Below are 56,223 nucleotides of genomic sequence, written 5' to 3'. Positions count from 1 at the left end.
TTCGACGCGGTGCGCTGTGAACGGGTCTACCAGCACCTCGACGACCCGGCGGCCGCCACCGCCGAGATCACCCGCGTGCTGCGACCGGGCGGTCGCGTACTGCTCATCGACACCGACTGGCACACCGTGATCGCCCATCCCGGCGACCCCGAGGTGGTCACCCGTCTGACGAAGGCGATGCTCGAGACCACCCCCAACCCCGCGTCGGGCCGCCACCTTCGCGGCCTGCTCACCGCCGCCGGTTTCACCATCGACGACATGGGATCGGAGGCGGTGATCTGGAACCCGGAAACCGCCCGTCCCTTGTTCACTCAGATGATCGCGTCCGCGAGCACCAGCGGCGCGATCACCGAGCAGGAAGGACGAGACCTGCTGGCCACCATGGAGGCAGGCATCGCCGAAGGCGACTACCACCTGTCGGTCACCATGTTCGCCGTGCTCGGTCACCGAGCCCGTTGACGCGACTGCCGCGAAACGACGACGCGACAAAGCGGGACGAGTCCGCTCACGACGATCGCCGGAGCGGCGCCAACGGTCATCGTCGCGTTACGCCTAGCCGTGTCGGCGCCGAGCACGACCACAACTACATCGGTGTCGAGGACCAGCTGTCCGCATTGCTCGGTGCGCCGATGTCCCCCCTCCGAACGCGCTTGACCCGAAACCGATGCAGCGACAACGAGCTACCGGACCCGGCCGAATGGATGATCCCCGGCGCTGTCGGTTCGCACGGCTCGCAACTTCAGCCCCTCAGAACAGATGGCACTGGTCGGCGGGGAGGACGCGCGCCACGCACAGGCCGACTATGCCGAAGAACAACACGCTCGCGATCGCGCCTCGAACCGCGTCGACGATGCCTGGGGGAATCTCCACTGCTGCCGCTACCGGTTCGGCGCTGATCTCGGCGGTGGCCGTCGCTGGGACGGCTGTCGCGGCCGTCAGGGCAATCGTCGCTGCGGCGATGATCCGCATACCGGCATGTTTCATGGTCGACTCCTCGCTCTCGGCCCCGACCGCGTGACCACCCTACGTCCGTCGTCGGATCCCGGGCAGCCGCCAATTCCGGTGGCTCCCGGAGCCGCGAGCCCTACCCCACGTCCCGGCGCAGCCAGGTGACCTCCGCGCCGGATTCCGTTCCGTACCGGTAGATTTCGAGGTCCTCGTCCCAGGCCGTGCCGAGGGCGCGGTCGATTTCGGCGGCCAGGTCGTAGGCGGAGTACTTGCCGAGTTCGCGGGTGGCCTGGAGCATCGCGCGCAGGCGCATCTCGCCGATCATGACGTCGCCGTTGGCGCTCGTGGAGCCGTGCCACAGACCGAGGCCGGGGACGAAGCTGTAGCGCTCGCCGTCCACGCCGTCGCTGGGGTCCTCGGTGACCTCGAAGCGCAGAACCGGCCAGGAGCGCAAAGATTGGGCGATCTTCGACGCGGTGCCGACGGGGCCGATCCACTCACTGGTGGCGCGCAGTTGGCCGTCGGCCGGTTGGGCGGTCCAGCGCAGTTTCGCGGGGGCGCCGAGGGCCGAGGTGAGCGCCCACTCGACATGCGGGCACAGCGCGGCAGGCGACGAGTGGATGTAGACCACACCCGCCGTCGCGTCCGCGAACTGACTCGATGCGCGCACCACCAACACCTCCAGCTTCGACGAGGAACGTCTTCCCCAACGATTCGTCGAACTGGCGTTGCCTGAGTGTACTGGAGTGCCCGAAGTTACACGTGTTACTTCGTGACCGTGTTGCGCGTGGCGGTCGCCTCCGCGATGACGGCATCGCTCAGCGGTGGCCAGGCCGCGCGCGCCCAGTCGCCGAAATTCTCGTCGCTCAACGCGAGACACGCCAACCCCGTGCTCGGGTCAACCCATAAAAATGTCCCGGATTGGCCGAAATGTCCATAGGTTTGTGGCGAATTCGTGCCACCGGTCCAGTGCGGCGTCTTGCCGTCGCGGATCTCGAAGCCCAGTCCCCAGTCGTTCGGGCGCTGCGAACCGTAACCGGGCAGCACGCCGTTCATGCCGGGGAACTGCACCGAGGTGGCCTCGGCGTGCGTCTGCGCCGAGATCAGCTGGGGACGGAGCAATTCGGCGGCGAAACGGGCCAGATCCGCCGCGGAAGACCGCGCGGCGTGCCCGGCCGGACCGGTCAGCACCGAAGCGGTCATGCCCAGCGGCCGGAACACCGCGTCGCGCAGGTACTCGTCGAACGCGATCCCGGTCTGGGCGGTGACGAAGTCGGCGAGCACCTCGAAACCCGAACTGGAGTAGATCCGCCGGGTTCCTGGCGGGGCCTGGACGTCGGTGGTATCGAACGCGAGTCCGGACGTGTGCGCCAGCAGATGACGCACCGTGGCTCCGGGCGGGCCCGCGGGCTGGTCGAGTTCGACCGCGCCCTCCTCCACCGCGACCAGCACCGCGTAGGCCACCAGCGGCTTGGTCACCGACGCGAGCGGGAACACCCGCTGCACATCACCTTCGCTCGCGACACCGCCGTCGGCGGTGACCACCGCGGCCGCCGCGTGCCGGACCGGCCATTCCCGGATCTGCTCGAGTGAACGCACCCTGCGAGCCTACGAGAACCGGATAGCTACCATCCATTCACCATGAGTGAAACGCCCACTGTTCACGGAGACGTCGCGCCCGGCTTCGAACCGGTCGCCGACGCCTTCCGCCGCAATTTCGAGCGCCACGGCGAAATCGGCGCTGCTGTCGCGGTCTACGCGGGCGAGCGCCCCGTGGTGGATCTGTGGGCCGGGTTCCGCGATCGCGAGCGCACGCTCCCGTGGGAGCGGGACACGATCGTGCCGGTGTTCTCCTCGACCAAAGGCATGGCGGCGTTCACCGTCGCCGCCGCGGTGGCCGAAGGCCTGCTCGACTACGAGCAGCCGGTGGCGAAGTACTGGCCGGAGTTCGCCGCCAACGGCAAGGAAACGGTCACCGTGCGTCAGCTGATCGACCATCAGGCCGGGTTGTCCGGCCTCAGCCAGACCGTGCGTCTGCCCCAGATCGCCGACCTCGATGGCCTCGCGACCATTCTGGCGGCGCAGAAACCGGCTTGGCGGCCCGGCACCAGGCACGGGTATCACGCCATCACTCTCGGCCTGTACCAGGGCGAACTGCTGCGCCGGGTCGACCACGGCCGCCGCACGCTGGGGCGGATCTTCGCCGAGGACATCGCCGCACCGCTGGGCGCCGATTTCTTCATCGGCCTGCCCGCGGAGCAGAGCATGGACCGCATCGCCACGATGTCGGCCACCCGGGGGCTGGACGTGCTGCGCTACGAACGCGATATCCCGCTGCGCATCGGCGCGGAGATCTACGCCGAACGCGGTCTGTCCTACGCGGCGCTGACCAACCCGCGCTGCGGAGCGCCGGCGCGGGCGACCCGGCGCGAGTTCCTGGAAGTGGAACTGCCCGGCTCCAATGGCGTCGGCAACGCCCGCGCGCTGGCGAAGGTCTACGGCGCGGCTGCCGGTCGCACCGGCGCGCTGCCGATCGATGACGCACTGCTGGACCGGCTCGCCGCGGCCGATACCGCCGACGATGTGCCTGCCGAGGACCTGGTGCTGCACACCAAGAGCCGCTACCACCTCGGCTTCCGCAAGTCGCGCGGGAGCTTTCGCTTCGGCTCGGACAAACGCGCCTACGGCACCACGGGACTCGGCGGCTCGTTCGGGTTCGCCGATCCCGCGACGGGGCTCGGCTTCGGGTACACGATGAACCGGCTCGGTCTGGCGGTCCTCGACGACGTCCGCAGCCGCAACCTCCGCGAAGCGCTGCTGCGCTGCCGGATCTGAGCCCGCCGCGCCGAGCCTTCCACGACGCCCGCACCGGTGCTGCCTACACTCGCGAGACCCATGCCTGCGAAGGCAGATCGGTTACCGACCGCGCTGCACGAAGCCACCTAGGCGATGAGCTACGGCATTCTCACCTTCCGGCGCACGGCCGCGATATCGTGCACTTCGCGGGGTGGAAGCAGCATGTGAGCCTCCACCCGGTCCCGGACGGCGATCCCGCGTTGGCCCGCGAGCTCGGGCCGTACCGGGCGGGCAAGGGAACGCTGCGGTTCCGGCTCGGCGAACCGGTGCCGTACGAGCTGATCGCACGCGTCGTCATCGCGCTCGCCGAGCGGCGGTGAGGCGCTCTACCAGTCGGCTTCGGTGTACTTGATGATCCCGCGGATGTTCTTGCCGTCGAGCATGTCCTGGTAGCCCTGGTTGATCTCCTCCAGGGAGTAGCTGCGGGTGACCATGTCGTCCAGGTTCAGCTGGCCGGACTTGTACAGCGACAGCAGGCGCGGCGCGTCCTGGCGGGCGTTGCCGCCACCGAAGATGCAACCCTTCACCGTCTTCTGCAGCATCGACAGCAGGAAGCTGTTCAGCTTGACGTCGTTCTCGTCCATCCGGCCCATCGAGGTGACCACCAGGGTGCCCGCCTTCGAGGTGAGGATCAGGCCCTCTTCGATGTACTCGCCGTGCATCTCACCCATGGTCAGGATGACCTTCTCGGCCATCCGGCCCTCGGTGGCCTCCATCAGCGGCATGATCGCGGCGGCCATGCTCTCGTAGGTGTGCGTGGCGCCGAACTTCTGCGCCTGCTCGCGCTTCCACGGATTCGGATCGATCGCCACCACCTTCGACGCGCCGGACAGCACCGCGCCCTGCAAGGCGCTCATGCCGACGCCGCCGATGCCCGCGATGACCACGGTCTCGCCGGGAGCGACCTGGGCGACGTGGGTGGAGGAGCCGAAACCGGTGGGAACGCCGCAGCCGACCAGGCAGGCCACCTCGAAGGGGATGCTCGGATCGATCTTCACCACGGAGGTGTGGTGCACCGTCATGTACGGCGCGAAGGTGCCCAGCAGGCACATCGGGATGACGTTCTCGCCACGGGCCTGGATGCGGTAGGTGCCATCGCTGATCGCCTGTCCCATCAGCAGACCGGCGCCCAGATCGCACAGCGCCATATGTCCTGCCACGCAAGCCGGACAGCGGCCGCAGGCGGGGATGAACGACAGGATCACGTGGTCACCGACCTGCAAATCGGCCGGGCAGTTCGGGCCGAGCTTGGTGATCACGCCCGCGCCTTCGTGCCCGCCCATGACGGGGAAGGACGGCATCGGGGTCGCTCCGGTCACGATGTGGTGGTCGGAGTGGCACATACCGGCGGTTTCCATCCGGATCTGCACCTCACCGGCGACCGGGTCACCGACCTCGATCTCCTCCACCGACCACGGCTGGTCGATCCCCCACAGGATCGCGCCCTTCGTCTTCATTCCTGTCGACCCTCTCGCATGCACGTGCTTATATGTGACTGCACCCACAGTACGAGAAAAATGTAACGCGTTCTAGTGTCGGTCGAAAAATTCGTCGGTAGAGCGTGACCTTCTAGCCGAACGCGTTACAGTTCCGCGATGCGTTTCAGCCGCGCACGTCGTGCACGTGGTGCACCAGATCGTGCAGGATGTACCGGGCGAACGACTCCACGGTGAACTCCGCTCCGTCACCGCGCGCACCCCGCAGACCGCGCCGCTCGCGCGGCACCGAGGCGAAAGACCGCGCAGCCCGCTCGGCGGCCTCGGCGAACTCCTCGGCCACCCGGGCCGGGTCCTGCTCGTTGTAGCGGTCGGCTTCCGCGGCCGCGTCCTGATCCCAGTTCTGGAAGCGCGGCGGCTCGCCGTCGGGGTCACCGGCCAGCATCAGGCCGAGGCGAGTGTCGGACATACGGCACACGTCACGCACGTGCGCGCCGTATTCCAGAGCCGACCAGGTCGATTCATCCGGCCGCACGCGTACGCCGGGGCGGTCGAGCACCGCGGCGAAGCGGACAGCCGTCGCCCGGATCAGGGCGGGCACGGCTTCGTAGGTGGTCGCGGCGGCGTCGAAACCGCATTCCGGGCAAGGGCGCTCGAGCACCCAGGTCCAGTCCTTGACATCGGGAACGATCGGCATGCGCTCAACCTAGGCGCGGCCGTATCGCGCCTTCCACCGATATCCGGTCAACTATCGGGCACATCCCGACAGCGTCACTCCATCAGCCGCTGCGCCCGTTCGAACAGTTCCAGCGTGATCGCGTGCAGGAAGTCGCCGACCTGCTTGGGGGCCTTACCCGCGAACGCGCGGGCATGCGTGCCCTCCAGGACGATGCCGAGCTTGAAGCAGGCCAGCACGGTGTACCAGGGCATGGCGGTCAGGTCGCGATCGGAGAACCGCGCGTAGTGCTCGATCATCTGCTCGGCCGTCGGCAGCCCGCCGACCGCGCCGAGCTTGCCGACCAGCGCCGCACCGGTGGTGCCCGGCTCCGGACGGGTGGCGATCTGCCAGCCCAGATCCAACAGTGGGTCGCCGATGGTCGACATCTCCCAGTCGACCATCGCCGCCACCTGCGGTCCGTCGAAGGAGAACATCATGTTGGCCAGATGGCAGTCGCCGTGCAGGATGCCGGGGGTCCACTGGGCGGGGCGATTGCGGTCCAGCCACTCGCCCACCGCGGCCACGCCGGGGATCTCGGGGCCGGGGTAGCCCTCGTTGGCCGAGTAGGACTCGAGTTCACCCAGCCAGCGCGGCACCTGGCGTTCCAGGAAACCTTCCGGCTTGCCGTAATCGGCCAACCCGAGCGCCTGGTAGTCCAGCGCGCCCAGACGCGCGATGGCCTCGACCGCCGACAGGCCCATCTGCCTGCGGATCTCCGGATCGCTCGCATGCGGTTCCGGCAGTTCGTTCTGCGGATTGAAGCCGTGGATCGGCTCCATCAGGTAGAACACCGCGCCGAGCACCGACTCGTCGGTGCAGGCCGCGATCACCCTTGGCGCGCTGACCTCGGTGTCGCCCAGCGCGCCGAGCAGCCTGGCTTCCCGCCGGATCACGTCGTTGCTCTTGGCGCGCAGATGTTTCGGTCCGCGCCGCAGCACGTAGGTCCGGCCGCCGCGGGTGAAGCGGAGCATGATGTTCTGCGTCCCGCCGCCCAGCGCGGTCACGTCCTCGAACTCACCCCCGGACAGACCCTGCTCATCCATCCACTTTCCGACGACGGCGAAGTCGACGACGGCGGGATCCACATCGACCGGTTGCGCAACAGACATGCACCACATTGTGCACCACCCGCCGACCCGAACTGAAGGCAGACGACAACAGTTTGCCCCGACCGGCGCGGCGTAGGGTTTCCAGCACCATGCGCACGCTGTTGATCGACAACTACGACTCGTTCACCTACAACCTGTACCAGCTGATCAGCGAGGTGAACGGCGTCGAGCCCACGGTCGTGCGCAACGACGAGGCGCGCACGGTCGCCGAACTCGGTCTCCGACGCTACGACAACGTCGTCGTCTCGCCGGGGCCGGGGCGGCCGGACGTGGCCCGCGACGTAGGGATCTCCGCGGCGGTGATCCGGGACAGCGACCTGCCGCTGCTCGGCGTGTGCCTGGGCCATCAAGGGATCGTGGTCGCCGCGGGCGGCGTGGTGGCCGAAGCGCCTTCCGCTCGGCACGGTTACCTCGATCGCATCGAGCACGACGGCCGGGATCTGTTCGCCGGGGTTCCGCAGGGTTTCACCGCCGTGCGGTATCACTCGCTGTGCGCGCTGCGGCCGCTGCCCGACGACCTCGAGGTCACCGCGCTGTCGGGTGACGGCGTCGTGATGGGCGTGCGGCATCGCACGCGACCGCAATGGGGTGTGCAGTTCCACCCGGAATCGATCGCCAGCGAGTTCGGCGCGGCCCTGCTGCGCAACTTCGCGAGACTCACCACAGCGCACCGGAGCGGGCGCGCCTCGCCCGCGCCGAGCCCGTCGATCGACGCGGGAGAGGCGTTCGGCGCGGAGCCGGTTGCCCAGGGCCGCCCGCTCACCGCCGCCCGCACCGGGGACTCGCCCGTGCCGCTGGCCGCCGAGCAGTTCCCCGCCGGGGCGGCCGAACTCGAGCGTCCCGCCGGGCGCGCGGTTCGCGCCTATGCCCCGGCCCCGCGGACCTTCCGGCTGCAACGGGCCGTCCTCGAACGGCCGATCGATACCGAGAGCGCGTTCGTGCAGCTGTACGCCAACTCCCCGACCGCGTTCTGGCTCGACAGCGAACACGTCGAACCGGGCGCCGACCGCTTCTCCTTCCTGGGCGACGCGAGCGGTCCGCTGGCCGAGGTGCTGCGCTACCGCGTCGGCGACGGCGCGGTGACCGTGGAGTCGTCGGACGGGCATCGGCGCACCGCACCCGGCGGCATTCTCGAGTTCCTGGCCGCCGAGCTGCGCGCGCGCAAGCTCGAACTGCCGGATCTGCCCTTCGATTTCGCCGGCGGCTACGTCGGCTATCTCGGCTACGAGGTCAAAGCCGACTGCGGCGGGAACATGGCGCATCGCGCGCCGACTCCGGACGCGCAGTGGATCTTCGCCGACCGGATGGTGGTGGTCGACCACGTCGGCGGCCGGACGCATCTGCTGGCGCTGAGCGACGACGGGGAGACCGCCCGGTCGGCCGCCGACTGGCTGCGCGACACCCGCGAAACCCTCGACACCCTTCCGACCTGGACGAACCCGCCGCCCCTCGAACTGCCACCGGACGGTGACGCCGTCGCGCCACTGCTCACCCGCGGCCGGGAGCGCTATCTGGCCGACATCGCGGTCTGCCTGCAGCGACTGCACGCAGGCGAGTCCTACGAGATCAACCTGACCGACAGCGCCACCATCCCCGCCGCCGCGGCCGACGGCCTCGACTTCTACCGCACGCTGCGCCGGTGCAACCCCGCCCCGTATGCCGCCTACCTGCGTTTCGACGATCTCGACATCGCCTGCTCGTCACCGGAGCGCTTCCTCAAGATCGACCGCCGCCGCATCGTGGAGAGCAAGCCGATCAAGGGGACCGCGCCGCGCGGCGCGACGCAGGAGCAGGACGAGCGCCTGCGCCGGGAGCTGGCCGACAGCCCGAAGACCAGGGCGGAAAACCTCATGATCGTGGATCTGCTGCGCAACGATCTGGGCCGGGTCTGCGAGATCGGCAGTGTGTACGTCCCGAAACTGATGGTCACCGAGCAGTACGCGACCGTGCACCAACTGGTGTCGACGGTGCGCGGCAAACTGCGGCCCGAGGTCGGCGCGGTCGACTGCCTGCGGGCCTGCTTTCCTGGTGGATCGATGACCGGCGCGCCGAAGCTGCGCACCATGGAGATCATCGACGAACTGGAAACCGAAGCGCGCGGGGTCTATTCGGGCACTATCGGCTTCCTCGGGCTCGGGGGCACCGCCGACCTGAACATCGTGATCCGCACCGCCGTCCGCTACGGCGGACGCTGGCGGATCGGCGCGGGCGGCGCCATCGTGCTCGACTCCGACCCGGCAGACGAGTATCACGAGGTGCTGCTCAAGGCGGCCGCCACGTTGCGCGCGGCCGCCGACCCCGCGCACCGCTGAGCGCTGGATTCGACTATTTGCGCCGCCTGGCCGGCTTCCGCCGGGGCGGCTCGTCGGCGGGTGGCTCCGGCGCGCTGAGGCCGGTCAGCTTGCCGAGCAAGGCCACGCCGGGCAGCTTCGCCAACCGCCCGAGCACGTCCTCACCGAGCGAGATCATCGCCTCCAGCCGGGGCAGCAGCCGGTCATAAGCGGCGAAGGCCGGATCGGCCAGGGCCAAGGTGCGGTCGAGCCGGTCGATGGTGGAGTTGAGCCGCTCGATCGCGGTGGACAGGTTCTCGATCAGGCCGGGCAGTTGCGCGGCCAGCTGCGCCGACGCGGGCGGCAGCCGCACCGCCGTGTCGAACGCCGACGTCGCGGTCAGCTGGGCGGCTTCCAGCGCCTGGCCCGCGGCCGTCTGCGCCGCTTCGACCGCAGCCTGCGCGGCGGCGAGGACATCGGCGGGACCGGGCACACGCCCGCCGGGGAGCTTGGGGGTCTGCGGCTTACGACCCGGGCGCTTCGGGCTCGTCATGGGAACACTGTGCCGCACGCCCCGCCGAAGGACCGCCCTCGCGCGTTCGGCGTGTCGGAGGGTCGTGGCATAGTGCGAGCACCATGAAACTCAGCAAGGGCGCGAACGCAGCGGTACCGACATCCCTTCTAGCCGTAGTTGTTTCATGGCGATCGGAGCACGCGGTGGACGCGCACGCCTTGCTGCTGGACGCCTCCGGCTCGGTGCGCTCCGACCGCGACCTGGTGTTCTACAACGCGCCGCGGCACGTGTCCCAGGCGGTCACCCTCGATCAGGAACCCGCGCCGGGCACCGCGCGGCTGAGCGTCTCGCTGCCGCGCACCGAAGCCGACGTCGAGCGCATCGTGGTCTCCGGCTCGGTGGAGGACGCCACTTTCGGCGACATCCACGGGCTCACCGTCGCGGTGCACTCGGTCGACGGGGCGGTGGTGACGTTCGAGATCGATGACGCCGGCGCGGTGCAAGCGCTGATGTTCGGCGAGTTCTACCGCCGTGACAGGCAGTGGCGTTTCCGCGCGATCGGGCAGGGCTGGTCCAGCGGACTGGCCGGGTTGGTCACCGAGTTCGGCGTCCAGGTCAACGACCCCGAGGCGCCGGCCCGCACCACCCATCCCACCAACCCGTTCCGGGTGCGCCGCCCGGCTGTGAATACCTCTGCGCAGGAGCGGCTTTCGTCGAACAGGACAGAATCCACCGAACCGGCCCGACGATTCGCGCACGGATCGCTGCCCTCCGGTCAACCTCCGCGAAACGGGCGATCTCCCGAAGATACGGAGCGAACCGACAGCGCCGAGAACGCACCGGCCCCGCGTGAGCGCCTCCGCGCCGACGACCCGGCCGGGCGGCTGGAAGCAACCGAGGTACGCCCGGATATCGACACCCCTGCCCGGTCGCACACCGAAGTGCTCGACCGCGTGGACACCTCTCCCCTGCCGCGGCACACCCACCGCGTGGTCGACCTCCACCGGCACAGCCGCGACGCCGCGCCCCTCGCTCCCCCGCCCCCGCGGCCCGAGCTCGCGGACTGGCACCCCGAGCCGGACAACCCGCAGGTCATGCGCTGGTGGGACGGCACAGCATGGACCGAGGACCGCTGTCTACGGCCACCGCCCGGCGATCGCCATTGCGCCCGCTGCGGAAACGCGCTGCGACGCAAGTTCTTCGGCGGGTTCGCGCCGTGCCAGAGGTGTGCCCAGGAGATCGAGGAGTTCCTCGTGCACTGGCATACCCGGGCGTGGCGGGTGCTCACCGGTCACGGGCCGCGCGGCCCCGAGTGGGCGGAAGTGTGGGCGTCGTTGCGTTACCAGCGCATCGACGCCGGAGCGGGCCGCGCGGCCTTGCGCGACGCGGCGCTCAGTTACGTGGAGCGGCTGGTCACCTTCGCCTTCGCCGACGGTGAGGTCAGGCACGCGGAATTGGAGCTGTTCGAGCACGCGGTCACCGAACTCGCCCTCGGCGGACCGCTCATCGAAGACCTGCGCAGGCGGATGCATCGCGGCAACACCCTCTACCGGCTGCGCACGGGCGATCTGCCGATCGTCCGCACACCCGGTCTGCACCTGGACCCCGAGGAGACGGTGCACCTCGACCTGCCCGCGACGCACGTGCGGCAGCTCGCGCGCGGGCCGAAGCTGACCGAGGGCAGGCTGATCGGAAGCAACAAGAAGCTGCGGTTCGTCGGCGCCGACACCGGCATCGAGATGCTGTGGTCGCGAGTGGTTTCCGTGCACGCGGAACAGGGGACGGTGGTGATCGCGGCCACGTCGGCGCGCGGCGGCGCGACCTTCGCCGTCGACGATCCGGATTACGTCTCGGCCGCGCTGGAAGGCGCGCTGCGCGTGGCCAAACGTCTCGTCCTCACGCCCGGTCAGCGCGACACCCGCAGCATCCCGCAAGAGGTGAAGGCGCAGGTGTGGCAGCGCGACGGCGGCCGCTGCGTCGAATGCGGCGACGGACACTACCTGGAGTTCGACCACATCATCCCGCTCAGCCGCGGCGGCGCCACCAGCGCCGCCAACCTCCAGATCCTGTGCCGCGCCTGCAACCGGGCCAAAGGGGCCCGCATCTAGCCCGGTGTCACTCGCCGAGCAGGCCCGCGGTGCGGCCCAGATCGGCGAGCATCGCGTCGAACAGGATCTCCGGATTGTCCAGCGGGATCGGATAGTTGCCGAACACCTCGAGCGTGACATGGCCGTAGAGCCGCGCCCAGATCTGGATCATCAAGTACGTCACCCCGAGGTCCAGCTTCTCGGCGGGGAACTTCTGGCCCGACTCCGACAGCGCAGCCAGCAGTTCGGTCTGGAAGTGCACCAGATCCTCGCGCAACTCCGGCGGGATGACGTCGGTGGGGGGCGTGACGATGTCGTAGTTCGCCAGCAGCCTGCCCGCCGCGGCCAGGAAGACCCGACCGAATGGCTCGTCGAAGCGGCGCAGCGCGCGGGCCCTGCCCGCGCCGGGCGAGGCGAACACCAAGGTGAACTCCCTGGTGTGCGTCAGCGCCCAGCGCCGGAACCCACGGCAGATGGCGAAGAACTGCGCGGCGCCGTCATCGGGCAGCGTGGCGATCTCCGCCGTCAGTTCCTCGGCCAAGTCGGCGCAGAAGTCCAGCCGCAGCCGCTCCAGCAGGTCTTCCAGCGAGCCGTAGTACCGGTACAGCGCCGGCGCGGTGACACCGAGTTCCCGTGCGATGGCGCGCAGGGTGACCGCGTCGGGCCCGCGCTGCACCAGCAGCGCGCTGGCCACCCGCCGGATATCGGTGTCGGTCACCACCGGCGAGCGGCCCCGGGGTTTGGACTGTTGCACCGATCGATTCAAGCGTATTCGACTTCCCAGCGCTTGATTCCGTTCAGCCAGCCCGACCGCAGCCGCACCGGCTCGGACACCTGGCGCAGGTTGGGCATCACGTCGGCGATGGCGTTGAACATCAGATCGATCTGCAACCGGGCCAGGTTCGCGCCGACGCAGTAATGCGTGCCGGTGCCGCCGAAGCCCACGTGCGGGTTCGGGTCGCGCAGCACGTCGAAGGTGAACGGATCCGCGAACGCTTCCTCGTCGAAATTGGCCGAACTGTAGAACAACCCGAGCCGCTGGCCCTTCTTGATCTCCTGGCCCCCGAGCACGGTGTCCTGCGTCGCGGTGCGCTGGAAGGCGGTGACCGGCGTGGCCCACCGGACGATCTCGTCGGGCGCGGTGCGCGGACGCTGCTGCCGGTAGATCTCCCACTGCTCGGGGTGGTCCACGAACGCTTTCATGCCGTGGGTGATCGAGTTGCGCGTGGTCTCGTTGCCCGCCACCGACAGCAGGATGACGAAGAACGCGAACTCGTCGGAGCCGAGATGCTCACCGTCGATGTCGGCGTTGACCAGCTGGGTGACGATGTCCTCGGCCGGGCAGGCGCGCCGCTGCTCGGCCATGTTCCAGGCGTACCCCATCACTTCGGCGGTGGCGGCGTGGTGGTCGCCCTCGAACTCGGGATCGTCGTAGGAGATCATCTGGTTGGACCAGTCGAAGATCTTCTTGCGGTCCTCCTGCGGGATGCCGATCAGCTCGGCGATGGCCTGCAACGGCAGCTCGCAGGCGACCTGTTCGACGAAGTCGCCGCTGCCGGACTTCTTGGCTTCGTGCACGATGCGCGCGGCGCGTTCGGTCAGCGCGGCACGCAGGCTCTCCACCGCTCGCGGGGTGAAACCCTTGGAGATGATGCGGCGGGTCTTGGTGTGCTTGGGCGGGTCCTGGTTGAGCAGCAGCATGTCGCCGAGCATGTCGATCTGCTCGCGGGTGGTCTCCTCGTTGAACCGGATGATCGCGGTGTTCTCGTGCGAGGAGAACACCTCGGGGTTCTTCGAGATCTCCTTGATGTGCGCGAGCTTGGACACGACCCAGTAACCGCCGTCGTCGAACCCGCTGGCCCGATCGGATTGGGCGCACCACCACACCGGGGCGGTGCGGCGCAGTTCGGCGAACTCCTCGATGGGCAGGCGGGTGGCGAGCAGGTCGGGGTCGGTGAAGTCGAAGCCCGTCGGGATCGAGGGCGTGGTCACGGTCACGGCTAACTCCTACGGCGGTCTGGGCGCAGACCTGACGAACACGGTCAAGACAGATGCAACCACAGAACCGCCGTTCGTGAACAGCGTTTAGTAAAACGCGTTTACTTTTGCGCTCAGCGCAGCGCGATCAGCGGCGGCGGCTGCCAGCGCCGCTGCAGGACGGCCGCCTTCGGCTCGAACAACGCCAGGCTCGCCGAGAACGGATCCGATTCCGGCACCGGCAGCCAGTTGCCCTTCGGAACGCCGGGGCCGGGATCGTGCTGTTGCAGCGTGAGGTCGAGGGAACCGTCCGGATTGAGCACGACGGGCACGTGGTGGCCGACCGAGTAGACCTCGGCCTCGTTGGGCACCAGATAGTCTTCGGCGTCATAGACGGCCAGCGCCCAGAACGCGTCCACCGGCGGCAGCTCGCCCGCCGCGAAGTGCAGCCGGAACGGGCCCGCGCCCGCGGGCACCGCCGTGAAGAGGAAGTGCGCGTCCCGGGGCAACGGCATGCCCGGTGCGCCGAGCGCGGTGACCGCCCGCAGCAGATAGTCGGTGCCGTACCGGCCCGCACCCAGGTCGGAGACCCAGCCGTTCTCGTTGACCGTATTCGGGCCCAGCGTCACCGGGAGTTGCTGCTGAGCGGTCCGCACCGCGGCGGTCAGATCGGCATCGGAGATGCCTTCGATCGAGCCGCCCGGCCGGATCCCGATCTTCTCGAAGCGCCGCATCGCGGGCTCGTCCTCGGGCGCGGGCGGGTCGGTCGACATCAACCCGCACATCCGCGCGAAGAAATCGTGCGGATCCATCGTCAGCACCTGATCGACCGGGCGTTGCCCACTCGCCCGCGTGGGCGGCGCGACGGGCGGCTCGGCGCCCGCCATCCAGGCGCTCAACGGCACCAGCCGCAGTCCCTGCTGGATCGAGCGCACCACGGGCAGATCGTTCTCGCCGTCGACCTGGATCCGGACGATCAACCACACCGTCGGCGTCGGCATCGGCAACGGCGTGAGACCATCCGGCAGCGCACCCGACCAGCCCGGACCGGTCACCACGTAGGTGTACGGCGGCGTCGCCGACCGCGCCTGGGGCCGGACGGCGCTGGGATCGTGCACATTGTTCGTCCAGGCATCCATCACCTGGGCCAGCCAGAACCGGCCGCCGTCCATCGCGGGCACGCTGAGCACCATCGGCTCGCTCGCCACATCCAGCCACGCGGTGGAGTGCAGCGTGTCGGGGTCCGGCCGCGCCACGGCACGTTCGGCCGAGGTGGGCAACGAGGTGGCGTGCTGGAACTGGTTGACCGGCGTGGCCGCTTCGGACGTCCTGCGGGCGACATCCATCAGCACCAGCGGAAAGCCGAACACGTAGGCGTCTTTGGCGATCGTCGCGGCGTCGCCGGTCACGGTCGGGTGGGCCGAATCGTCCTCGGACGAACCACCACACGCCGCCACACCGAGCGCGGCCGCCGACGCCATGCCGAGCACGGCGCGCCGTGACAGCGCCGGAACGCGGTGGGTCCAGTCGTCCATGATCCTGTCCGCCTCCGATGCGATCGGTCGCCGCGTCAGCTCCGTCCCGGAGTATATCCGCACGTTTGCGGACAGGTAGCCGACTGAGCGTCCCCCTCACCGGCCGAGCGCGGGCATCCATGCACGAAATCAGCGCGCCGGCGACAGCGGCGGCGGACGCCAGCGCCCCTGGATGACCTCCGCCTTCGGCGCGTACAGGCGCAGGGTCAGCGAGAATTGCCCGGATTCAGGAATGGGCAGCCAGTTCCCGGCGGCTACGGCGGAGCCGGGGTCGGTGTACTGCAACGCGATGTCGGCGGACCCGTCCGGATTCACCACCACCGGATCCGGATGGCCGACCGCGTAAATCCCAGCCGGGTTGGGCACCAGGTAGCTCTCGGCGTCATAGGCGGTCAGCGACCAGAAGTCGTCGACTGGCGGCAACTGGCCGGGTGCGAAGTGCAGCCGGAACCGCCCCGCGCCCGCGTCGGCTTCCGTCGAGGCGAACAGCGTCGGATAGAAGGCGGTCTCGGCCAGGCCTGCGCCGAGCGCGATCTGGGCGACGGCGGCGCGCAGGAGGTAGTTGGTGCCGAACCTGCCGACGTCGGGGTCGACGAGCCAGCCGTTCTCGTTGACCGTCCGGGCGCCCAGGTACACCGGGATCTGCTGCTTGGCGGTGTTCACCGCCGCGGTGAGTTCGGTCTCCGAGATGCCGTGGACCGTACCGCCCGGCCGGATGCCGATCTTCTCGAAGCGCCGCATCGCGGGCTCGTCACCAGGCGCGGGCGGGTCGGTCGACAGCAACGCGCACATCCGGTCGAAGAACATCCTCGGGTCCATCCCGGCGACCCATTCGGGCGGCGGCTGCGCACTCACCTGCCCGCTCTCGGCGGGCGCGGGCGGCTCGGCGCCCGCCACCCAGGCGCTCAACGGCACCAGCCGCAGTCCCTGCTGGATCGAGCGCACCACGGGCAGATCGTTCTCGCCGTCGACCTGGATCCGGACGATCAACCACACCGTCGGCGTCGGCATCGGCAACGGCGTGAGATCATCCGGCAGCGCACCCGACCAGCCCGGACCGGTCACCACATAGGTGTACGGCGGCCGGTCCGATTTCGCTTGCGGCCGACGGTTGTTCGGGTTGTGCGCGTTGTTCGTCCAGGCGTCGAGCACTTGGGCCACCCAGAACCGTCCGCTGTCCATCGCGGGCACGCTCAGCACCATCGGCTCGCTCGCCACATCCAGCCACGCGGTCGAACGCAGCGTGTCCCGGTCCAGCCGCACCACGTCGCGCTGCGCGGGGGTGGGCAACGCAGACGCGTGCTGGAAACGGTTGATCGGCGTGACCGTCTCCGCCGCCATCCGGGTGACGTCCAGCAACACCAGAGGGTAGCCGAATACGTAGGCGTCTTTGGCGATCGTTGCGGCGTCACCAGGGGCGGAATCGGTTGCGCGATCCTGCCCGGATCCGCCGCATGCCGCCGATCCGAGCGCGGCCACCGCCGACGCCGCGATGCCCAGCGCCCTGCGCCGCGACACCGTGAGCTTGTCCTCGGTGCTCTCGTCCATGATCCGCTCCGCCTCCGATCCTATCGGCAGCGCGAGATCCGCACCGGAGTACGACCGCACTCACGGCGGAAACCGCGGTTGGAAGGGCTTTCGCGGACCAAGTGGACGACCGTGCTCCAACGAGGTCCGAGGCAGACCCCCGCGATCACGGCCGGTGCGGCCCGTTCACCGCGTGTTCGCCGCCGAACGCGCGAGAAGCAGGGCCGCACCGCCCGCGCTCAGAACTCGAGCACGGTGTTCATGATGGTGCCCGCGCTGGTGGCCACCACTCCGCCGATCATCGCGCCGGCGATCATCTTCGGGGACTGCAATCCGCCGCCGCTCCACTTCTCCCAGGCGAATCTGCCGCCCGCGTAGATGATGCTGACGATGCCGGACGCGAGAGCGAACCAGGTCAGGTACCGGACGAACTGTAAGAGCTTGTCCGCCAGGGGCGGCGCCTCCGGGGTCGGATTGCCGATCTGCGCCAACGTCGTGAACGAATCGCCGACCGACGCCAGAATGATGCTCACCGTTTACTCCCTCTACGCTCGAATACAACCCTGCCGCCGACCAGCCGCTTTGCGAAAGCCGTTCGACCACCGATGAATTCGGCCACGAACCAGGATACGGGCACAGACGCCGCCGCGGTGCGCGCACTGCGTGCGACGTTCGCGCCCAGCGGTGGAACGGGCAGCACGCTCACAGGTCCGGCTACCCGGCCGATGGCGCGGGAAACACGAACTTCCCTGCGCTGCTTGGACCTGACTGCGTCGGGGCGAACGAACGGATACGATCTTCTCAGCGAATCACTTGCCCCTGTCCCGAATCCAGAATGAGCGAACGACGATGATCCTGGCCGCCGCTTACGACACCCTGGCGCAGATCGGCAACCCCACTCCAGAAGCACCGCCGATCTCCGACAAGTTCCTCCAACTGGTCCGCTACCTGACGTGGTTCGTGCTCCTGTCGGGCATCTGCGGCATCATCTACGCCGGTGGCCGCTTCGCCTGGGAGAAGTGGACCGGCGGCGGGCTCGAGTCACCGAAGATGGTGGCCGGGGCCATGATCGGCGGGGTGATCGCCACCAGCGCGGGCACCATCATGAACGCCGTCATCGGCTGAGCCGCCGCGAACCGGAAACACACACCGTCATAGCTTTTCGCTATAACAAGCGGGCAGTGCGCGGCGGGCAGGGTCTGCCGCCGCGGTGATCGACGCGTCCCTTCGCGCGATCAGCGCAGGATGCCCGCATGCCGAGCGGCGCGCAGCCAGTCCGGGAACTCGCCGAGCAATCGGGCGTAGAGCTGCGCGTCGTCGACCTGGTCGATGTCGTCGAGAGCGAAGAAGCCCGCGTTGTCGACGACCCGGTCGGACAATTCGTCCAGAGCGCGCAGCAGACCGTAGTTGGCGCGGCCGAGGCCGACGAACTGCCAGAAGGCGGGCAGCAGCGAGGCCCGGCGCATCAGCGCGGCGATCTCGCGTTTCTTGGCGAACCCGCCGTCGGTGAAGAACAACACCAGCGTCGGACGGCCGCCAGGGCGCAACGAGTCGATGATGTCGCGCATGACCGGTAGTTCGTCGTTGCGGCCGCCGAGCCGGTCGTAATCGATGTCGCCGTGGGTTCCGCCGAGATGCAGATAGGTGCGGGCCCACTCGTCACCGTGCTCGACCGTGATATCGGGCAGCTTGGCGAAGGAGAGGGCGTACAGGTACGCCTCCAGGACGCCGTCGTCGTCGAGCTGGGTGGCCACCGGGATCATCCGCTGCACGACGCGATGCACCACCTGGTCGCGGTACTGCCGTTGCATGCTGCCGGTCTTGTCGATCACCAGGACCACCCGGGCCCGGACACCGAAAGCGGCCTTGTCGATGAGGACTTTCGCGACCTCGCGCTTGCGCAGGTCCAGCGTCGCGCGTTTTTCGAAGGAGAGCTTCGCCTCGCCGGGAACGGTGAACACCTCCGCCGCCGGGGCGACCCCCGGCCCGGCCCGATCCGGGGAAGGAACGTCCGCACCGGCCGGTTCCTCGTCCACGCTCACACCGTGATCGGTGACCAGCGCGGCGAACCCGCCCGCATAGCCCTGCCCCACCGCGCGCACCTTCCACGCGCCTCCACGGCGATACAGTTCGAGCGCGATCACCACGGATTCGCTGCCCAACCCTTCGATGCGGTACTCGTACAGGATGTTTCCCGTCGGGTCGGCCACCGTGGCGACCGGAGGCGCGAACCCGCCGAAGGTCCGCGCCGGATCGTCGAGGGTGAGCACCGCGCGCACCTGCGCGATATCGGCGGGCAGATCGCCGAGTGAGACCGAGAGCGTGCCGGGTGTTCCCGCGCCCAGCGCCACACCCGGCGCGCTCGGCTGATTGAAGAACACGAAATCCGCGTCCGATCGCACCCGGCCCGCTTCGGTCACCAGGAGCGCCGACACATCGACCGCGGCCTCGGTGCGTACCGAAACCAGCACGTGAGCCGCGTCGAGTACACCGTTGTGACCCTTGACCAATGCCGTGCCCACCGAGACTCCCAGTCGTCGTCGCTCGTGAAACGCCCAACCGGATCAGGGTAAGGCCGGGCTCGCGAGCATGCGGAGTCTTCGCCGCGCCGCTAGCGGTTGGGCCTGCGACGATTCCGGCGCGGGGCGCGCCCCGCCGTCATCGGACACCGGTGCCGGTCAGCGTGGCCATCGGCGGCCGGTCGGGCGCGGGCGCCGCTCCCCGCACCGCACGCCAGCTCGAGCCGTCCGGGAGGTACTGGGTCAGCGCTGCGCCCGAATCGGGGATACCGAGCCGGTCGAGCAGCGTCGCGATCACCTGCCTGCTCATCTCGGCCAGTTCGTGCAGCGGCCGATTGCGGTGCGCCCTGGCGCCGAGATCGACCTGCCCGATGGCTCGCGCTCCGTGCCTGCGCCACGTGTCGATCAGGATGCCGATCTCCACGCCGTAGGCGGGTGCGAACGGCAACGACCGCAGCAGTTCCCTGGTGGCCGCGTACTCTCCGCCCAGCGGCTGGCGCAACTCGGCCAGTTCCGGCGCGAGCGCGGCGAGCAGCGGCCGGGCCACGAGCTGGGTGACGCGCCCACCGCCGTCCGCGGCGGCGCCGAAAGGGCGGCGATAGAACCCTTTCACCAACCGTAGCCGCTCGTCCGACAGCAGCGGTGCGAGCAGCGACGGCACGAACCTCGGGTCGGGCGCGACCAGATCGGCGTCGACGAACACGATGAAATCACCGGAGGCCACCGCCAGCGACCGCCACAGCACCTCACCCTTGCCGGGACACGGCGGTACGGCGGGCAGCGCCTGTTCCCGGGAATAGACGGTCGCGCCCGCCGCTCTGGCGCGGGCGGCGGTCCGGTCGGTGGAGCCGGAGTCGAGCACGATCAGCTCGTCGACCAGGGTGCCGACGAGGTCGCGGATCGAGGCGACCACCTCCGCGACGGTGTCCTCCTCGTTCAGGGCGGGCACGACCACCGAGACGGTGCGGTGCCGCTTGCGTTCGAGAAGCTCGTCGTGCGACCAGGCACGGTCGTAGTGGACGATGCCGGGCGCTGCCGACGTCATGCGCGAGTGTCCTTTCGCTGGTCCATCGAGCGGTTGGCGCTCGCCGGGGTGCGTCTCGGCGAGGCGGGGAGGTCACCGTGGCTCCCCCCGCGGCGGCAGTGCGAGACTGAGCGCGACGAGCGCCAGCGCGGTTCCCGCCACCACCCACAGCACGGTGACGCAGGCGGCGAGGAAGGTGTGGGCGGCGGCGATCTGTCCGGCCAGATCCGCTCCCGCGCCGGGACAGGTGTGCGCGTCCAGGTGCGGGGTCGGCGAACGCAGCGCCGCTTCGGCGCAGTCGGCGAACGTCGTGACGACGCCGTCGCGCTGCGCGGTCGTAGCCGATGAGTCCGAAAACGATCCCGCGAGTACGGCTTTCGCGTGCTCGACGCCGAGGCCGGTGTCGGCGTCTACCCGGCGGAAGAACAGCGCGCCGAGCACCGCGACGCCCAGCGAACTGCCGATCTGCTGCACGGTCGGCACCGTTCCTGAGGCCGACCCGGTCGCCCGTTCCGCGACCCCCGCCATCATGGCCGCGGGCAGCGGCGCGGCGAACAGCCCCATCCCGGCTCCTGCGGCGAACACCGGAACGGCCAGGCGCCCCGGATCGATCGCCGCGTCGGCGGGATCGACGGTCATCGCGATGACCACGATGGCGACCGCGAACCCGAGCACACCGAGGGTGAGCCCACGATTGCCCAGCCGCGCCACCACGATGGGCGAGGTCAGCGCGCCGCACGCGCCACCGATGGCAAACGGGAGCACCAGGATTCCGGTCCGCAGCGCGGTGAATCCCAGCCCGGATTGCACGGTCACCGACACGGTGAACAAGAACGCGGCGAAGATCCCGAAGAACAACAGGGTGAGCACGGAGCCGACCGCGAAACCGCGGTCGGCGAACAGATCGGTCCGCAGCAGCGGGCTCTGCCCGGCCCGCAGCCGCCTGCGCTGGTGCCAGACGAACACAACGAGCAGCCCGAGCCCGACGCCGAGCAACCCGAACAGCTGGGGCGGCCAGCGCTGTTCGCGCCCGGCCGCGAGCGGGTACAGCACCGCGACCAGCCCGCTGGTCGCCAGCAGCGCGCCGGCGACGTCCAGCGGTTCCCGACCCGGTGGCCTGCCGACGTGCAGATGCCGGTGCGCCAGCAGCAAGCCCAGCACGCACAGCGGAACGTTCAGCAGGAAGATCGCGCGCCAACCGAGGCCGAACGGATCGGAGGCGATGATCGCGCCGCCGAGCAGCGGCCCCACGATGGCCGCGAGCCCGGCGGCGGCTCCGTAGAGCCCGAAGGCCAATGGCTGCCGCGCTTTCGGGAACACCGCACTGATGATGGCGATGACCTGCGCGGACATCGCGGCGGCGGACAGCCCCTGGACCGCGCGCGCGGCGATCAGCTCACCGGGCAGGTGCGCCAGGCCGCACCACACCGAGGCCATGGTGAACGCCGCCATGGCGCCGAGGAAGACCCGCCGCCGCCCGACCGACTCCCCGACCCGCGCGGCGGTCATCAGCGTGCCCGCGAAGGCCAGGCTGTAGCCGGCCACGACGAACACCTGCGCCGAACCGGGCGCCGCCATTTCCGTGGCGATGCTCGGTAGCGCGGTGTTCACGATCGTCATGTCCAGCATCTGCATGAACACCGCGAGCAGGCACGCGCCCAGCGCCGCCCACGCACCCGAGCCGGAGACCGCCGTCGGCGTCGCGGTGGTCGTGCTCGCCGGTGTGCTCATGGCAGGGCGCCGACCCGCACCGCGCGGTCGCCCTTCGCGGCGACGTCGGCCACGATCGCCCGCATAGCGGTGACGTAGCGCCCGATCGCCTCGTGCGCCTGCGGGGTATCGGGAAACAGCAGGCTGAGCGTGGTGACATCGGTGAACCGGTTGACCCAGATGTAGACCTCGCGCGAGCTGCCGCGGTTGGCGAACATGCCGCCGTCGATCTTGTCGAACATCTCCACGCCGGCCATCTTGCGAATGTCCAGGTAGGACAGCATGCGTGCGGACCAACCCGGGCGGGTGCGGATGCCGAGCTCCGGCGGCGCAAGTTGCAGTGCCCGGTGCAGGGACACGTCGGTCAGGTCCTTGCCTTGGTCGTATGCCCGCTGAGCCGCGGCAGCCACGTCCGTGAACGACTGGTCGGCGTTCACCGGGAAGGCCACCGGGATCAGATTCGTGTACCACCCGACCGATGCCGCCTCGCCCTCGGTGCGACGCGTGTTCACCGGTGTGAGACCGAAATACCAGTCACCACCGGCCAGTTCGGTCTCCGCGAGCGCGGCCGCGGCGAACAGGCCCCCGGTGAACCGGGCGTCGTTGGCGCGGCAGGCCTCCTCGAAGCGCAGCGCACCCGGCTCATCGATGAGAACGGTCGTCACCTGGGCGCCCCGGACGTGCTCGTCGCCGTCCACCCACAGATCCACCGGGAAGCCGGGAACATCGCCGCCGTTGCGTCGCAGCAGATCCAGCCAGACGGCGATCTGCGGTGAGTCGGCGGCGAGCTCGGCGCTGTAGCGGCGCTCGCGCTCGCAGTAGGCGATGTGACCGGTCACCGGCGCGGGCGTCAGGCTGCCGCCGGACAGTTCACTGCCGTAGAGGGTCAGCAGGTCCACGCACGACAGCGCCTGTGCCACGCCGTCGGTGTGCAGGTGATCCACCGCCGCGTACACCGTGAACGCTTCCGCGTGCTCGATGACGCCGAAGCTGAAGCAGTCCCAGTCCAGCGGGCCCGGCGTCTCGGTGAGCACATGCGCTCGGATGGCGTCGCTGTCGGTGTAGACGCCGTGCTCGGTCGCCGCCACCCGGATGTCGGCGGGGTCGAGCACCCTGCGTTCCACCCGGTCGTCCTCGGTCAGGACGAACCGGCTCCAGAACGTGTCGTGCCTGCGCAGGAATGCCTCGACCGTTCGCGTGAACGCGGCATGATCCGGCACGCCGGGAATCGTGAACGCGATCATGCACACCCGCGAAGTGCGCACGCCCGCATCGGCATTGCGGTGCGTGGTGCGCAGATATTCCTCCTGCTGATGTGACGGCGGCGCAGGATGAACCGGGGCACGGCGCGCCGCGGTGAGCGATTCCGGCGCCGCACGCCAACTGGTGAGCTTTCCCGCCGTCGGCTGCCATTCGTCGATGAAACCGAAATTGACCACAGGTGTTCTCGATTCGTGCTTGCGAGGAGAAATCCTCGGCTGAACCCCCAGGAAAGTTAACGACTCCGGTCGTCCGGCGACCATGGGTTGCACGAAATCTTGTGACCACCACCAGCCGGCCGCGCCGACGGCTCGTCGAGTCTCCCAAGAATGCGCGCCAGTGCTTGCCGGGCGGTGCGACCGCGCCCTACGTTCGCCACCACGAAATGCACGAAACAGGTTCGGAGGTCTCGCGTGCGGGCTCGAACGACATGCAGGCCGGGCGCGATCATCACCTCGATCGCCGTCGCCATCGCGCTCGCCGCGACACCGCTGTCACCGTCCTGGCCTGCGGCGACAGCCGAACCGACGGCACAGGCACCGGATCCGCCTGCCGCCACGGATGGCGCCCGAGTGGTCGGCATCGGGCCGGGCGCCGGTCGCCTGATCGAAGTGCAGATCCATTCCCCCGCGATGGGCGCCACCGTCCCGGTGAAAGTGATCCGCGCGCCGGATAATTCCGAATCCGCGCCGACGCTGTATCTGCTCAACGGCGCCAGCGGCGGCTCGGAAGGAAGCAACTGGCCCCACCGGACCGATATCGAGGATTTCTTCGGCGACAAACAAGTCAATGTCGTCGTGCCGATGGGCGGCGAGGGTAGCTATTTCGCGGATTGGCAGGCCGACGACCCGGTCCTCGGCAGGCAACGCTGGACGACATTTCTCACCAGAGAACTGCCGCCGCTGATCGACGCCACTTTCGGAGGCAACGGGGCCAACGCCGTCGCGGGCATCTCCATGGCGGCCACTTCGGTATTCCAACTCGCCCTCAACGCGCCGGGGCTGTACCGAGCCGTCGGCTCCTACAGCGGATGCGTCCGCACCAGCGATCCGCAGGGCCAAGCCATGGTCGCCGCCGTCGTCGCCCACTGGCACGGCAACGCGCTGAACATGTGGGGCCCGCCCACCGATCCGCACTGGGCCGCCAACGACCCGTACCTGCACGCCGAACAACTTCGCGGCACCGCCATCTATGTCTCCACCGGCACCGGCATACCGGGACCGTTCGACCGGCCCGATGGGCCAGGCATCGACGGAAATCGCGACAAACTGGTCAGTCAGCTCGTCACCGGCGGCGTGCTGGAGGCGATCATCAACCAGTGCGCGCACGATTTGAGCGATCGGTTGCGCGAACTGAACATCCCCGCGACGTTCGACTTCCGCCCCTCCGGCACCCACTCCTGGGGCTACTGGCAGGAGGACCTGCACAACTCGTGGCCGCTCATCGCCGCCGCGCTGGCGGCCTCCCCGGTCACCGGATAGCCGAAACCGGTGTCATCGCGGCCGGGACGACTCCGCGGCGCCGGTGATATTGCGCGCCATCCCGCCGAAAACGATCGTATGGAACGGCGCGATGGACTTCCAGTACAGATGTCCGGCCAGCCCATGCGGTTCGAACACCGCGCATTGGCGATAGGTGGCGCCTGGACCGTCCGGCTCCACCGCGAGCTCGAGCCACGCCCGGCCGGGAACCCGCATCTCGGCGCGCAGACGCAGCATCCGGGGCCGCTCGATCCGCTCCACCCGCCACCAATCCAGCGCCTCCCCTTCGTGCAACCGGTGCGGATCGCGGCGTCCGCGGCCGAGACCGGCGCCGCCCGCGAGCCGGTCGATCCATCCGCGCAGCGACCAGGCCAGCGGGAAGGAATACCAGCCGTGCTCGCCGCCGATCGCCTCGATCACCCGCCACAGCGTCGCCGGGTCGGCGTCGGTGTGGCGTTCGCGCACGTCCCGGTACAGCGAACCGCCCGACCACTCCGGGTCGGTGGGCAGCGGATCCGACGGCGCGCCCGGCGGATGCGCGTCCGACCACCTGGTCGGCACGTCCAGATCACGAATCTTGCACAGCGCCAACATCACCGCCCGCCGGTAACCGGTCGGTCCGTCCGGCGGGTCCGGAATGAGGTCGGCGATCGCGTGGTCGCGGCAGACCACGTCGTTGATCAGCGACTCCATCAGCGGAACGGCGATCGCGCGCGGCACCGGGGTCACCAGGTTCACCCACTGCGCCGACAACCACGGCGTCAGCACCGGCACCGGCACGATCAGCCGTCGCGGCAGCTGGGCCACTTCGGCATACTCGCGCATCATCTGCCGGTAGGTCAGCACGTCGGGGCCGCCGATGTCGAACGCGCCGCCCGCGCCTTCCGGCAGCGTCGCCGCTGCGGTCAGGTAGTACAGCACGTCACGCACCGCGATCGGCTGGATCCGGTTGCGCACCCAGCGCGGGGTGATCATCAGCGGCAAGCGCTCGGTCAGATAGCGCAGCATCTCGAAACTGGCCGAGCCGGAACCGATGATCACCGCGGCCCGCAGCACCAAGACCGGCACCGGACCCGCTCGCAAGATCTCGCCGACCTCGGTGCGGGAGGCCAGGTGCCGCGATAGCCGCTGGGCGTCAGGGACGATGCCGCCCAGGTAGACGATCCTGGTCAGCCCGGCGCGCGCCGCCTCGGCCGCGACCAGCGTGGCCGCCTCCCGGTCCACTGTGTCGAAATCGGCCCGCGTCAGCGAGTGGACCAGGTAGTACAGCACGTCCTGCCCCGCGAGCGCGGCGCGCACGTCGGCGGCCGAGGTCACGTCGCCCGCCACCACCTCGACGCGATCGCGCCAAGGCGCCTCGGTGAGTTTGCCGGGTGTGCGTGCCAGCACGCGAACCGTGTGACCGGCGCGCAGCAACTCCGGCACCAGTCGTCCGCCGATGTAGCCGGTCGCACCGAACACCACACACCGCACGGCAACCACCCTTCCGATGACCTGCTCAGGTGATGACCGAGGGCCGAGGGGTCAAACAGCGACCGCGGCGCCCCCGCACGGGGATCGGCCGAGCGCGAGCCCTGCTCGATCGCACGACGACGTGCCAGACTGGGCCGGTGAGCGAAAGCAGCAAAAGCGGCAGACCGGACGAACCCACACCGCCCGATCGCGGTGATGTCATCGGTATGGGCCTGCTGTGGCTGGCCAAATGGGCGGTGTGCATCGTCGCGATCGCGGCGGGCGCGTGGGTGCTCGGCTTCCTGGTCGCCCGGCTGTGGGTGGTGATCCTGCCGGTGGCGCTGGCGATCGTGATCGCCACCGTGCTGTGGCCGCCGGTGCGCTGGCTCACCGCCCGCGGCTTGCCGCCCGCCGCGGCGGCCTCGATCGCGGTGCTCGGTTTCGTCGGCGTGCTGGCCGGCGTGATCGCGCTGATCGTGCCCTCGGTGGTCGACCAGGCCCCGGAGCTGGCCGACAAGGCGAGCGAGGGCGTCAACCAGGTGCGCGACTGGTTGCAAGGGCCGCCGTTGCGAGTGCGCGAAGAGCAATTGGATTCGGCGGTGGACGCCATCGTGTCCCGGTTGCAGTCGAGTTCCGCGCAGATCGCCAGCGGCGTGTTCACCGGCGTGACCACCGCGACGTCGGCGCTGATCACCCTGTTCCTTGTGCTCGTGCTCACTTTTTTCTTCGTCAAGGACGGGCCGCGTTTCCTGCCCTGGCTGCACAGCGTCTCCGGCAGCCGCAGCGGCAGGCACTTGGAGGAGGTGCTCAGCCGCATCTGGGTCGTGCTCGGCGGGTTCATCCGCACCCAGGCGCTGGTCAGCCTGGTCGACGCGGTGCTCATCGGCGCCGGTCTGGTCATCCTCGGAGTGCCGCTGGCGCTGGTTCTCGCGGTGATCACCTTCCTGGGCGGATTCGTCCCCATGGTCGGCGCGTTCGTCGCGGGGGCCCTCGCGGTGCTGGTCGCCTTGGTCGGCAACGGCTTCGTCACCGCACTGATCGTGCTCGGCATCGTCGTCGCCGTGCAGCAGTTGGAGGGCAACGTGCTGCAACCGGTCCTGCAGAGCAGGAGCATGCAGCTGCACGCGGTCATCGTGCTGCTGGCGGTCACCGCGGGCGGCTCGCTGTACGGGATCGTCGGCGCGTTCCTGGCCGTGCCCGTCGTGGCGATCGCCGCGGTCGTCCTGCGCTACGTCGGCGAGCAGATCGACGCGGCCACCGCGCCGCGGCCGGAACCGGACAGCGATCCCGCGGACTGACGCAGCGCCCGCGGCCGCGCACCATCGTTGTACTCAGTCCGAATGTAACTATCGCCGTCGCCCGCCGCGGTTCCTAGCGTCAGTGGACATGACAACTGATGTGGGCACCCCGCTCAACGACATCGCCGACGCGACGGCCGAGGCGGTCGCCGACGACCCGGCGAACGCGCTGGTGGTGTTCCGTGCCTCCGGGACTCCGGAGGGGACGGTGGGCAGCGCGATCTCCCTCGGCAGATACACCGTGCGCGTGGACGAACCGCCGGCGCTCGGCGGCGCGGACACCGCGCCCAATCCGGTCGAGGTGTATCTGGCGTCGCTCATCGCCTGTCAAGTGGTCACCTATCGGTTCTGGGCCCAGCGCCTCGGCATCACGATCGATGAACTGGCCGTGAGCGCCGAAGGCGATCTCGACGTGCGTGGATTCTTCGGCTTGGATGAGAACGTTCGCCCCGGCTTCCAAGCGGTGCGGGTGACGGTTCGCATCGGCGGCCCCGAGACCGCGCAGCGTTATACCGAACTCCAGCAGGCCGTCGACGCGCACTGCCCCGTGCTGGATCTCACGACCGGGCGCACTCCGGTCGACACCACGCTGATCACCGATTAGCGGCCGTCCCGACCAGATCGACCACGCACAAGGAAGGACCTTCCCGATGACCGAACCCGACCTGTCCCAGAACTGGAGCTTCGAGACGAAGCAGATCCACGTCGGACAGATTCCGGACGGCACGACCAACGCCCGCGCCCTGCCGATCTACCAGACCACCTCCTACACCTTCCGCGACACCGCGCACGCGGCGGCGCTGTTCGGTCTGGCCGAGCCCGGCAACATCTACACCCGGATCATGAACCCGACCCAGGACGCGGTGGAACAGCGCATCGCCGCACTGGAAGGCGGCGTGGCGGCTCTGCTGCTGGCCTCGGGCCAAGCCGCGGAGACCTTCGCGATCCTCAACATCGCCGGCGCGGGCGACCACATCGTCTCCAGCCCCCGGCTCTACGGCGGCACCTACAACCTCTTCCACTACTCGCTGCCCAAGCTCGGCATCGAGGTGTCCTTCGTCGACGACCCCGACGACCTCGAGCAGTGGAAGGCCGCCATCCGCCCGAACACCAAGGCGCTCTACGGCGAGACGATCTCCAACCCGCAGAACCACATCCTCGACATCCCGGGGATCGCGGGTGTCGCGCACGACAACGGTGTTCCGCTGATCGTGGACAACACCGTCGCCACGCCGTACCTGATCCAGCCGCTGGCCCACGGCGCCGACATCGTCGTGCACTCGGCGACCAAGTACCTCGGCGGGCACGGCGCGGCCATCGCAGGCGTGATCGTGGACGGCGGCAAGTTCGACTGGACCGGCGGCCGGTTCCCCGGCTTCACCGAGCCCGACCCGAGCTACCACGGCGTCGTGTACGCCGAACTCGGCGCGCCCGCCTACGCGTTGAAGGCGCGCGTGCAGTTGCTGCGCGACCTGGGCTCGGCGGTGTCGCCGTTCAACGCGTTCCTGATCAGCCAGGGCCTGGAGACGCTGAGCCTGCGGGTGGAGCGGCACGTGCAGAACGCGCAGGCCGTGGCCGAATTCCTCACCACCCGTTCCGAAGTGACCTCGGTGTCCTACGCGGGTCTGCCGTCGTCGCCGTGGTACGAGCGGGGCCGCGCTCTCGCGCCGAAGGGCGCGGGCGCGGTGATCGGCTTCGAGCTGGCCGGCGGCGTCGACGCGGGCAAGCGGTTCGTCGAGGCGCTGCGGCTGCACAGTCACGTCGCCAACATCGGCGACGTGCGCTCGCTGGTGATCCACCCGGCCTCCACCACCCACTCGCAGCTGACGCCGGAAGAGCAGCTGGCCGCGGGCGTCACCCCGGGCCTGGTCCGGCTCGCGGTCGGCATCGAGGGAATCGACGACATCCTTGCCGATCTGCGCGCCGGATTCGACGCCGCTTCCTGACGCGTCGCGCCCCGGGGCCGATCGGCCCCGGGGCGCTTCCCCGGTCACCCATGCGGATCGGAAGCCGCTCAGCGGGGCGAAAACCCGTTTCGGGCGCGATTTCCTGATTACCGTCGATGAATTGAACCGCAACCGCAGTTTCCATCGACCGGCTCTCGGCGCCACCGCTATTCGTCGGCGGCACGCGGATTCGATTGGCGTACGCGCGGTTCCTCGCCCGCGCGAAAGAAATGGAACTGCCGCGCATCCGTAAGGCTTTCTGAACCGAACTAGAAGGGTAGGTATATGTCCTCTTCAGAATGAGGTGGGTAAGTTCATGGGCACAGCAGTACCCGAAATCGAAACTGCGGCACACCCCTTCTTACGCCGCGCTGTCACTCTGGTCGTCGCGAGCGCCATCCCGTTGTCCTTGGTCGGCGCCGCCGCCGGCGCCACCGCCGACCCGCTGCTGCCGGAGATCTCCGTCCAGATCCCGTTCGCCCCGGCGCCCGGCCTCGGCATCGTCCCTGCGGCCGATCCCGCGGACCCCGGAGCTGTTCCGCCCGAGTTCCTTCCGCCCGCGCCCCCGGTCTCCGCGGGCCGCAACGACCTGAGCGTCAACCGGCCGATGCCGGATCCGAACGTGCTCGCGCCGATCGAGCCGCAGCGGCTGCACCTGCCCAACCCCGCCGCCCCGGCTCCCGCGGTCGCGCCGATCGAGGCGCCGCCCGGCACGCTGCGCGTGGGTTCGGTGGTGATCGGCCGTCCCGATTTCATGACTCCCGAGCAGGGCAAGATGTTCAACGACGCGATCGCGGGTCCGGAAGCAAGCATCGCGCAGACCCTGGATTCTGCGGGCTTCGAACCGTCGCGTTCGGACCGCATCGCCGCCGACCTCATCGGCTCCACCGCCATCGGCGCCTCGGTTGGCAGCATGGTGGCCTCGCCGGTGGCCTCGATCGGTGCGGTCATCGGCGCGATCTGCGGCGCCATCGCGGGCCTGCCGATGATTCCGACCGGAACGATCGCCGTCATGGCCCTCGGCGCCGCCATCGGTTACGGATTCGTCGCCTCCCCGGCCATCGCCGTCGGCGCGGCCGTCGGCGCGGGTGTGGGTGTGCTGCAAGGACTTCTGACGCCGCCGACGGTTCCCGCCGCGTAAAGTTCCCCGTGCCGGAAACCGCCCATTACGCGGATCCGGCCTCGATTCCGAATACGCGAGATTTCCGCGAAGACCCGGTTTCCGCCGGGTCTTCTGCTTTTCCGGCGGAAATGGCCGATGTTTGGCCGCCGGATAACGGGCTACTGCGAAGAAGACCGGCTGAAGATGGCCGGCCGGTCGCTTCAGAAGGAGGTTGTGACATGAGCACAGTCGACAAGGCGAAGAACAAGACCGATAAACTCGCTGGTCAGGCCAAGGAAAAGTTCGGCGAGGCGGCGGGCGACCGCGGCAAGCGCGACGAAGGCCGCACCGACCAGATCAAGTCCGACCTGAAAGACGCGGGCGAGAAGGTCAAGGACGCCTTCAAGCACTGACCGTAGCGCCGCGCACGGAGCGCACGCGAGCTGAGCGACGCGCCCGGCCGAAGCGCATAAGGCGGATGGCCGCATCGAGCGGTCATCCGCCTTTTTCTTCCGACCAACTGGTCCAACCAGTTGACGTGTTGACCCTTCTGCGCGACACTCGGCGGCATGGAATTCGCCGCGGTCGCCCGCACCGCCGTCTCCGATGTGGTGTTCGGCCAGATCATCGACGCGATCTTGAGCGGCAAGCTCGCGCCGGAGGCGACGCTGCCCTCCGAGCGCGAACTGGCCGAGATGTTCCAGGTGAACCGCCACGCCGTCCGCGAAGCGCTCAAGCGCGTCCAGCAGAGCGGGCTGGTGCGCGTCACGCCCGGCGGCAAGACGCGGGTTCTGGACTGGCGCTCGCACGCGGGCTTGGACATCCTCACCGCGCTCACGCGCTCCGGCGCGGTGCCCGCGCGGCGGATCCTGCACGACATCGCGGTGATGCGGCGTTCGGTCGCCGCCGACGCGGCCCGGTTGTGCGCCGAACACGCCGACGCCGAGCAGCTGGCGGCGGTGCGACGCGCCGCGGCGACCTACCCGGACGCCACCGCGCCCTTCGACACCGTCGTGGAGGCCGATCTGGCGTTCTGGGTCGCGATCCTGGACGGCTCCGGCAACCTCGCCTACCGGTTGGCGTTGAACACCCTGGTGGCGGGCTATTTCGGGATCGGCATGGAGCTCGTCGCCGAACTCGGCCTGAACAAGGAGTACATCGACCCCGGCGCGCATCGCGCACTCGCGGAGTGCATCGCCCGCCGCGACTCGGACGCGGCCTACGACACCGCGTACACCCTGCTCACCCGCTTGGTGGACGCCCAAGCAGCACCGGAAGATTGACCCCTTGTTCGACCTGATCGCCCACGCCATACCGGTTTTCGTGCTCTGCCTGGCCCTGGAAGCGGCCTCCTTCCACCTGCTGCCAGACGACGACCAACTCGGCTACCAGTTCCGCGACGCACGCACCAGCGTGCTCATGGGACTGGGGAACGTGGTGGTGAATCTCGGCTGGAAACTCGTGGTGGTCGCGGTTTACGCCGCCGCGTACCTTCTCGCCCCGGTGCATCTTCCCGCGGACCATCCGCTGACCTGGGTCGCGCTGTTCTTCGCCGACGAGATCGCCTATTACTGGTATCACCGCACCCATCACACGGTGCGCGTGTTGTGGGCCAGCCACGTGGTGCACCACTCCAGCGAGTTCTACAACCTCTCCACCGCCCTGCGCCAGCCGTGGACCCCGTTCAGCTCGCTGCCCTACTGGCTGCCGCTGGCGCTGGCCGGTTTCCCGCCCTGGATGATCCTGCTGCAACAGTCGGTCAGCCTGGTCTACCAGTTCTTCATCCACACCGAGCGCGTGGCGACGCTGTGGCGCCCCCTGGAGTTCGTGTTCAACACCCCCTCCCATCATCGCGTGCACCACGGCTCCAACGACCGCTACCTGGACAAGAACTACGGCGGCATCCTGATCATCTGGGATCGGCTGTTCGGCACCTTCGAGCCGGAGGGCGAACGCGTCCGCTACGGGCTGACCAAGAACATCGAGACGTTCAATCCGGCGCGCGTCGCCACCCACGAGTGGGCCTCGATCTGGCGCGACCTGCGCGGTGCGCCGTCGTGGCGCGCCCGCGGCGGCTACTTGTTCCGCGGCCCCGGCTGGGCGCCGGCCGACTGATCCGCGGCGGAGCGCCCGTCGCCCTCCTCCTCGACGAGCCGCAGTGCGCTCGGCCACCAGATCCTGCGCCCGATCAGGCTGAACAGCGCGGGGATCACCACCGTGCGCACGACGAACGTATCGAGCAGGATGCCGAGGCCGACCACGATGCCGACCTGCGTCAATGTGATCAGCGGGAGCACGCCGAGCACACAGAACACCGCGGCGAGCACGATGCCGGCACTGGTGATCACCGCGCCGGTCACCGACACCGCCCGCACCATGCCGCGCGTGGTGCCGTGCCGGGGAGTCTCCTCGCGGGCCCTGGTCACCAGGAAGATCGTGTAGTCGACGCCGAGTGCGACCAGGAACAGGAACGCGAACAGCGGCACGCTGATGTCCAACGCGGGGAAGCCGAACACGTGCTCGCTCATCCAGCTGCCGAGACCGAGCGCGGCCAGCGCGCTCAACACCGTCACCGCGACCAGCAGCACCGCGGCGGGCACCGCCCGCAGCAGGGCCAGCAACACCACCAGCACCACGACGAGGATGAGCGGGATGATCAGCTTCCGGTCGCGGCTCGCGGCCGTCTGTACGTCCAGCGCCTGGGCATCGGTACCGCCGACGATCGCGTCGGCCCCTGGCACAGCGGCCACCGACGCCCGCAGCGCCTCGATCGTGTCGAACGCGCGCGCCGACGACGGCGGCGCGTCGATCACCACCGACCACCGGGTGAGCCCGGTCGCCGAGGTGCCGGTCTGCCAGGTCATCACCACGCCCTCCGTGCGATGGAACGCCGCGTCGATGCCCACCGCCGCGTCGCTGCGCGCGAGGACGATCGCGGGATCGGAGGCGCCGGAGGGGAAGTGCCGGGCGAGGGCGTCGAATCCCTCCACCGACTCCGCGCGAACCCGGAACTGCTCGGTCTGCGACAACCCCACCTGCGTCGACAGCAACCCGGTCGCGCAGACGACCAGCACCGCGATGGCGCTTGCGGCGACCACCGCGGGCCTGCGCACCACACGCGCGGCGATGGCGTGCCAGATGCCCTCATCGGCGGTATCGCGGTCGTCGGCCTGCGGCACGAACGGCCAGAACACGTTACGCCCGCACAACGCGAGCGCGGCGGGCAGCGCCAGCAGCACGAACACCACCGCCACCAGCAAGCCGAGCGCGGCCATCACGCCGAGGCTGCGCGTGCTCGGCACCGAGGCGAGCAGCAGCACCAGCAGCGCGGCGACCACCGTCACGTTGCTGGCCAGGATCGCGGGCCCGGCGCGCCGCACCGCCTGGCGCAAGGCGGTGCGGTGGTCGGCTTCCCGGTGCAGTTCGTCGCGATAGCGCGACACCAGCAACAGCGCGTAGTTGGTGCCGGCACCGAACACCAGCACGCTGGTGACACCGGAGGTCGAGCCGTCGAAGGTCAGGTCGGTCAGGCGCGCCAGCGCGGTTCCGGCGCCGGTGGCCACCCGATCGGCCGCGCCCACCACCGCGAGCGGCACCAGCCACAGCACCGGGGAACGGTAGGTCGCGATCAGCAGCACGGCGACGACCACCGCGGTCACCGCCAGCAGGGTGACGTTCGCGCCGGAGAACGAGTCGGCGATGTCGGCGCCGAATGCCGGACCGCCGGTGACCTGCAGCAACAGTCCGTCGGGCAGCCCGTCCCCGGCGACGGTACGGATGTCGCCGATGCGGTCGGTGAGCGCGAATCCGCTCAGCTCGGCGTCCACGGGCACTTGCCCGATCGCCGCTTTCCGATCCGGGGAGGCGAGCAGGTCGGTCGGACCAGGGGCGCGTCCCGACGCGCGGGCCACCGCCGCCACGGTGGCGTCGCGATCGTCATCGGTCAGTTCGCCGCCGTCGGCGCGCGTGACCACGATGATCGCCGCGGCCGACCCCGCGTCCGGGAATTCCTTCAGCGCCTGTTCCACCCGCGCGGATTCCGCCGAGGACGGCAGCGCGGTGGGGGCCTGCCCGGCGGACTCGTTTTCGCCCACCGCGCCGATCAGGCCGATCGATGCCGCGGCGAGCACCACGAGCAGCACCCACGAGGTCCGGGCGGTCACCACCGACGCATAACGATCCCAAGCACTCACCCCGCAACTCTCTCAGAAACTGAAATATTAAGCAATTGAGACACCTCGGTGAACTACGCTGACGCCCGTGTGCGAAAGGATGCCCCATTGACCGCTGATCCGAACGTCGACAGACCGGACCGCACCGGACTGGAAGCCGACATCGCCGCCGACATCCGGGCACTCACCGCGATCTCGGAGCAGATCGGGCAGGTCTTCGCGCGGTCGCACGACCTGCGCGCGGGCGACTTCCGCGCACTGATGCACGTCGCGACCGCCGAGATCGAGGGCGCGCCGCTGACCGCGGGCGCGCTCGGCAAGCTGATGGGAATCTCCTCGTCGGCGGTGACCTACCTGGTCGAGCGCATGATCGATTCCGGCCACCTGCGCCGCGCCGCCGATCCGGCCGACCGCAGGCGGGTCATCCTGCACTACGACGAGCACGGCATGGACGTGGCCCGCGGCTTCTTCACACCGCTCGGGCAGCGGACCCGCGCCGCGATGGCCGAACTGCCCGACGCGGACCTGCGCGCCGCGCACCGCGTGCTGGTCGCCGTCGTGCAGGCGATGCGGGGCTACCACGGCGAGCTGACCGGCGACTGAATGCCGCCCGGGGCGCGCGTCAGTCCCGCAGCGCCTGCTCGCGCAACGATTTCAAGGTCTTCGACAGAATCCGCGAGACCTGCATCTGCGAGCACCCGATCCGCTGGGCGATCTGCTCCTGAGACATCGAGTCGAAGAAGCGCATCACCAGCACCTGCTTCTCGCGTTCGGGCAATGCCGCCAGCAGCGGCTTCACCGCCAGGTAGTTCTCCACGGTGCCGAAGTCAGGGTCCTCGGCGCCGAGCGTGTCCAGCAGCGAGGGACCGCCGGACTCCGACTCGTCGGTGTCGGAGGCGGCGTCGATCGATGAGGTCTGGTAGGCGTTGCGGGCGATCAGCGCCTGGGTCACCTCGTTCAGATCCGCGCCCAGCTCCTCGGCGATCTCCCGCGCCCGCGGCATCCGGCCCAGCCGCTGCGACAGGATCTCCACCGTCGGACCGATGGTGGACTGAATCTCCTTGAGCCGGCGCGGCACTCGCACCGACCAGGCGTAGTCGCGGAAATGCCTGCGCACTTCGCCCATGATCGTCGGCACCGCGAACGAGAGGAAGGTCGCGCCGTGCCCCGGATCGAAGCGGTCGACGGCGGCGAGCATGCCCACCCGCGCGATCTGCAACAGGTCCTCGAAGCTCTCGCCGCGGCCGCTGAACTTGCGCGCGATGTGCTCGGCCAGCGGCAGGCACCGCTCGATCACCTCGGTGCGCAGGGCTTCGCGGCGCGGATCGTCCGGAGCCAGCGCGGCCAGTTCGGCGAAGAGCGGCTCGATATTGTCGTAGGTATCTCCCCGCGATTTCCGCTTGGAAGCGACCTGATTCGGCTCGCTACTCATTATTCGAGCCGCCGCGCACCCACCGGAAGTCGACGACAGTCGGGTAGCCGCCCGCCGCGGCGTCGTGCGCGCCTCGGGTGGCCGACACCGAGTGGGTGAGCGTCGCCACGATGTGCCAGCCGAAACCGGACTCGTCCGGGCTGCTGTCCGACACCGTGACGGTGGAGACGCGCACGTCCACCGCGTCGTCCTCGAAGCCGAACGCGCACTCCAGCTCCGCGCCGTCCACCGCGTCCAGCACCAGCGCGCTGGCCACCTCGTCGAGGGCGAGCCGGATGTCGGTCACCTCGTCGATGCCGAAATCGGCCATGAGCGTGACGGTCTCGGCCAAGGCACGCAACATCGCCAGCTGTTCGGACACCGCGGGCACCCGCACGCTGATCGTGCCGGTCCGCGTCGTCGCGGGAGGAGTCCCCTCACCCTTGCTCATGCACCGCTCCCAGAAGTCGCGCCGTCCGTCGGAGCGCCAAGCCTACGCCCTCTCGTCCGGGCGGTTCGATCGGCCACGGCACAGCGCGCGCGTCTGCGCCGTGGACGGCCCGTCGCGCGAGGCCGCGACGCGCTCCCCGCGACGGCCTTCGACGCCGATGGACAGCGCGTTCGCCGGCGCATCGGCCCGCGCTCGCCGTCCCTGCGCTCACCTGGACTCCGGCGCGGCCGGAACCCCGGTCCGTTCGGACGGAAGACGGCGACGGCCGTCGCCGATCGCGCGCACCAGATCGGTATAGGCGATCTCCAGTTCGGCCAGCCGGGTCCATGCCGCGTGCATGCGCTCGCCACCGGGATCGTCGTGCATGAGCAGATGGAACGCGTCTTCCGCGACGGCGGCCATCCGGTCGATCATCTCGCCGAGGCTCTCGTCGTGCACCCGCACCGCGGGGTCGGCACTCGGCAGGTGCAGCGCCGCCCAGGTGTCGATCCGATCGACCAGCTCGGCGCGTCGCCGCCGCGTGTCGACCGACTCTCGCCCGTCCTCCCGGCACTGCCGGTGCAGTTCGGTCAGCTCGCGCGCCCACCGGCTCACCGGGCCATCCACGTGCTGGCCGCCCAGCGCGCACAGCAGGGCGCTCGGACTCGGCAAGGCCGAACCCTCGGACAGCTTTCGCGGTCGCGCACGCTGGACCAGCATCGGCCTACCTCCCCGGCCGACCGCACCGCTCGCACGGCCGGTCGTCCAAGCCTTCATCAGAACAGCGTTCATACCCGATCGGGCATGCCCGCTGCGGGCAGAGGCAAACTCACAGGGGCGCAGTGAGTTCGAGATGGATGCCGTCCGGATCGGAGAACGACAGGATCGCGATGCCGAAATCGGCCATCTCGGTGATCTCGCCGTGCTCGATGCCCGCCTCGGACAGGCGAGCGGCCGCGGCCACCAGATCGTCCCGCGCCGGGACGGTGAAACTGAGATGGTCCAAACCCACCCGCTCGGAATCGAATCGGTCCGCCGGATCGGCGACCGGGCGCAGGCCGAGCAACATGCCGTTGGCCTGGAACACCACCCCGCCGAACAGCCGCATCGGATCGGTGCGCACCGCAGGATCGTCCGGACTGCCCGGCGATTCGGCGGCGATGGGGAAACCGAGCACGTCGCGGTAGAAGGCACGCGACCGAGCGATATCGGTCACGGTCAGCCGGATGTGATGCGTCCCGGTCGTTTCGATCATGGTCACGCTCCCGAGCGGTGTACGGCGGTCCGATCGGCTCCCTCGCGCTGTCGGCGGGCAACCGTCTCGCGATGACGGTAGGACAGAATCCCGGCGGAACCGAGTGTCGTGAACGACATCTTCGGTACCGTTTCCGACATGGATGTCGTCGTCTTCGTAGTGGACGGCGTAGCCGATTTCGGATACGCCGCCTTGCTGGAGACCTTCAACACCGCCAACGCCGTGCGCACCGAACTGCCCGACCCGCCGCAGCCGTGGCGGGTGCGCAGCGCGTCGTTCGGGACCACGGTGCGATCCGGCAACGGCAACACCGTGCCGACGGTCCCGCTCGACGAGCTCGGCGACGCGTTCGAGCTGATGATCGTGCCCGCCGTGAACGTCATGGAGGCCGCGGCGCTGATCGACCTCGTTTCCGCACCCGCCAGCCGGCCGGTGCTCGACCGGCTGGTGGCGGCCCGCGATCGGGGCGCGCACCTCGCCGGGGCCTGCACCGGAACGTTCTTCCTCGCCGAGGCGGGCGTGCTGGACGGTTCCCCGGCGACCACGAGCTGGTGGCTCGGTCCCAGCTTCCGGCGCCGCTACCCCAGCGTGGAACTCGACGAGGGACGCACGCTGTGCCGCGGCCCGCGCGTCACCACCGCGGGCGCCGCGCTGTCGCACATGGACCTCGCGTTGTCGCTGATCGCGGGCAAGAGCCCGGCGCTGGCCGAACGCGCCATGCGCTACCTGGCGGTGGGCGCGGGACGACCGCAACGTGAGTTCATCGTTCCGGAGATCATCGCCCGTGGCGATTCCGTCACCGCCGCCTTCGAACGCTGGGTGCGCGCCCATCTGGGCGAGAATTTCCGGATATCCCAGGCCGCTCGCGCCATCGGTGTCACCGAACGCAGCCTGCAGCGGGCCACCCACGCCGAACTCGGCATGTCCCCCACCGAATTCGTGCACGACATCCGCCTGGAACGCGCCGTGCAGTTGCTGCGAACCACCTCGCTCACGGTGGACGCGGTGGCCGCCAAGGTGGGCTACCTCAATGCCGGAACCCTGCGCGGATTGTTCCGCCGCCGCCGCGGCGTGTCGATCTCCGAGATTCGCATGACGCGCGTGTCCTATTGAGCCGACCCCATCGGCACGAGCCGGTCCCGCGACGGCAGTTGCCCCAATTCGAACGTCGCCGAAATCGACAGTAGCCAATGGGCCGCGCTTACCGCCCCGGTTATCGGAATCGGCTGTCTCGCAGGCGGATTCCTATACGGCGCGGGATTGCCCAGGAGCGGTGAATCCTTCGGCGAATTCGATGAAGTTCTGCACGACGGTCTCGGCCTCCCGCCGCACAGTGCGCTTGAGCAGCAGGCCGGGCAGCAGGAGCGAGGATTGCAGCTCGGTGTGATACCAGACCTGCGATCCCGAGACGTCCTCGGAGACTTCGAACCAGCCACCGCCGCCGACCCCGACACAGCTGTCCACGACCTGCCAGGACACTCGATCCTCGGTCCACTCGTACTCCAGCACCTGGAGATCGGACCTGCCAAGCGGGGTCTCCGCGGTGACGTAAACCCGCTGCGGACGACCGGATTCGTCACGAGTGGCCACGCGCGCATCCGAATGCGTCGACCATTCGGGAAGCAATTCGATCGCGGCGACCGCATCGAAGACCTGTGCGGGATGGACGCCGACGGCGAAATGGATATCGGTTTTTACGCGCATAACTCCTCCACCCCCGGGACCAACCCGGCCGATTCTGCCCGTGCCCTTCCCATCCGTCAACACGGGCGCGACTCGCAAACAGCAACCACCCACAAAGTTCGATGTCAGACACTTCCCACAGTCGGAAATAAGCAGTCAGCTACTTAGCGGCTATTGGCAGTTCCAGCAGTTACCGGCGAGTATAAAAGTGGCCGGTCCGAGAATTCGTCCCTTGCATTCGTGGCACGACTCCGATGCGAACTGAGCGAGTTCATTTCCCACCCGCAAGCAGTGCTCGTCATCCCGGGGAACGGGCGGCCACGCCGACCACCTCGAGCCCACGGCAGAATGGGCCGGTGCAGATCGGGATGCTTGGACCGCTCGAGATCCGGCTAGACGACGGTGGATCGATCGAGGTACCGGGTGCCCGATTGCGGGCGCTGTTGATCGCCCTCGCGCTCGAACCGGGCCGCACGGTCCCGAGAACGACGCTGGTCGATTGGATCTGGGGCGAGCAGCCGCCCGCCGACGCGGCGAACGCCGTGCAGGCGCTGGTCTCCCGGCTGCGCAGGCTGCTGCCGGAGGGGTCGCTCGACGGGCAGGCGGGCGGATACCGGCTGACGGTGCGACCCCACGCCGTCGACGCCGTGCGGTTCCAGCAGCTTCTCGACCAAGCCCGCGGCGGTGACGACACGCGCCGGGCCGAACTCCTGCGCGAAGCTCTCGGCCTGTGGCGCGGTGCGCCCATGCAGGATGTCGGGATACCGGACAGCGCGGCTTTCGACACGGTGGTCACCCGGCTGGAGGGGCTGCGCCTGGCCGCCATGGAGGACCGATACGAAGCGGAGATCCGCCTCGGCCGCGGCACGGAACTGATCACCGAACTCACCGAGCTGGTGGCCATGCACCCGGTACGGGAACGGCTCGTCGCCGCGCTGATGCGTGCGCTCGGCGCCGCCGGGCGTGGCGCCGAGGCACTGGTCGTGTACCAGCGCGCACGCGAAGCGCTCGCCGACACGTTGGGCGTCGATCCCTCGCCGGAGCTCTCCGCGCTCCACGTCGCACTGCTACGCGGTGAAGTGCGGTCCGAGGAAGCCGGCCGCAAGACGAATCTGCGGGCAGAGTTGACCACATTCATCGGCAAATACGCCGACGTCGCCGCCGTGCGCGAACTCATCGCGAACCATCGGCTCACCACGTTGACCGGCCCCGGGGGTTCGGGCAAGACCAGGCTGGCCCTGGAAACCGCGCGGACCATGCTCGACGACCTGCCGGACGGGGCCTGGCTGGTGGAACTGGCGTCCATCGGCGCGAGCGGCGACCTGGCGCAATCGGCGCTCGCCGCGCTGGGGCTGCGGGACGCGCTGCTCGGCGGCGCACCGAACACCGAACCGATGGACCGGCTCGTCGCGGCGATCCGCGAGCGCGAGACGCTGTTGATCCTGGACAACTGCGAGCACGTGATCGAGTCCGCCGCGGCGTTCGCCCACCGATTGCTCGGGGAGTGCGGGCGGCTGCGGATCCTCGCGACGAGCCGGGAACCGCTCGGCATCATGGGCGAGGCGTTGTGGCTGGTGGAGCCGTTGGCGTTACCGGCGCAGGACGCGGACCCCGGCCAGATCGAGTCCTCCCCGGCCGTTCAGCTGTTGCGGGACCGGGCCGGCGCGGTGCGCAAGGATCTCACCGCCGACGCCTCCACCCTGGCGACCATGGCGCGCGTCTGCCGCGCGCTCGACGGCATCCCGCTGGCCATCGAACTGGCCGCGGCCAGGCTGCGCACCATGTCGCTCGATCAGCTCGCCCACCGCCTCGACGATCGGTTCCGCCTGCTCACCGGCGGCAGCCGGACCGCGATCCCACAGCACCGGACGTTGCGCGCGGTGGTCGACTGGAGCTGGGAGCTGCTCACCGACGCGGAACGGCTGGTGCTGCGCAGGCTCGCGGTGTTCTCCGGCGGCGCGAGCCTGGAGGCCGCCGAGCAGGTCTGCGCGCACGTCGACGGCGAGGAGAGCGTGACGGTCGAGCGGTGGGAGGTGCTCGAGCTACTGACCGCGCTGACCGAGAAATCGCTGCTGCTCACCGTGGAGGACAGCGGGCCGCGCTTCCGGATGCTCGACACGATCAAGCAGTACGCCCGCGACCGGCTCGCGGAGTCGGGGGAATCGGAATCGGCGCGCCGAGCGCATCTGGCGTACTTCACCGAACTCGCCGACAGCGCGGAGCCGCACCTGCGCCGAGCCGAGCAGTTGGAGTGGCTGGCCACGCTCGAGGTCGAACACGACAACATCGCTGTCGCGATGCGCGGCGCGCTCGCGGCCTCGGACGCGGCCGGGGCGATGCGCCTCGCGGCGGCCACGGGCTGGTACTGGTGGCTCGGCGGGCACAAGGCCGAGGGCATGGAATTGATCACCGCGGCTGCCGAGACGTCCGGCGAGGTGGACGACGAGACCAGGGCCAGGGTGTACGGGCTGATCGCGCATTTCATGAGTTCCGGGCCGGGTGACGAGCGCCAAGTGGCGGAATGGATCCGCAAGGCATACCGGTTCAGCCGGCGCGGTCCCAGCCGGTACCCGCTGCTGGCGTTCGTGGCCGCGCTGGAACAGATGTTGCAGGGGCCGGACGCGTTGCTGCCCGCGTTCGAACCGCTCCTCACCGACGACGACCCCTGGGTGCGGGCGCTGGCGCGGCTGCAGTTGGGCAAGGCGCGGATCGCGCTCGGCCGGGCGGGGCGGGAAGCGGACGAGTATCTCGAGACGGCGCTGGCCGAGTTCAGGGCCATCGGCGAGCGCTGGGGTATTTCGTTCGCTCTGACCGAACTGGCGAATCGGATCGCCATGCGCGGTGAGTTCGCCGGTGCGTGCGAGTACCTCGAACAGGCGATCGCGGTAGTGGCCGAGGTCGGCGCGATCGAGGACATCTTCCTCATGCGGGCCCGGCAGGCTCAGTTGTACTGGCTGCTCGGTGACACGCGGGCGAGCGCGGCGGCCATGGCGGAGGCGCAGCGGCACGCGGATCGGTCGGCCTGGCCGAACGCGCTGGCCGAACTCGCCATGACCAAGGCGGAGCTGGCCCGGTGGAGCGGCGACACCGAGCAGGCACGCCGGCAGATCGAGATCGCGGCGACCATGCTGGGCAGCGATGCGGAACAGCCCTACGTCACGGCGCTGACCCACAGCCTGCTCGGCTACCTCGCAGCCGGTCTCGACGAAGCCCGCGAACAACACGCCGCCGCCTTCCGTGCGGCAGCCGACACGGGGTACGCGCCGCTGATCGCGCAGATACTCGTGGGGATCGCCGACCTGGCGCTGCGCGCGGGCCACGACGAGCAGGCCGTGCGACTGCTCGCGGCCGGCGCCGGGGTGCGCGGTCTGTCCGACCGGTCCCAGCCGGATGTGACCCGAATCGAGCAGACAGCACGACGTCGCCTCGGTGACCAACGGTTCACCGAGGCGACGAGCGAGGGAGCGCAGGCGAGTTGGCGCGAACTGGTCGCCGCCGCGCTCGCCGGCTGACGGGGCACGGAGCGGGTCAGGCGGCGGTGGCGTGCCGGATGACGATGTTGCCGTAGGAGTTGCGCGCGTACACCCGCACGACGTCCGCGTTGCCGTCCGCCCGGTCCACCGGTCCCATCTGGTTGCGCACGGCACCGTGCAGGGCGTTGGTTTCCAGCTCCACCGCACTGCGCGGGCTGATTCCGACCTGTACCTCGCCCATGGACGTTTCCAGCCGGAGCACGCCGCGCGACGCTTCGCCGATGCGGATGTCGCCTTTGGCGGTTTTCGCGGTCACCGAATCGCGCGGACGCTCCACGGTGATGTCGCCCGCGGATACCTCCAGGTCGCACTCGCCGAGTTCGCCCGCGCCCAGCAATCGGCCCACCGCGGCGGTGCCCTTCAGCCGCGAGCCGATGGGCACCTCGACGGTCAGCTCGATCGACGGGTTGCCGCCGAACGGGGTGTAGGTCCGCCAGTCTTTCGGCGTTCTCACGGTCAAAGCGGCCGCGGTGAATTCGACTCGGGTCTGCTCGGCGGCGCGCACGTCGCCTTTCTTGGACGGGTCGGCAGGGCGGACCGCGACGACGGTGTCGGTGCGGTCCGAGGCGATCACCGTGACGTGACCGGAGAGCACGTCGATGGTGACGTCGATCGGTTCCGGGGTCTCGAATGTGGGCATGGCTGTCTCCTGTGAGGGTGGAACAGGGGCTGGCAGAGCCGGCGGATCGACTACACGCGCTTGTCGAATGTGGCGCGCGACCACAGGTATCCGACGAGGGCGAACCCGGCGCACCAGGCGAGCGCGGCGGCCGTGTAACCGCCGGAGGGGTGGCCGAACAGAAACCCCCGCAACGCTTCGATGATCGGCGTGAAGGGCTGATACTGCGCGAACTGCCGGATGCCGGGCCCCATCTGCTCGGCGGGCACGATCGCGCTGCTCACGAACGGCAGCATGATCAGCGGCACCACCGTCATACCCGCGGATTCCGGCGTCTTCGCGGCCATTCCCAGCGCGACCGTGAGCCAGGCGGCCGCGAACGATGTCGCCGCCATGATGCCGATCGCGCCGAGCCAGTCGAGCGCGCTCGCCGGCGACCGGAACCCCAGTGCGAACGCCACACCGAGGACGGCGGCGATGGCCACCACGTTGGTCAGCACGGTGGCCGCCACATGGCCGGTCAGCACGGCGCCACGGGAGACGCTCATGACCTTGAACCGGTTGATGACGCCCTTGGCCATGTCGGAGCTCACCGACACCGCGGTGCCCGACAACCCGTAGCTGATGGCCAGCAGGATCATGCCCGGCGTCGCGTAGTCGATGTACTGTTCTCCGACGTCGAACGCGTTGCCGAACACGTACACGAAGATCAGCATCATCACGACCGGCATCAGAGCCGCGTTGAATATCGTGACCGGGGTCCGGGCGATGTGCTTGAAGTTGCGGCGCAGCATGATCGACGAATCGGCCAGCGGTGCGGAAATGGTGCTCATTGTGCGACAGCCTCCGTGGTGGCGTGACCGGTCAGGGCGAAGAAGACATCGTCGAGATCAGGGGTGTGGACGGAGACCTCGTCGGCGTCGACCGAGTGTTCGGCGAGCCGGTTCAGCAGCTCCCGCAGCGATTTCGTCCCGCCGTCACCCGGGACACGCAACATCAGCGCCTCGTCGTCGCGGGTGGCGGCGGGCAGAATCCGCGCCGCCGCGTCCAGGTCGTCGACGTGGGTGAACCGGAGCCGGATGTGGCTGCCGGGTATCCGGCGCTTGAGTTCGTCGGGCGTGCCCGCGCCGACGATGCGGCCCTGGTCGAGCACCGCGATCCGGTCGGCCAGTTGATCGGCTTCCTCGAGGTATTGGGTGGTGAGGAAGATCGTCACACCCTCGGTCGTCAGTTCCCGGACGATCTCCCACATGGTGCGGCGGCTGCGCGGATCGAGTCCGGTGGTCGGCTCGTCCAGGAAGACGATCCGCGGCTTGGTGACCAGCGTCATCGCCAGGTCCAGTTTCCGGCGCATACCCCCGGAGTAGGTCGAGGCCTGCTTGCGCGCCGATCCGGTCAGATCGAACCGTTCCAGCAACTCGGCGGCCACCCGCTTGCCCTCCTGGGGCCGCAAATGGTGCAGATCCGCCATCAGCCGCAGGTTCTCCTCCCCCGTCAGCAGATCGTCCACCGCCGCGAACTGGCCGGTCACCCCGATCGCCGCGCGCACCGCGTCGGGCTCGGTCGCGATATCGTGCCCGGCGACGCGCGCGGTGCCGCCATCGATCTTCAGCAGGGTGGTCAGCACGTTCACCGCCGTGGTCTTGCCCGCCCCGTTCGGGCCGAGCAGAGAGAAGATCGTGCCGGCACCTATTTCCAAATCGATGCCATCGAGGATCGTCTTGTCCCCGTATGCTTTTCGCAGCCCGGAAGCTGTAATCGCTGAACTGTTCACACGGATACTGTCGCCAGCCCGGCTGATACGGTCCTGACACCGGCCTGACATGTCCGCTGACACGGTGGCCACGCTCGGAAGCGCGGCCCGTCAGGGATGGAGTCACCCGGTGCAACGCGCCAGTCCACCGGGATCGAAAATACGTTCGACTCGAGGTAAGGTGCCGGAGCATGCCGGACCACGAGCCCATCCTCTTCGCTCGAACGCGGATCAACGACGTGCGCAGGCAGCTGCTGGACGCGGCCGCGTTCGGCAAACATCTTGGACCCGAACAACTGGAGAACATGGCGGGCAAGCTGGCCGAGGGTTTGCGCGCGTACACCGAGGCCTTCGCGGCCGAAGCCACACCGGTGAACCCGCCCGCCGACGGCCGCGCCTGCCTCGACTACCGCGGACGCATTCGCTGAAGGCCGGACTCCGCGATTTCGTATTCGTCCCGGCAGAAGCGTTGTCGGCGACACCCGTTGCGATGGGTACGCAGGCGGGCTAGATCGGGAGGAAGCCCGCTCCGGGGCCGCCGCGCGCGTCGACGTCGTCGAGGATGGTGGTCATCTTCATCCCGAGCTGCGGCCCGAGGCACGGCACCGTCACGTACGCGTTCACCATGCTCACCAGCGTCGTCCCGACTACGACCGGCCCACCGGAGTCACCGGGGACGACGCATATCTGCGTCCAGGTCCACGTGCTGGGCTCCACCACGTCTCCGTAGGTCAGTCCGCAGGTCTGACCGGTGCTATAGCCTTCCTTGCACGCGATATCGGGGAACTTCGCAGGGCCGCCCACCTGGGTGATCGTCGTGTTGCCGACGCGGCTCACCGGCACCACCTTGTCCGGTTCGAACACGATGACGGCGTAATCCATGTCGACGTTGGTCTGGGCGACAGTCCCGACCGGGCCTGCTTCGCGATCGGCCGCCGCGGTGACGCTGCTGCCCTCCCCACCACAATGCGCCGCGGTGAAGCCCACCAGCCGGCCCGCGCCATCGTGCCCGATGGTGGTGAGCGAACAGATGCCCTGCTCGTTGACGACGATGCCGGAGCCGCCGCCCAGCACGACCGGAACGGCGGCGCGCGCCGCACCCGCCTGCGCCCCGATCAGTGTCGCGCATGCTGCGAGCGCAGCAGCTGTTCCCGCAAGTTTCTCGAACATGCCGCATCCAATCGGTCGAAGGGAAGATCGTCCCCCCATGCCGCGCGAACATACTGCTGTGCACTTGAAAGGCTCGTCGACCAGGCGTCCATCACCAATGGTGCGGGATGCAGCCGGTTCAGGTGTGCGTCCTTGATGACGAAACGCCGACGGTCACGCCACGATCTGGTGAGCGGGCGTGCCGTGCGGCGTTCGTCGTTTTGTCGGCGACGCTGCCCAGCGAATCAGGCGAGGCAGACCGGGAAGAAGAAGATGAACGGCGGGAAGAAACAGACCGGCCAGAAGAATGGCGCCCAGAACAAGAATGCGTCATTGGTCTGCACTTGCCCATGCTGGGAGACGTCCACGGCTGCCGGAGGGGCAGGCACAGGGGCTCCTTCGGGGGAGGCGGTAGCCACGCCCGAACCGAAAGCGATCAGCGGCACACAGGCTGCCGCCGATACGGCTGCGATAACCTTGGTTTTGGTCATGATGCTTCCTTCAACTGACTGGTGGGATGCCTTCGCCCGTTCGTTGAAGACCTCCCGCATATGACCTCTCTCACTCTTCTCTCAGGAAGCGCGCGACATCATCGTCCCCGGGGTCGGAAACACTCACCCCCCGGGGTGAAACCGGAGGTGAGCACGGGCACCCGCGCCGGTGCCGTGCTAATGGCAGAAATCTCGTCTACGTCCTTCCTTCCACCGCGCCCGGTCTGCCAACCGCGTCCAGCGCGGGCCGGGATACGTCAACTCGGCATGCCCACCGCCGTCTCGATACCCGCCGAGCCAAGAGAAATGGGGGCTCTCCCGCCGGTCTACGATCAGCCCGACCTTCTGAGAGGAAATCATGACCAAGTCCTTCGCCGCTGCGCTCGCCGCGACCGCCGCCGCTCTGCTCTTCCTGCCCGCCGCCCCCGCGCAAGCCCGATCCCCCTTCTGCGCCAGGGCCATCGAACTGATCAACATCGCGATCGACACGAACGGCGGCACCCTCGACGGCGCGACGGCGGCAGAGCTGTCCGACCGACTGAACGCCCTGGCCTATCTCACCCAAGGCGCGGAGCAGGACGCCATCACCGCCTACGCCAACGCGCTGGTAGACGAGAACGTCACCGACCTCAACCCCTACACCGACGAACTCAACCGCGCCTGCGCCTGAATACGAGCTTCACCCCCGTTTGGTGGCTTGCCCCTAACGCTTCGCGACGAATCCCATCCATATACACGGACCGAACGACAACCGTCGACTAAACCGTGACGCCGAGCCGTCCGGCCAGTGCCCGCGATTCCCGCTCGACGATCTTTCCGCCGTGAGTGACCAACTCGGCAGCAAGTTTTCGCGACAGCGGAAGAAGGGGCGTCAGGGTGCGCCTGGTCTCGAAGATGATCGCGAATGGCGCACCGCACTCAGCACACCCCGGCGCCGTCCTCAGCCCGCCTAGAACCCGCGAGTGGCACATGACGGAGGCCGATCGCGAGTGACCTCTCCGTCATGTGCCACTCACGCGCGGGATCGGACGCGCCCCGCCTGCAAACGCCCGGCACGGATGCGGCGAGTTGGAGAATTGGAGTGACTTGGCTGCCGGCATGGGTATTTGCACTGATAGGCGGGCCTCGTTCAGGGACAAGCCGTGACGAGATGCCGGGTTCGTCATGCGCTGCGCAGCCGAATTCTTCGGGTCGCGTCGAGATGTCGGTCGACGGTGAACTGTGCGGTGGTGCCGACGATGGGGGGCGTGCCGGACCAGGACAGGACGGACCAGAGGCCGTCGAATGCTACGCAGTATTCGCGGTTGCTGGGGAAGACGTCGGTGATCTCGGCGGTGACTGCGGAGCCGACGGGGTGGCGGTTCTTGGCGGCGCACCATTCGGACTCGCTCGAGACGGGAAACCCTGTCGTGCTCGATCGGAAGGCGGGATCGAGAGGCCAGAGGCGAACCTGGCCGCGTGTGTGCTGGAGAACCTCGAACTCGGTCACTGTGCCCACGGCCGGCCATTGCTCGGCGGAAAACGGCAGACTCAGGATGTCGACGAATCCGGTGGGTGGATGGCCCAAGTCGACGAACAGTCCGACAACGCCGGGTCGCGGAATCAGCGTGACCACTCCGGTCACATGGTCACCGATCGGATAAAGGCCGTGCGCGGCCTTGAGTTCGTCTTCGAGTTGGGGGTCAGGTTCGATCATCGTTGGGCTATTTCAACGATCACTTCTACCGGTTGTCAACGGCCCGATGCGAAGGCGCATTATCTATCGTGGACGAGCGCTGTTCAAGATCGAAACCGCTCGTGAAAAAACAAAACCCCCTGATCAGGGCCTATTTGTGGGGCGGGCGGGGCTCGAACCCGCGACCAATGGATTATGAGTCCACGGCTCTAACCGACTGAGCTACCGCCCCATCCCGCGGGAACCGCGAGCGTTGGGGATGCTACCGGGTCGGGTGGGTTCCGGACCAGTCGGAGGGGGATGACCTAGGGTGGGTGGGTCGGAAACTTACTGGAGGGTCAGGTATGGCCGGTCTGTTCACGAAGGTGCTGAAGGCGCATCAGTGGGTGTACGAGAACAGTGGCGGATTGGTGGGGCATCGGCTGCTGTTGGGGAATCCGACGCTGCTGCTGCGGACGGTGGGGCGCAAGTCCGGCAAGGAGCGCACCTCGGCGCTGACGTACGCGCGCGACGGCGCGGACTATCTGGTGACGGCGTCCAACGGCGGGTCGCCGCGGCCGCCGGGGTGGCTGGCGAATCTGAGAGCGCGACCGGAATGCGAAATCCAGGTCGGGCGGCGGAAACTCATGGTGCGGGCGCGGGCGACGCTGCCGGACGATCCCGAGTACGCACGGCGGTGGGAGCTCGTCGACAAGGTGAACAAGGGTCGCTACAGCGCCTATCAGAAGCTGACCAAGCGGCCCATCGCGGTCGTGGTGCTGACCCCGGCGCAGGGTCAGCCCTCGCGATAGTCGTCGTCCCAGTCGTCCTCGTAGTCCTCGGCGTCGTCGTGGTCGTCCCATGGCTCGGCTTCCTTCGGCGGCCGGCTGGCGAACTGCACGACAGCGACCACGAAGCCGAGCACCACGATGACGATTACCACGACGAGCAGAGTTCCCACCCCGGCACCCTAGCGCCGTCGCCGGGGCGGCGCACTACATCGATTGTCCAGTTCGACGCATTGTTCACACTGTTAACAAAGTGCGCCCCAGCGCCGCCCTGGACTCGATGGCGGCATGCGCCCGAGCGGCTTCGTCGAGCGGGAAGGTCTGGCCGATGACGACCTCCAAGCGCCCCGCGGCGACCTCCTCCTGGGCGCGCCGGGCCAGCGCCGGCCAATCGATGCCGGCGCCGGTGATGTCGAACAGCCCGTACACCGTGACTCCGCGCGCCGCGGCGGCGTCCCGATCCAGTGCGGCGAATTCCCCTGCCGCAGCGCCGTATCCGAGGAAACGCCCGCCATCCGCGGCCACCGTGAGCGCGGCCTCGCCGAGCGCACCGCCCGCACCGTCGAACACCACGTGCGCGCCCGCTCCCCCGGTCGCGGCGCGCGCCTTCTCCGCCCAGTCGGGCTCGGAGTAGTCGACCACCGCGGTCGCGCCGAGCCGCTGGGCGAGTTCCAGCTTGGCGGCGCCACGCGCGGCGGCGACGACGTTCGCGCCCGCCGCGCGGGCCAGCTGGATCAACAGCACGCCCAGCCCACCGGCGGCGGCGGTGATCAGTACCCATTCGCCCGGCTGGACGGCGGCGCGGTCGAACACCGCCAGCGCGGTCCTGCCGTCGTGCGCCAGCGCGACGGCCTGCGCCGGGGTCAACCCGTCCGGCAAGGCGACCAGCGTGTCCGCCTTCGCCAGCGCTTTCTCGGCGTATCCGCCGATCGGCAGGCCCCCGCCGATACCGCTGGCCGCGGTGGGCGTCGACACCCGCTTGCCCACCCAGGACGGATCGACGCCCGGCCCGACCGAAGCCACCACCCCGGCGACCGCGCCGCCGGGCACATAAGGCAGTTCGATCGCGAAGAAATCGGTCCCCCAGCCCGACCGCAGCCGGGTGTCCAGGAACATCACGTCCGCGGCGGCCACGTCGACCACCACCTCCCCCGGTCCGGCCACCGGATCGGGCAGCTCACGCACGACGAGCACTTCCGGTCCACCGAACTCACTGGCTTGCACAGCCCGCATGACACAACCCTTCATCGTTCCTTGCCTTCTTCGGACGAAGATCAGCATGAAACCTGAAGTCATGTTGAGGTCAAATCGTGCGTCAGGAACCGCCGCCGCAACTGGAACTGCTACCACCACCGCAGCTGGAGCTACTGCCCCCGCCGCAGCTCGAACTGCTCCCGCCACCGCAGCTGGAGCTACTTCCGCCGCCGCACCCGCTTCCGCCAGCGCAACTGCTGCCGTGGTGATGATGGTCGTGGTGGTGGTGATGCCCGCCGCTGGAGCCGCCGGGTTGGTCGGATCCGCCGAACAAACCGGCTCCGCCGGCCGCCCAGAACGGATCTGTGGAACCCCCCTCGTTGTATCCGCCGCCGCGGTAGCCGCCCCACCCGCCGTATGGGGGCGGCGGCATGAACCGGTTGCGTTGCGAGCGGATGATGACGACTACGACGATGATCGGAACCGCCACGAGGAGCAGCACCATCAGCAAGACGAACAGAAGGATGAGTGCGCTCATGTCAGAACGGTAGCGGCAGATCGGCGCGCACGTACAGTGAAGTGTGGTGAACTTCAGGTTCCGTCGATCCCCGGCGCGCGGAATCGATCCGGCGGCCGTACGCGCCGCCGTCGACGCGCTGGAACTGCCCGAGGCGGTCTACAAGACGTGCCCTTGGCAGCCAAGGGATTTGGTGGACAAGGGATTGCGGCAGTGGCTGCTGTGCTGCGGCGCGGCCATGCGCGACGATCAGGTGATCGGCATGCCGTCACACGCGGTGGACGAGGCATGGCACGGATTCATCCTGTGCACCATGCGCTACGCCGATTTCTGCGCGAAGGCCTACGGCCGCTTCCTGCACCACTTCCCGGAGGGCGCCGGACCGCCGAACCCGGCGCACGGCTCGATGGCCGAACAGCTCGGCCGCACCGTGGTCGCGTGGTCGCTGGTGGCGGCTCCTGACGAGGAATGCGTGCTGTGGGATCTGGACCGGCGGGTCGGTGTCGAGCACCCATGGGGAATCGACTCCGATCGGGTCGCGGCCGTCGAGGCCGAGCTGGCGCGCACCCGCGCTTCCTGATCCGCCAGAAACCGGACGAAGCCGGGCGCGACCCGATATCCGCGAGCACCGGCCCGACCGTCTCGTACACACCCGCAGGTCAGCTCACAGATCGAGCACGAGGCGGCCGCCGTCGGCGCGCGAGACGCAGACGAGCATCGCACCCGCCTCGCGTTCGGCGTCGGTGAGCACGCTGTCGCGGTGATCTGGTTCGCCGCCGAGCACGCGCACCTTGCAGGTGCGGCAGAATCCCTGCCTGCACGAGTACGGACGATCGGGCCGGGAAGCGAGAACGGCGTCGAGCGCGGTGCGATCCGCGCCGACCTCGACGACCTCCCCGGTGGAGGCGAATTGGATCTCGAACGGCTTGCCGCGCACGATCGGCGGTGGCGAGAACCGCTCGAAATGCAGTTCCGCGCAGGGCATTTCCCGAACGGCGTCGGCGATGACGGTGATCATCGGCACCGGGCCGCAGCAATAGACGGCGGTACCGGGCCGCACGCCCGGCAGCAAGGTGCTCGCATCGGGGAGCCCGTGCTCGTCGTCGGTGCGGACGACCACGCGATCGCCGAATCTCGCCAGTTCGCCGAGGAACGGCAAGGTGTCCCGGCTGCGCCCGGTGTACACCATCGACCACTCGATGCCCAGCCGGTGCGCCAGCTCGACCATGGGCAGGATCGGCGTGACGCCGATGCCGCCCGCCACGAAATGCAAACGCGTGGCGGGTGATCCGTGGCCGGGCACGGCGAACGGGAAGGCGTTGCGCGGACCGCGCACCACGATCGGCGAACCCACCGGGAGGCGATCGTGCACTTCGACGGATCCACCGCCGCCTTCGGGGATCCGGCGCACAGCCACACGGTAGGCGTGCACGTCGGCCGGGTCGCCGCACAGCGAATACTGCCGCAGCCGACCGGAAGGCAGCTCCAGGTCGAGGTGCGCGCCCGGACGCCATGGCGGCAACGCGCGTCCGTCGGGGGCGGCCAGCCGCAGGCTCACCACGTCCTGGTCACGGGCCTCGATCCGCCGCTCGGTGACCACCAGCGCCAGCCGCCGGTCATCCACCTTCGGACGCGGATCGCGCCGGTTGACCAGAGCGGTCCAGCGCAGTCGCGCCGAGGCGACCGCGTGCAGCACGCGCACGGTGCGGTCGCGGTCACGCCTGCCGAACAGGTCGGCGGGCAGCTGGTCGGGAACGGGCGATTTCACGAGGCCATCGCCCGCGCCGCCGGGGACTTGGCCAGATAGGCCACCGCCTGCGCGGTGGAGCCGACCGTCTCCGGGTCGTAGCCGGGCTTGAATGTGCTCAACGCGCTCCACAACAGCGAGGGGACGCCGGGCAACGCGCCGCGCCACATCGCACCGAAGACCCGCCCCAGCAACCGGGGGTAACCGAGGTCGGGCAGGTCGCGGTCCTGATGGACCAGGAATTTGGTGCCCCGCACCACCAGCGTCAGGAAGATCGGGAATACCAGCAGCATGAGGGCCGCGCGCCGCAGGTATCCCGCGCCGAAGTACACGGCCACGTCGTGCGCGACGTGCCGGTGCTCGACCTCCTCCGCCCCGTGCCAGCGGAACAGGTCCGCCATGCGCGGGTCGGCGCCGAACCGCTCCAGATCCGCGTTGAGCACCCAGTCGCCCAGGTAGGCGAAGAAGTGCTCCAGGCACGCGATGAAGGCCAGCCGCTCCACCATCACCTGCCGTTCGGCCACGCCCTCGACATCCCTCGGTCCGAGCGTCCGGCGGAACAGGTACTCGGCGTGCCGCACATAGGGTTCGGGATCGATGCCGTGTGCGGCGAGCACTTCGTGCAGCACCTTGTCGTGCGTCTCGGCGTGCATCGATTCCTGACCGATGAACCCGAGCATCGCTTCCCGCAGCCGCTCGTCCCGCACGTACGGCAGCGCCTCGGCGTACGCGGCGCAGAACATGCGCTCGCCCTCGGGCAGCAGGAGATTCAGCGAGTTGATCAGATGCGAGGCGATGGGCTCGGCGGGCATCCAGCGCAGCGGCGTGTCCGACCAGTCGAAGCGCACGTTGCGGGCGTGCAGCGCCACGGCGCCCGGGTCGGTGTCGGGCCGCCGCCTGCGAAGTAGCTTCATCGGTACTCCTCGATCCTCCCGCGCCCGCGTCGCCGCGCAGTTCCTACGTTTCCGTAGCATACACATACATGAAACTTCCGGTAACACACAAAGCCGTCCCGTCGGCTGTACGGTGACACAACTCGCGAGAGTCGTCACACCCTGCCGCGTCCGACCCAAAATTAGAACAGGTTCTAGTAGGCTTTTGCTATGGAACGATTGACCGGATTGGACGCCAGCTTTCTCTACTTGGAAACCGGAACCCAGCATCTGCACGTCTGCGCGCTGCTGATCCTCGACCCGTCGTCGGGCGACTACTCGTTCGACGGATTCAAAGCCGAACTGGCCCGGCGGCTTCCCCTGATTCCGCAGATGCGCCGCCGCGTGCACGAGGTGCCGCTGAACCTCGACCACCCCGTCTGGGTGGAGGACGAGAATTTCGACCTCGACTACCACGTCCGCCGGATCGCGATCGCGGCGCCGGCCGGACGACGCGAACTGGCCGAGCTCGTCGGAGACATCGCAAGCCGCCCGATGGATCGCGACCGCCCGCTGTGGGAGATGTCCGTGGTGGAGGGCCTCGACGACGGGAAGGTCGCGGTGATCTGCAAATATCACCACGCCGCCGTGGACGGCATCACCGGCGCCGATCTGATGATGCACCTGTGCGATCCGGAGCCTGGCGTCACCAAGGCGGTGCCCGACCAGCAGTGGCGTCCCGAGCCGAAACCGAACGACTGGCAATTGCTGGCCGAGGCGGTGGTGAGATTCCCGGCCCGGGCGGGCATCGTCGGAATGCTGCCGAAAACCCTCGGCGTGGTGGCCGGGTTCGCACAGCGCCGTCGCCAGAACAAGGCGGGCATGGCCATACCGTTCTCCGCTCCTCGCACGCCCTTCAATCTCGCCATCACCCCGCACCGCGCCGTCGCGTTCACCGAGGCCGAACTCGACGCCGTCAAGGAGATTCGCTCCGCGTTCGGCGTCAAGGTGAACGACGTGGTGCTGACCGTCGTCGCGGGCGCGCTGCGCACCTACTTGGCCGGGCGCGACGAATTGCCCGACCGCTCGCTCATCGCGTCGGTTCCGGTGTCGGTGCACGAGTCCACCCGGCACAAGGCGGGCATCAACAAGGTGTCCGCGCTGTTCGCGCAGCTCGGCACCGACATCGCCGACCCGGTGGAACGCCTGCGCGAGGTGGCCGAGGCCAATCAGGGAGCCAAGGAAGAGCACAAAGTGATAGGTGCGGACTTCCTGCAGGACTGGTCGCAATACGCCCCGCCGAACACTTTCCGGCTCGCGGCGCGAATGTACTCCTCGCTGAAACTGGCGGAGAAGCACCCGGTGGTGCACAACTTGGTGGTGTCCAACGTGCCGGGTCCGCCGATGCCGCTGTACTTCCTCGGCGTCCGTGTGGAGGGGATGTACCCGTTCGGACCGGTGTTCCACGGCGCGGGCCTGACGGTGACCGTGCTGTCGAACAACGACAAATTGAACTTCGGCTTCATCGCCTGCAAGGAACTGGTGCCCGACATCGCGGCGCTGGCCGACGCCGTTCCCGGCGTGGTCGCCGACCTGCTCGCCGCGGCACGCACCTCGGGCTGAGCCCCTGGCCCCTGTCCGCCACCGCCGCCGGACAGGATCGGCCGAATCACCTCTTCGCGGCGACGGCCGCACAGGCTTCGAGCAACACCGGCACGAAACGGTCGGCCTCCAGCACACAGGACGCGTGCCCGGCCGCGACCAGATGCTTGCTCGCCCCCGGGATCAATGTCGCCAGCTCCAGCTGCCGAGAGACCGGAATCGCCCGGTCCTTGGTCGTGATCACCACAGCCGTCGGCATCGCCAGGTCGGGCAGCCACGCGGTCGCGTCGAAGCGCCCCACCGCCGCGAGCACCTGGGTGAGCGCCCACCCGCTGGTGCTGCGGAACTCGCCGAGCGCCCACCGATCCAATCGTCCTGGCGCCCAGGTGATCTCGGGAAGCTCGGGCAGACGGCCAGCGAGCCGCTCGGCACGGCGGTAGGAGTATTGCTCCACAGCGGCGGCGAAAGCGCCGAACGTCCGATGGAAAGCGTGCTCGCTCCATTTCTCGCGAAACCGATAGGGCGTCGCGCAGAGCACCAGCCCGCTCACCCGGTCCGGATGCCGATGCCCCGCCAGCAGGCTC

At 69.0% G+C, this 56,223-nt stretch carries 57 protein-coding genes and 1 tRNA gene (2 of these 58 only partly in view); 23 read left to right on the top strand and 35 right to left on the bottom strand.

The features are described 5' to 3' along the window. Positions 1-459, top strand: partial view of a methyltransferase domain-containing protein gene (locus ACH49X_RS15635; protein ID WP_323123893.1) — the 3' portion only. It extends 384 nt beyond the left edge of the window; only the last 459 of its 843 coding nucleotides appear in the window; its start codon lies beyond the left edge, outside the window; the stop codon is at positions 457-459. Positions 460-747: 288 nt separating this feature from the next. Here ACH49X_RS15635 and ACH49X_RS15630 read toward each other — a convergent pair whose 3' ends face one another. The 3 genes from ACH49X_RS15630 to ACH49X_RS15620 all read right to left on the bottom strand — a co-directional run bounded on the left by ACH49X_RS15630 (position 748) and on the right by ACH49X_RS15620 (position 2,547). Continuing rightward, on the bottom strand, positions 748-969 hold the full coding sequence (locus tag ACH49X_RS15630; RefSeq protein WP_195077715.1) for a hypothetical protein: 222 nt from the start codon (positions 967-969) through the stop codon (positions 748-750). 115 nt (positions 970-1,084) lie between these two features. Next, positions 1,085-1,618 (bottom strand): DUF3145 domain-containing protein, encoded by a 534-nt coding sequence (locus ACH49X_RS15625; RefSeq protein WP_039796858.1) that lies wholly within the window; start codon positions 1,616-1,618, stop codon positions 1,085-1,087. Between the two features lie 95 nt (positions 1,619-1,713). Further along, positions 1,714-2,547, bottom strand: coding sequence for a serine hydrolase (locus ACH49X_RS15620; protein ID WP_195077714.1), 834 nt, complete (start codon positions 2,545-2,547; stop codon positions 1,714-1,716). Positions 2,548-2,589: 42 nt separating this feature from the next. Here ACH49X_RS15620 and ACH49X_RS15615 point away from each other — a divergent pair, with 42 nt between their 5' ends. Both ACH49X_RS15615 and ACH49X_RS15610 read left to right on the top strand, forming a co-directional pair. Beyond that, complete coding sequence (locus ACH49X_RS15615; RefSeq protein ID WP_195077713.1) at positions 2,590-3,783, top strand: serine hydrolase domain-containing protein; 1,194 nt, start codon at positions 2,590-2,592, stop codon at positions 3,781-3,783. A 185-nt stretch (positions 3,784-3,968) separates the two neighbouring features. Next, positions 3,969-4,124 carry a hypothetical protein gene (locus ACH49X_RS15610; RefSeq protein ID WP_195077712.1) on the top strand — a complete coding sequence of 52 codons (156 nt, stop codon included), beginning with the start codon at positions 3,969-3,971 and terminating at the stop codon, positions 4,122-4,124. 6 nt (positions 4,125-4,130) lie between these two features. On the opposite strand, the gene ACH49X_RS15605 is transcribed toward ACH49X_RS15610, so the two are convergent. The 3 genes from ACH49X_RS15605 to ACH49X_RS15595 form a co-directional block, all read right to left on the bottom strand. Next, a complete protein-coding gene (locus ACH49X_RS15605; RefSeq protein WP_067800980.1) occupies positions 4,131-5,261 on the bottom strand; it encodes an NDMA-dependent alcohol dehydrogenase in 1,131 nt (376 codons plus the stop codon). A gap of 145 nt (positions 5,262-5,406) precedes the next feature. After that, positions 5,407-5,937, bottom strand: coding sequence for a DinB family protein (locus ACH49X_RS15600; RefSeq protein ID WP_357205282.1), 531 nt, complete (start codon positions 5,935-5,937; stop codon positions 5,407-5,409). Positions 5,938-6,011: 74 nt separating this feature from the next. Then, positions 6,012-7,067, bottom strand: coding sequence for a phosphotransferase family protein (locus ACH49X_RS15595; RefSeq protein WP_397070021.1), 1,056 nt, complete (start codon positions 7,065-7,067; stop codon positions 6,012-6,014). 89 nt (positions 7,068-7,156) lie between these two features. Here ACH49X_RS15595 and pabB point away from each other — a divergent pair, with 89 nt between their 5' ends. Further along, a complete protein-coding gene (pabB, locus tag ACH49X_RS15590) occupies positions 7,157-9,379 on the top strand; it encodes an aminodeoxychorismate synthase component I (RefSeq protein ID WP_195077709.1) in 2,223 nt (740 codons plus the stop codon). A gap of 13 nt (positions 9,380-9,392) precedes the next feature. Here the strand turns inward: pabB and ACH49X_RS15585 are convergent, their stop codons facing one another. Then, entirely contained in the window at positions 9,393-9,890 is a 498-nt protein-coding gene (locus tag ACH49X_RS15585; RefSeq protein ID WP_195077708.1) for a hypothetical protein, read from the bottom strand. A gap of 83 nt (positions 9,891-9,973) precedes the next feature. On the opposite strand from ACH49X_RS15585, the gene ACH49X_RS15580 reads away from it, so the two are divergent. Then, positions 9,974-11,959, top strand: a complete 1,986-nt coding sequence (locus tag ACH49X_RS15580; protein ID WP_357205280.1) for a TerD family protein — start codon at positions 9,974-9,976, stop codon at positions 11,957-11,959. A 7-nt stretch (positions 11,960-11,966) separates the two neighbouring features. On the opposite strand, the gene ACH49X_RS15575 is transcribed toward ACH49X_RS15580, so the two are convergent. The 5 genes from ACH49X_RS15575 to ACH49X_RS15555 form a co-directional block, all read right to left on the bottom strand. After that, a complete protein-coding gene (locus ACH49X_RS15575; RefSeq protein ID WP_323123894.1) occupies positions 11,967-12,692 on the bottom strand; it encodes a TetR/AcrR family transcriptional regulator in 726 nt (241 codons plus the stop codon). A gap of 8 nt (positions 12,693-12,700) precedes the next feature. After that, complete coding sequence (locus ACH49X_RS15570; RefSeq protein ID WP_195077938.1) at positions 12,701-13,930, bottom strand: cytochrome P450; 1,230 nt, start codon at positions 13,928-13,930, stop codon at positions 12,701-12,703. Positions 13,931-14,049: 119 nt separating this feature from the next. Further along, positions 14,050-15,450, bottom strand: coding sequence for a DUF1254 domain-containing protein (locus ACH49X_RS15565; RefSeq protein WP_357205277.1), 1,401 nt, complete (start codon positions 15,448-15,450; stop codon positions 14,050-14,052). A gap of 129 nt (positions 15,451-15,579) precedes the next feature. Next, complete coding sequence (locus ACH49X_RS15560) at positions 15,580-16,998, bottom strand: DUF1254 domain-containing protein (protein WP_195077705.1); 1,419 nt, start codon at positions 16,996-16,998, stop codon at positions 15,580-15,582. A gap of 218 nt (positions 16,999-17,216) precedes the next feature. Next, positions 17,217-17,510, bottom strand: a complete 294-nt coding sequence (locus ACH49X_RS15555) for a hypothetical protein (RefSeq protein WP_195077704.1) — start codon at positions 17,508-17,510, stop codon at positions 17,217-17,219. A 316-nt stretch (positions 17,511-17,826) separates the two neighbouring features. Between ACH49X_RS15555 and ACH49X_RS15550 the strand changes: the two genes are divergently transcribed. Continuing rightward, the gene (locus ACH49X_RS15550; protein WP_039796837.1) at positions 17,827-18,102 is read left to right on the top strand and encodes a hypothetical protein; all 276 of its coding nucleotides are present in this window, start codon (positions 17,827-17,829) and stop codon (positions 18,100-18,102) included. A 110-nt stretch (positions 18,103-18,212) separates the two neighbouring features. On the opposite strand, the gene ACH49X_RS15545 is transcribed toward ACH49X_RS15550, so the two are convergent. From ACH49X_RS15545 to ACH49X_RS15530, 4 genes are all read right to left on the bottom strand, one after another. Beyond that, positions 18,213-19,499 (bottom strand): VWA domain-containing protein, encoded by a 1,287-nt coding sequence (locus ACH49X_RS15545; RefSeq protein WP_195077703.1) that lies wholly within the window; start codon positions 19,497-19,499, stop codon positions 18,213-18,215. A 136-nt stretch (positions 19,500-19,635) separates the two neighbouring features. After that, entirely contained in the window at positions 19,636-20,541 is a 906-nt protein-coding gene (locus ACH49X_RS15540; RefSeq protein ID WP_195077702.1) for a glucosyl-3-phosphoglycerate synthase, read from the bottom strand. 72 nt (positions 20,542-20,613) lie between these two features. Next, positions 20,614-22,251, bottom strand: a complete 1,638-nt coding sequence (locus ACH49X_RS15535; protein ID WP_357108864.1) for an MFS transporter — start codon at positions 22,249-22,251, stop codon at positions 20,614-20,616. After that, on the bottom strand, positions 22,248-23,753 hold the full coding sequence (locus tag ACH49X_RS15530) for a condensation domain-containing protein (protein WP_357108861.1): 1,506 nt from the start codon (positions 23,751-23,753) through the stop codon (positions 22,248-22,250). Before ACH49X_RS15530 ends, ACH49X_RS15535 begins: the two co-directional genes overlap by 4 nt. Positions 23,754-23,903: 150 nt before the next feature. Here ACH49X_RS15530 and ACH49X_RS15525 point away from each other — a divergent pair, with 150 nt between their 5' ends. Then, complete coding sequence (locus tag ACH49X_RS15525) at positions 23,904-24,971, top strand: alpha/beta hydrolase family protein (RefSeq protein WP_357205274.1); 1,068 nt, start codon at positions 23,904-23,906, stop codon at positions 24,969-24,971. 12 nt (positions 24,972-24,983) lie between these two features. Here the strand turns inward: ACH49X_RS15525 and ACH49X_RS15520 are convergent, their stop codons facing one another. Beyond that, positions 24,984-26,444 carry an SDR family oxidoreductase gene (locus ACH49X_RS15520; protein ID WP_357205271.1) on the bottom strand — a complete coding sequence of 487 codons (1,461 nt, stop codon included), beginning with the start codon at positions 26,442-26,444 and terminating at the stop codon, positions 24,984-24,986. A 137-nt stretch (positions 26,445-26,581) separates the two neighbouring features. Between ACH49X_RS15520 and ACH49X_RS15515 the strand changes: the two genes are divergently transcribed. From ACH49X_RS15515 to ACH49X_RS15485, 7 genes are all read left to right on the top strand, one after another. Continuing rightward, entirely contained in the window at positions 26,582-27,721 is a 1,140-nt protein-coding gene (locus ACH49X_RS15515; RefSeq protein ID WP_357205268.1) for an AI-2E family transporter, read from the top strand. An 88-nt stretch (positions 27,722-27,809) separates the two neighbouring features. After that, entirely contained in the window at positions 27,810-28,325 is a 516-nt protein-coding gene (locus tag ACH49X_RS15510) for an OsmC family protein (RefSeq protein ID WP_195077697.1), read from the top strand. 46 nt (positions 28,326-28,371) lie between these two features. Beyond that, positions 28,372-29,667, top strand: a complete 1,296-nt coding sequence (locus tag ACH49X_RS15505) for a bifunctional o-acetylhomoserine/o-acetylserine sulfhydrylase (protein WP_195077696.1) — start codon at positions 28,372-28,374, stop codon at positions 29,665-29,667. A gap of 316 nt (positions 29,668-29,983) precedes the next feature. Next, positions 29,984-30,808: a hypothetical protein gene (locus ACH49X_RS15500; protein ID WP_195077695.1), complete on the top strand. Its 825-nt coding sequence runs from the start codon at positions 29,984-29,986 to the stop codon at positions 30,806-30,808. 200 nt (positions 30,809-31,008) lie between these two features. Further along, entirely contained in the window at positions 31,009-31,182 is a 174-nt protein-coding gene (locus ACH49X_RS15495; RefSeq protein ID WP_195077936.1) for a CsbD family protein, read from the top strand. A gap of 156 nt (positions 31,183-31,338) precedes the next feature. Continuing rightward, a complete protein-coding gene (locus ACH49X_RS15490) occupies positions 31,339-32,052 on the top strand; it encodes a FadR/GntR family transcriptional regulator (protein ID WP_195077694.1) in 714 nt (237 codons plus the stop codon). A 4-nt stretch (positions 32,053-32,056) separates the two neighbouring features. After that, positions 32,057-32,884 (top strand): sterol desaturase family protein, encoded by an 828-nt coding sequence (locus tag ACH49X_RS15485; protein WP_195077693.1) that lies wholly within the window; start codon positions 32,057-32,059, stop codon positions 32,882-32,884. On the opposite strand, the gene ACH49X_RS15480 is transcribed toward ACH49X_RS15485, so the two are convergent. After that, complete coding sequence (locus ACH49X_RS15480; RefSeq protein WP_357205265.1) at positions 32,845-34,962, bottom strand: MMPL family transporter; 2,118 nt, start codon at positions 34,960-34,962, stop codon at positions 32,845-32,847. The two genes, ACH49X_RS15485 and ACH49X_RS15480, sit on opposite strands and share 40 nt — an antisense overlap. Before the next feature lie 87 nt (positions 34,963-35,049). Here ACH49X_RS15480 and ACH49X_RS15475 point away from each other — a divergent pair, with 87 nt between their 5' ends. Beyond that, a complete protein-coding gene (locus ACH49X_RS15475; RefSeq protein WP_195077691.1) occupies positions 35,050-35,544 on the top strand; it encodes a MarR family winged helix-turn-helix transcriptional regulator in 495 nt (164 codons plus the stop codon). A gap of 19 nt (positions 35,545-35,563) precedes the next feature. On the opposite strand, the gene ACH49X_RS15470 is transcribed toward ACH49X_RS15475, so the two are convergent. From ACH49X_RS15470 to ACH49X_RS15455, 4 genes are all read right to left on the bottom strand, one after another. After that, complete coding sequence (locus ACH49X_RS15470; RefSeq protein ID WP_195077690.1) at positions 35,564-36,373, bottom strand: RNA polymerase sigma factor SigF; 810 nt, start codon at positions 36,371-36,373, stop codon at positions 35,564-35,566. Next, a complete protein-coding gene (locus tag ACH49X_RS15465) occupies positions 36,366-36,803 on the bottom strand; it encodes an anti-sigma regulatory factor (protein ID WP_195077689.1) in 438 nt (145 codons plus the stop codon). Before ACH49X_RS15465 ends, ACH49X_RS15470 begins: the two co-directional genes overlap by 8 nt. 207 nt (positions 36,804-37,010) lie before the next feature. Then, positions 37,011-37,502, bottom strand: a complete 492-nt coding sequence (locus ACH49X_RS15460; protein WP_195077688.1) for a DUF4254 domain-containing protein — start codon at positions 37,500-37,502, stop codon at positions 37,011-37,013. Between the two features lie 109 nt (positions 37,503-37,611). Then, complete coding sequence (locus ACH49X_RS15455) at positions 37,612-38,037, bottom strand: VOC family protein (protein ID WP_195077687.1); 426 nt, start codon at positions 38,035-38,037, stop codon at positions 37,612-37,614. Positions 38,038-38,175: 138 nt separating this feature from the next. On the opposite strand from ACH49X_RS15455, the gene ACH49X_RS15450 reads away from it, so the two are divergent. Continuing rightward, a complete protein-coding gene (locus ACH49X_RS15450) occupies positions 38,176-39,150 on the top strand; it encodes a GlxA family transcriptional regulator (RefSeq protein WP_195077686.1) in 975 nt (324 codons plus the stop codon). 132 nt (positions 39,151-39,282) lie between these two features. On the opposite strand, the gene ACH49X_RS15445 is transcribed toward ACH49X_RS15450, so the two are convergent. Continuing rightward, complete coding sequence (locus ACH49X_RS15445; protein ID WP_195077685.1) at positions 39,283-39,741, bottom strand: SRPBCC family protein; 459 nt, start codon at positions 39,739-39,741, stop codon at positions 39,283-39,285. Positions 39,742-40,076: 335 nt separating this feature from the next. On the opposite strand from ACH49X_RS15445, the gene ACH49X_RS15440 reads away from it, so the two are divergent. Continuing rightward, complete coding sequence (locus ACH49X_RS15440; RefSeq protein ID WP_357205262.1) at positions 40,077-43,232, top strand: BTAD domain-containing putative transcriptional regulator; 3,156 nt, start codon at positions 40,077-40,079, stop codon at positions 43,230-43,232. A 16-nt stretch (positions 43,233-43,248) separates the two neighbouring features. Here the strand turns inward: ACH49X_RS15440 and ACH49X_RS15435 are convergent, their stop codons facing one another. From ACH49X_RS15435 to ACH49X_RS15425, 3 genes are read right to left on the bottom strand one after another with little or no spacing between them, the layout of a single operon-like run. After that, positions 43,249-43,893 (bottom strand): hypothetical protein, encoded by a 645-nt coding sequence (locus ACH49X_RS15435; RefSeq protein ID WP_195077683.1) that lies wholly within the window; start codon positions 43,891-43,893, stop codon positions 43,249-43,251. Between the two features lie 50 nt (positions 43,894-43,943). After that, the gene (locus tag ACH49X_RS15430) at positions 43,944-44,705 is read right to left on the bottom strand and encodes an ABC transporter permease (RefSeq protein WP_195077682.1); all 762 of its coding nucleotides are present in this window, start codon (positions 44,703-44,705) and stop codon (positions 43,944-43,946) included. Then, a complete protein-coding gene (locus ACH49X_RS15425; RefSeq protein WP_397070003.1) occupies positions 44,702-45,697 on the bottom strand; it encodes an ATP-binding cassette domain-containing protein in 996 nt (331 codons plus the stop codon). Before ACH49X_RS15425 ends, ACH49X_RS15430 begins: the two co-directional genes overlap by 4 nt. Before the next feature lie 119 nt (positions 45,698-45,816). On the opposite strand from ACH49X_RS15425, the gene ACH49X_RS15420 reads away from it, so the two are divergent. After that, positions 45,817-46,053, top strand: a complete 237-nt coding sequence (locus ACH49X_RS15420; RefSeq protein WP_357108827.1) for a DUF6374 family protein — start codon at positions 45,817-45,819, stop codon at positions 46,051-46,053. A 79-nt stretch (positions 46,054-46,132) separates the two neighbouring features. Here the strand turns inward: ACH49X_RS15420 and ACH49X_RS15415 are convergent, their stop codons facing one another. Both ACH49X_RS15415 and ACH49X_RS15410 read right to left on the bottom strand, forming a co-directional pair. Continuing rightward, on the bottom strand, positions 46,133-46,795 hold the full coding sequence (locus tag ACH49X_RS15415; RefSeq protein WP_357205258.1) for a serine protease: 663 nt from the start codon (positions 46,793-46,795) through the stop codon (positions 46,133-46,135). A gap of 224 nt (positions 46,796-47,019) precedes the next feature. Next, positions 47,020-47,265 carry a hypothetical protein gene (locus tag ACH49X_RS15410; protein WP_195077678.1) on the bottom strand — a complete coding sequence of 82 codons (246 nt, stop codon included), beginning with the start codon at positions 47,263-47,265 and terminating at the stop codon, positions 47,020-47,022. Between the two features lie 358 nt (positions 47,266-47,623). Here ACH49X_RS15410 and ACH49X_RS15405 point away from each other — a divergent pair, with 358 nt between their 5' ends. Further along, positions 47,624-47,935 (top strand): hypothetical protein, encoded by a 312-nt coding sequence (locus ACH49X_RS15405; RefSeq protein WP_195077677.1) that lies wholly within the window; start codon positions 47,624-47,626, stop codon positions 47,933-47,935. Between the two features lie 492 nt (positions 47,936-48,427). Here the strand turns inward: ACH49X_RS15405 and ACH49X_RS15400 are convergent, their stop codons facing one another. Next, a complete protein-coding gene (locus ACH49X_RS15400; RefSeq protein WP_195077676.1) occupies positions 48,428-48,961 on the bottom strand; it encodes a hypothetical protein in 534 nt (177 codons plus the stop codon). A gap of 137 nt (positions 48,962-49,098) precedes the next feature. Further along, positions 49,099-49,172, bottom strand: a tRNA-Ile gene (locus ACH49X_RS15395). A 112-nt stretch (positions 49,173-49,284) separates the two neighbouring features. On the opposite strand from ACH49X_RS15395, the gene ACH49X_RS15390 reads away from it, so the two are divergent. Further along, positions 49,285-49,731, top strand: a complete 447-nt coding sequence (locus ACH49X_RS15390; RefSeq protein WP_357108819.1) for a nitroreductase/quinone reductase family protein — start codon at positions 49,285-49,287, stop codon at positions 49,729-49,731. Here ACH49X_RS15390 and ACH49X_RS15385 read toward each other — a convergent pair. Both ACH49X_RS15385 and ACH49X_RS15380 read right to left on the bottom strand, forming a co-directional pair. Then, complete coding sequence (locus ACH49X_RS15385; protein WP_195077674.1) at positions 49,716-49,880, bottom strand: hypothetical protein; 165 nt, start codon at positions 49,878-49,880, stop codon at positions 49,716-49,718. The genes ACH49X_RS15390 and ACH49X_RS15385 overlap by 16 nt on opposite strands. 64 nt (positions 49,881-49,944) lie before the next feature. Beyond that, positions 49,945-50,940, bottom strand: coding sequence for a zinc-binding dehydrogenase (locus ACH49X_RS15380; protein WP_195077673.1), 996 nt, complete (start codon positions 50,938-50,940; stop codon positions 49,945-49,947). 77 nt (positions 50,941-51,017) lie between these two features. On the opposite strand from ACH49X_RS15380, the gene ACH49X_RS15375 reads away from it, so the two are divergent. Both ACH49X_RS15375 and ACH49X_RS15370 read left to right on the top strand, forming a co-directional pair. After that, the gene (locus tag ACH49X_RS15375; RefSeq protein WP_357205255.1) at positions 51,018-51,170 is read left to right on the top strand and encodes a hypothetical protein; all 153 of its coding nucleotides are present in this window, start codon (positions 51,018-51,020) and stop codon (positions 51,168-51,170) included. A gap of 312 nt (positions 51,171-51,482) precedes the next feature. Beyond that, a complete protein-coding gene (locus ACH49X_RS15370; protein ID WP_397069997.1) occupies positions 51,483-51,998 on the top strand; it encodes a hypothetical protein in 516 nt (171 codons plus the stop codon). Between the two features lie 84 nt (positions 51,999-52,082). On the opposite strand, the gene ACH49X_RS15365 is transcribed toward ACH49X_RS15370, so the two are convergent. Beyond that, a complete protein-coding gene (locus ACH49X_RS15365) occupies positions 52,083-53,162 on the bottom strand; it encodes a PDR/VanB family oxidoreductase (protein ID WP_397070135.1) in 1,080 nt (359 codons plus the stop codon). A gap of 20 nt (positions 53,163-53,182) precedes the next feature. Further along, the gene (locus tag ACH49X_RS15360) at positions 53,183-54,079 is read right to left on the bottom strand and encodes a metal-dependent hydrolase (RefSeq protein ID WP_357205252.1); all 897 of its coding nucleotides are present in this window, start codon (positions 54,077-54,079) and stop codon (positions 53,183-53,185) included. A 189-nt stretch (positions 54,080-54,268) separates the two neighbouring features. Here ACH49X_RS15360 and ACH49X_RS15355 point away from each other — a divergent pair, with 189 nt between their 5' ends. After that, positions 54,269-55,660 (top strand): wax ester/triacylglycerol synthase family O-acyltransferase, encoded by a 1,392-nt coding sequence (locus ACH49X_RS15355; protein WP_195077671.1) that lies wholly within the window; start codon positions 54,269-54,271, stop codon positions 55,658-55,660. A gap of 46 nt (positions 55,661-55,706) precedes the next feature. Here the strand turns inward: ACH49X_RS15355 and ACH49X_RS15350 are convergent, their stop codons facing one another. Beyond that, positions 55,707-56,223 carry the 3' portion of an alpha/beta fold hydrolase gene (locus tag ACH49X_RS15350; RefSeq protein ID WP_195077670.1) on the bottom strand. The gene runs 380 nt beyond the window's last position, so the window shows 517 of its 897 coding nt (coding positions 381-897); the start codon falls outside the window, past its right edge; the stop codon is at positions 55,707-55,709.

Source organism: Nocardia sp. NPDC019323, assembly GCF_044389845.1.
Taxonomy (GTDB): Bacteria; Actinomycetota; Actinomycetes; order Mycobacteriales; family Mycobacteriaceae; genus Nocardia; species Nocardia implantans.
This window is presented reverse-complemented; position numbering and strand designations above follow the sequence as displayed.

Coding starts and splice junctions, on each gene's coding strand:
- ACH49X_RS15630 (WP_195077715.1), bottom strand. CDS start 969: ATGCGGATCATCGCCGCAGCGACGATTGCCCTGACGGCCGCGACAGCC.
- ACH49X_RS15615 (WP_195077713.1), top strand. CDS start 2,590: ATGAGTGAAACGCCCACTGTTCACGGAGACGTCGCGCCCGGCTTCGAA.
- ACH49X_RS15605 (WP_067800980.1), bottom strand. CDS start 5,261: ATGAAGACGAAGGGCGCGATCCTGTGGGGGATCGACCAGCCGTGGTCG.
- ACH49X_RS15600 (WP_357205282.1), bottom strand. CDS start 5,937: ATGCCGATCGTTCCCGATGTCAAGGACTGGACCTGGGTGCTCGAGCGC.
- ACH49X_RS15595 (WP_397070021.1), bottom strand. CDS start 7,067: ATGTCTGTTGCGCAACCGGTCGATGTGGATCCCGCCGTCGTCGACTTC.
- pabB (WP_195077709.1), top strand. CDS start 7,157: ATGCGCACGCTGTTGATCGACAACTACGACTCGTTCACCTACAACCTG.
- ACH49X_RS15585 (WP_195077708.1), bottom strand. CDS start 9,890: ATGACGAGCCCGAAGCGCCCGGGTCGTAAGCCGCAGACCCCCAAGCTC.
- ACH49X_RS15580 (WP_357205280.1), top strand. CDS start 9,974: ATGAAACTCAGCAAGGGCGCGAACGCAGCGGTACCGACATCCCTTCTA.
- ACH49X_RS15565 (WP_357205277.1), bottom strand. CDS start 15,450: ATGGACGACTGGACCCACCGCGTTCCGGCGCTGTCACGGCGCGCCGTG.
- ACH49X_RS15560 (WP_195077705.1), bottom strand. CDS start 16,998: ATGGACGAGAGCACCGAGGACAAGCTCACGGTGTCGCGGCGCAGGGCG.
- ACH49X_RS15550 (WP_039796837.1), top strand. CDS start 17,827: ATGATCCTGGCCGCCGCTTACGACACCCTGGCGCAGATCGGCAACCCC.
- ACH49X_RS15540 (WP_195077702.1), bottom strand. CDS start 20,541: ATGACGTCGGCAGCGCCCGGCATCGTCCACTACGACCGTGCCTGGTCG.
- ACH49X_RS15535 (WP_357108864.1), bottom strand. CDS start 22,251: ATGAGCACACCGGCGAGCACGACCACCGCGACGCCGACGGCGGTCTCC.
- ACH49X_RS15530 (WP_357108861.1), bottom strand. CDS start 23,753: ATGGTCGCCGGACGACCGGAGTCGTTAACTTTCCTGGGGGTTCAGCCG.
- ACH49X_RS15510 (WP_195077697.1), top strand. CDS start 27,810: ATGACAACTGATGTGGGCACCCCGCTCAACGACATCGCCGACGCGACG.
- ACH49X_RS15505 (WP_195077696.1), top strand. CDS start 28,372: ATGACCGAACCCGACCTGTCCCAGAACTGGAGCTTCGAGACGAAGCAG.
- ACH49X_RS15500 (WP_195077695.1), top strand. CDS start 29,984: ATGGGCACAGCAGTACCCGAAATCGAAACTGCGGCACACCCCTTCTTA.
- ACH49X_RS15495 (WP_195077936.1), top strand. CDS start 31,009: ATGAGCACAGTCGACAAGGCGAAGAACAAGACCGATAAACTCGCTGGT.
- ACH49X_RS15490 (WP_195077694.1), top strand. CDS start 31,339: ATGGAATTCGCCGCGGTCGCCCGCACCGCCGTCTCCGATGTGGTGTTC.
- ACH49X_RS15470 (WP_195077690.1), bottom strand. CDS start 36,373: ATGAGTAGCGAGCCGAATCAGGTCGCTTCCAAGCGGAAATCGCGGGGA.
- ACH49X_RS15465 (WP_195077689.1), bottom strand. CDS start 36,803: ATGAGCAAGGGTGAGGGGACTCCTCCCGCGACGACGCGGACCGGCACG.
- ACH49X_RS15460 (WP_195077688.1), bottom strand. CDS start 37,502: ATGCTGGTCCAGCGTGCGCGACCGCGAAAGCTGTCCGAGGGTTCGGCC.
- ACH49X_RS15455 (WP_195077687.1), bottom strand. CDS start 38,037: ATGATCGAAACGACCGGGACGCATCACATCCGGCTGACCGTGACCGAT.
- ACH49X_RS15450 (WP_195077686.1), top strand. CDS start 38,176: ATGGATGTCGTCGTCTTCGTAGTGGACGGCGTAGCCGATTTCGGATAC.
- ACH49X_RS15445 (WP_195077685.1), bottom strand. CDS start 39,741: ATGCGCGTAAAAACCGATATCCATTTCGCCGTCGGCGTCCATCCCGCA.
- ACH49X_RS15435 (WP_195077683.1), bottom strand. CDS start 43,893: ATGCCCACATTCGAGACCCCGGAACCGATCGACGTCACCATCGACGTG.
- ACH49X_RS15430 (WP_195077682.1), bottom strand. CDS start 44,705: ATGAGCACCATTTCCGCACCGCTGGCCGATTCGTCGATCATGCTGCGC.
- ACH49X_RS15425 (WP_397070003.1), bottom strand. CDS start 45,697: ATGTCAGGCCGGTGTCAGGACCGTATCAGCCGGGCTGGCGACAGTATC.
- ACH49X_RS15420 (WP_357108827.1), top strand. CDS start 45,817: ATGCCGGACCACGAGCCCATCCTCTTCGCTCGAACGCGGATCAACGAC.
- ACH49X_RS15415 (WP_357205258.1), bottom strand. CDS start 46,795: ATGTTCGAGAAACTTGCGGGAACAGCTGCTGCGCTCGCAGCATGCGCG.
- ACH49X_RS15410 (WP_195077678.1), bottom strand. CDS start 47,265: ATGACCAAAACCAAGGTTATCGCAGCCGTATCGGCGGCAGCCTGTGTG.
- ACH49X_RS15405 (WP_195077677.1), top strand. CDS start 47,624: ATGACCAAGTCCTTCGCCGCTGCGCTCGCCGCGACCGCCGCCGCTCTG.
- ACH49X_RS15400 (WP_195077676.1), bottom strand. CDS start 48,961: ATGATCGAACCTGACCCCCAACTCGAAGACGAACTCAAGGCCGCGCAC.
- ACH49X_RS15390 (WP_357108819.1), top strand. CDS start 49,285: ATGGCCGGTCTGTTCACGAAGGTGCTGAAGGCGCATCAGTGGGTGTAC.
- ACH49X_RS15380 (WP_195077673.1), bottom strand. CDS start 50,940: ATGCGGGCTGTGCAAGCCAGTGAGTTCGGTGGACCGGAAGTGCTCGTC.
- ACH49X_RS15360 (WP_357205252.1), bottom strand. CDS start 54,079: ATGAAGCTACTTCGCAGGCGGCGGCCCGACACCGACCCGGGCGCCGTG.
- ACH49X_RS15355 (WP_195077671.1), top strand. CDS start 54,269: ATGGAACGATTGACCGGATTGGACGCCAGCTTTCTCTACTTGGAAACC.